The 57338-nt window shown below is 64.1% G+C and carries 49 protein-coding genes (2 of these 49 running past the window's edge); 18 read left to right on the top strand and 31 right to left on the bottom strand.

The genetic code is table 11. The annotated features are described in order from the left end of the window. On the top strand, positions 1–209 hold the final stretch of the coding sequence (locus ACEN9F_RS00890; protein ID WP_413416889.1) for a hypothetical protein. Its footprint begins 346 nt before the window's first position; only the last 209 of its 555 coding nucleotides appear in the window; the start codon falls outside the window, past its left edge; it ends in the stop codon at positions 207–209. Here the strand turns inward: ACEN9F_RS00890 and ACEN9F_RS00885 are convergent, their stop codons facing one another. From ACEN9F_RS00885 to ACEN9F_RS00875, 3 genes are all read right to left on the bottom strand, one after another. Further along, positions 210–1121 (bottom strand): intradiol ring-cleavage dioxygenase, encoded by a 912-nt coding sequence (locus ACEN9F_RS00885; RefSeq protein ID WP_413416887.1) that lies wholly within the window; start codon positions 1119–1121, stop codon positions 210–212. A gap of 72 nt (positions 1122–1193) precedes the next feature. Next, entirely contained in the window at positions 1194–1877 is a 684-nt protein-coding gene (locus tag ACEN9F_RS00880) for a hypothetical protein (RefSeq protein WP_413416885.1), read from the bottom strand. Positions 1878–1931: 54 nt separating this feature from the next. Next, positions 1932–2480, bottom strand: a complete 549-nt coding sequence (locus ACEN9F_RS00875) for a periplasmic heavy metal sensor (protein ID WP_413416883.1) — start codon at positions 2478–2480, stop codon at positions 1932–1934. A gap of 207 nt (positions 2481–2687) precedes the next feature. Between ACEN9F_RS00875 and ACEN9F_RS00870 the strand changes: the two genes are divergently transcribed. Together ACEN9F_RS00870 and ACEN9F_RS00865 are read left to right on the top strand one after the other, a co-directional pair. Next, positions 2688–3380, top strand: coding sequence for a response regulator (locus tag ACEN9F_RS00870; protein ID WP_413416881.1), 693 nt, complete (start codon positions 2688–2690; stop codon positions 3378–3380). A 4-nt stretch (positions 3381–3384) separates the two neighbouring features. Beyond that, the gene (locus ACEN9F_RS00865; protein ID WP_413416879.1) at positions 3385–5004 is read left to right on the top strand and encodes an ATP-binding protein; all 1620 of its coding nucleotides are present in this window, start codon (positions 3385–3387) and stop codon (positions 5002–5004) included. Here ACEN9F_RS00865 and ACEN9F_RS00860 read toward each other — a convergent pair. From ACEN9F_RS00860 to ACEN9F_RS00810, 11 genes are all read right to left on the bottom strand, one after another. Beyond that, positions 4994–5356: a FlxA-like family protein gene (locus ACEN9F_RS00860; RefSeq protein ID WP_413416877.1), complete on the bottom strand. Its 363-nt coding sequence runs from the start codon at positions 5354–5356 to the stop codon at positions 4994–4996. The two genes, ACEN9F_RS00865 and ACEN9F_RS00860, sit on opposite strands and share 11 nt — an antisense overlap. Positions 5357–5449: 93 nt before the next feature. Then, a complete protein-coding gene (dcd, locus tag ACEN9F_RS00855) occupies positions 5450–6016 on the bottom strand; it encodes a dCTP deaminase (RefSeq protein ID WP_413416875.1) in 567 nt (188 codons plus the stop codon). Between the two features lie 56 nt (positions 6017–6072). Beyond that, positions 6073–6909: an alpha/beta hydrolase gene (locus ACEN9F_RS00850; RefSeq protein WP_413416873.1), complete on the bottom strand. Its 837-nt coding sequence runs from the start codon at positions 6907–6909 to the stop codon at positions 6073–6075. 75 nt (positions 6910–6984) lie between these two features. Continuing rightward, positions 6985–7782: a hypothetical protein gene (locus tag ACEN9F_RS00845; RefSeq protein ID WP_413416871.1), complete on the bottom strand. Its 798-nt coding sequence runs from the start codon at positions 7780–7782 to the stop codon at positions 6985–6987. 116 nt (positions 7783–7898) lie between these two features. After that, positions 7899–10352 carry a DNA internalization-related competence protein ComEC/Rec2 gene (locus ACEN9F_RS00840; RefSeq protein WP_413416869.1) on the bottom strand — a complete coding sequence of 818 codons (2454 nt, stop codon included), beginning with the start codon at positions 10350–10352 and terminating at the stop codon, positions 7899–7901. A gap of 87 nt (positions 10353–10439) precedes the next feature. After that, complete coding sequence (locus ACEN9F_RS00835; RefSeq protein ID WP_413416867.1) at positions 10440–13085, bottom strand: TonB-dependent receptor; 2646 nt, start codon at positions 13083–13085, stop codon at positions 10440–10442. A gap of 115 nt (positions 13086–13200) precedes the next feature. After that, positions 13201–14001, bottom strand: a complete 801-nt coding sequence (locus tag ACEN9F_RS00830; protein ID WP_413416865.1) for a TatD family hydrolase — start codon at positions 13999–14001, stop codon at positions 13201–13203. A gap of 6 nt (positions 14002–14007) precedes the next feature. After that, on the bottom strand, positions 14008–14727 hold the full coding sequence (gene lolD / locus ACEN9F_RS00825; protein WP_413416863.1) for a lipoprotein-releasing ABC transporter ATP-binding protein LolD: 720 nt from the start codon (positions 14725–14727) through the stop codon (positions 14008–14010). Then, on the bottom strand, positions 14720–15985 hold the full coding sequence (locus ACEN9F_RS00820) for a lipoprotein-releasing ABC transporter permease subunit (RefSeq protein WP_413416861.1): 1266 nt from the start codon (positions 15983–15985) through the stop codon (positions 14720–14722). The genes lolD and ACEN9F_RS00820 overlap by 8 nt, the downstream gene beginning before the upstream one ends. A gap of 157 nt (positions 15986–16142) precedes the next feature. Continuing rightward, positions 16143–16862 carry a PEP-CTERM sorting domain-containing protein gene (locus ACEN9F_RS00815; RefSeq protein ID WP_413416859.1) on the bottom strand — a complete coding sequence of 240 codons (720 nt, stop codon included), beginning with the start codon at positions 16860–16862 and terminating at the stop codon, positions 16143–16145. Between the two features lie 30 nt (positions 16863–16892). After that, the gene (locus tag ACEN9F_RS00810; protein WP_413416857.1) at positions 16893–22376 is read right to left on the bottom strand and encodes an SdrD B-like domain-containing protein; all 5484 of its coding nucleotides are present in this window, start codon (positions 22374–22376) and stop codon (positions 16893–16895) included. Between the two features lie 259 nt (positions 22377–22635). Here ACEN9F_RS00810 and ACEN9F_RS00805 point away from each other — a divergent pair, with 259 nt between their 5' ends. Together ACEN9F_RS00805 and recJ are read left to right on the top strand one after the other, a co-directional pair. Next, entirely contained in the window at positions 22636–23676 is a 1041-nt protein-coding gene (locus tag ACEN9F_RS00805) for a hypothetical protein (protein WP_413416855.1), read from the top strand. Between the two features lies 1 nt (position 23677). Next, positions 23678–25372, top strand: coding sequence for a single-stranded-DNA-specific exonuclease RecJ (gene recJ, locus ACEN9F_RS00800; RefSeq protein WP_413416854.1), 1695 nt, complete (start codon positions 23678–23680; stop codon positions 25370–25372). A 108-nt stretch (positions 25373–25480) separates the two neighbouring features. Here the strand turns inward: recJ and ACEN9F_RS00795 are convergent, their stop codons facing one another. Continuing rightward, complete coding sequence (locus ACEN9F_RS00795) at positions 25481–25921, bottom strand: YybH family protein (protein ID WP_413416852.1); 441 nt, start codon at positions 25919–25921, stop codon at positions 25481–25483. 92 nt (positions 25922–26013) lie between these two features. Here ACEN9F_RS00795 and ACEN9F_RS00790 point away from each other — a divergent pair, with 92 nt between their 5' ends. Genes ACEN9F_RS00790 through ACEN9F_RS00780 form a run of 3 tightly spaced genes read left to right on the top strand, consistent with a single transcriptional unit; the run spans position 26014 to position 27469 of the window. Further along, on the top strand, positions 26014–26448 hold the full coding sequence (locus ACEN9F_RS00790) for an antitoxin Xre/MbcA/ParS toxin-binding domain-containing protein (protein ID WP_413416850.1): 435 nt from the start codon (positions 26014–26016) through the stop codon (positions 26446–26448). Beyond that, positions 26449–27138, top strand: coding sequence for an RES family NAD+ phosphorylase (locus ACEN9F_RS00785; RefSeq protein WP_413416848.1), 690 nt, complete (start codon positions 26449–26451; stop codon positions 27136–27138). Between the two features lies 1 nt (position 27139). Continuing rightward, entirely contained in the window at positions 27140–27469 is a 330-nt protein-coding gene (locus tag ACEN9F_RS00780) for a DUF2288 domain-containing protein (RefSeq protein ID WP_413416846.1), read from the top strand. Here the strand turns inward: ACEN9F_RS00780 and ACEN9F_RS00775 are convergent. After that, positions 27466–29319: a carbohydrate-binding module family 20 domain-containing protein gene (locus ACEN9F_RS00775; RefSeq protein WP_413416844.1), complete on the bottom strand. Its 1854-nt coding sequence runs from the start codon at positions 29317–29319 to the stop codon at positions 27466–27468. The genes ACEN9F_RS00780 and ACEN9F_RS00775 overlap by 4 nt on opposite strands. Before the next feature lie 190 nt (positions 29320–29509). Between ACEN9F_RS00775 and ACEN9F_RS00770 the strand changes: the two genes are divergently transcribed. From ACEN9F_RS00770 to ACEN9F_RS00760, 3 genes are all read left to right on the top strand, one after another. Then, positions 29510–30232 carry a GntR family transcriptional regulator gene (locus ACEN9F_RS00770; RefSeq protein ID WP_413426928.1) on the top strand — a complete coding sequence of 241 codons (723 nt, stop codon included), beginning with the start codon at positions 29510–29512 and terminating at the stop codon, positions 30230–30232. A 122-nt stretch (positions 30233–30354) separates the two neighbouring features. Next, positions 30355–31281, top strand: a complete 927-nt coding sequence (locus ACEN9F_RS00765; RefSeq protein WP_413416842.1) for a family 43 glycosylhydrolase — start codon at positions 30355–30357, stop codon at positions 31279–31281. Then, positions 31281–31985 (top strand): hypothetical protein, encoded by a 705-nt coding sequence (locus ACEN9F_RS00760; RefSeq protein ID WP_413416840.1) that lies wholly within the window; start codon positions 31281–31283, stop codon positions 31983–31985. The genes ACEN9F_RS00765 and ACEN9F_RS00760 overlap by 1 nt, the downstream gene beginning before the upstream one ends. On the opposite strand, the gene ACEN9F_RS00755 is transcribed toward ACEN9F_RS00760, so the two are convergent. The 7 genes from ACEN9F_RS00755 to ACEN9F_RS00725 form a co-directional block, all read right to left on the bottom strand. Continuing rightward, the gene (locus ACEN9F_RS00755; protein ID WP_413416838.1) at positions 31961–33322 is read right to left on the bottom strand and encodes an 8-oxoguanine deaminase; all 1362 of its coding nucleotides are present in this window, start codon (positions 33320–33322) and stop codon (positions 31961–31963) included. The two genes, ACEN9F_RS00760 and ACEN9F_RS00755, sit on opposite strands and share 25 nt — an antisense overlap. 80 nt (positions 33323–33402) lie before the next feature. Beyond that, a complete protein-coding gene (locus ACEN9F_RS00750) occupies positions 33403–34761 on the bottom strand; it encodes a nucleobase:cation symporter-2 family protein (protein ID WP_413416836.1) in 1359 nt (452 codons plus the stop codon). A gap of 220 nt (positions 34762–34981) precedes the next feature. Continuing rightward, positions 34982–36997: an alpha/beta hydrolase domain-containing protein gene (locus tag ACEN9F_RS00745; RefSeq protein ID WP_413416834.1), complete on the bottom strand. Its 2016-nt coding sequence runs from the start codon at positions 36995–36997 to the stop codon at positions 34982–34984. Positions 36998–37030: 33 nt separating this feature from the next. Further along, entirely contained in the window at positions 37031–37486 is a 456-nt protein-coding gene (locus tag ACEN9F_RS00740; protein WP_413416832.1) for a YbaK/EbsC family protein, read from the bottom strand. 55 nt (positions 37487–37541) lie between these two features. Next, positions 37542–37952, bottom strand: coding sequence for an RcnB family protein (locus ACEN9F_RS00735; protein ID WP_413416830.1), 411 nt, complete (start codon positions 37950–37952; stop codon positions 37542–37544). Between the two features lie 79 nt (positions 37953–38031). Further along, positions 38032–39105 carry a DUF4272 domain-containing protein gene (locus ACEN9F_RS00730; protein WP_413416828.1) on the bottom strand — a complete coding sequence of 358 codons (1074 nt, stop codon included), beginning with the start codon at positions 39103–39105 and terminating at the stop codon, positions 38032–38034. Positions 39106–39119: 14 nt separating this feature from the next. Next, entirely contained in the window at positions 39120–39959 is an 840-nt protein-coding gene (locus ACEN9F_RS00725) for an aldo/keto reductase (RefSeq protein WP_413416826.1), read from the bottom strand. A gap of 205 nt (positions 39960–40164) precedes the next feature. Between ACEN9F_RS00725 and ACEN9F_RS00720 the strand changes: the two genes are divergently transcribed. Continuing rightward, positions 40165–40563, top strand: a complete 399-nt coding sequence (locus ACEN9F_RS00720; protein ID WP_413416824.1) for a hypothetical protein — start codon at positions 40165–40167, stop codon at positions 40561–40563. Between the two features lie 11 nt (positions 40564–40574). Here the strand turns inward: ACEN9F_RS00720 and ACEN9F_RS00715 are convergent, their stop codons facing one another. The 6 genes from ACEN9F_RS00715 to ACEN9F_RS00690 form a co-directional block, all read right to left on the bottom strand. Next, the gene (locus tag ACEN9F_RS00715) at positions 40575–41297 is read right to left on the bottom strand and encodes an ABC transporter ATP-binding protein (RefSeq protein ID WP_413416822.1); all 723 of its coding nucleotides are present in this window, start codon (positions 41295–41297) and stop codon (positions 40575–40577) included. Positions 41298–41309: 12 nt separating this feature from the next. Beyond that, entirely contained in the window at positions 41310–43259 is a 1950-nt protein-coding gene (locus tag ACEN9F_RS00710; RefSeq protein WP_413416820.1) for an ABC transporter permease subunit, read from the bottom strand. A 3-nt stretch (positions 43260–43262) separates the two neighbouring features. Further along, positions 43263–44153 (bottom strand): branched-chain amino acid ABC transporter permease, encoded by an 891-nt coding sequence (locus ACEN9F_RS00705; RefSeq protein WP_413416818.1) that lies wholly within the window; start codon positions 44151–44153, stop codon positions 43263–43265. Between the two features lie 85 nt (positions 44154–44238). Continuing rightward, positions 44239–45396: an ABC transporter substrate-binding protein gene (locus ACEN9F_RS00700; protein WP_413416816.1), complete on the bottom strand. Its 1158-nt coding sequence runs from the start codon at positions 45394–45396 to the stop codon at positions 44239–44241. 174 nt (positions 45397–45570) lie between these two features. Then, positions 45571–46104 carry a tetratricopeptide repeat protein gene (locus ACEN9F_RS00695; RefSeq protein ID WP_413416814.1) on the bottom strand — a complete coding sequence of 178 codons (534 nt, stop codon included), beginning with the start codon at positions 46102–46104 and terminating at the stop codon, positions 45571–45573. Further along, on the bottom strand, positions 46101–48104 hold the full coding sequence (locus ACEN9F_RS00690) for a bifunctional 2',3'-cyclic-nucleotide 2'-phosphodiesterase/3'-nucleotidase (RefSeq protein ID WP_413416812.1): 2004 nt from the start codon (positions 48102–48104) through the stop codon (positions 46101–46103). The genes ACEN9F_RS00695 and ACEN9F_RS00690 overlap by 4 nt, the downstream gene beginning before the upstream one ends. A 224-nt stretch (positions 48105–48328) precedes the next feature. Between ACEN9F_RS00690 and prfB the strand changes: the two genes are divergently transcribed. The 4 genes from prfB to ACEN9F_RS00670 all read left to right on the top strand — a co-directional run bounded on the left by prfB (position 48329) and on the right by ACEN9F_RS00670 (position 52345). Continuing rightward, a protein-coding gene (gene prfB / locus ACEN9F_RS00685) for a peptide chain release factor 2 (RefSeq protein WP_413416810.1) occupies positions 48329–49433 on the top strand; the annotation gives its coding sequence in 2 pieces (ribosomal slippage) (positions 48329–48409 and positions 48411–49433; 1104 coding nt in all). Then, positions 49434–50111 (top strand): HAD family hydrolase, encoded by a 678-nt coding sequence (locus tag ACEN9F_RS00680; RefSeq protein ID WP_413416809.1) that lies wholly within the window; start codon positions 49434–49436, stop codon positions 50109–50111. A gap of 25 nt (positions 50112–50136) precedes the next feature. Further along, positions 50137–51675 carry a lysine--tRNA ligase gene (lysS, locus tag ACEN9F_RS00675; RefSeq protein WP_413416807.1) on the top strand — a complete coding sequence of 513 codons (1539 nt, stop codon included), beginning with the start codon at positions 50137–50139 and terminating at the stop codon, positions 51673–51675. Positions 51676–51742: 67 nt separating this feature from the next. After that, positions 51743–52345: a hypothetical protein gene (locus ACEN9F_RS00670; RefSeq protein ID WP_413416805.1), complete on the top strand. Its 603-nt coding sequence runs from the start codon at positions 51743–51745 to the stop codon at positions 52343–52345. Positions 52346–52376: 31 nt separating this feature from the next. On the opposite strand, the gene ppnN is transcribed toward ACEN9F_RS00670, so the two are convergent. Further along, the gene (gene ppnN, locus ACEN9F_RS00665; RefSeq protein ID WP_413416803.1) at positions 52377–53747 is read right to left on the bottom strand and encodes a nucleotide 5'-monophosphate nucleosidase PpnN; all 1371 of its coding nucleotides are present in this window, start codon (positions 53745–53747) and stop codon (positions 52377–52379) included. Between the two features lie 233 nt (positions 53748–53980). Between ppnN and ACEN9F_RS00660 the strand changes: the two genes are divergently transcribed. Both ACEN9F_RS00660 and ACEN9F_RS00655 read left to right on the top strand, forming a co-directional pair. Beyond that, the gene (locus ACEN9F_RS00660) at positions 53981–55480 is read left to right on the top strand and encodes a peptide MFS transporter (RefSeq protein WP_413416801.1); all 1500 of its coding nucleotides are present in this window, start codon (positions 53981–53983) and stop codon (positions 55478–55480) included. 186 nt (positions 55481–55666) lie between these two features. Continuing rightward, entirely contained in the window at positions 55667–56752 is a 1086-nt protein-coding gene (locus ACEN9F_RS00655) for an alpha/beta hydrolase (RefSeq protein WP_413416799.1), read from the top strand. Here the strand turns inward: ACEN9F_RS00655 and glpD are convergent. After that, a protein-coding gene (glpD, locus tag ACEN9F_RS00650; protein ID WP_413416797.1) for a glycerol-3-phosphate dehydrogenase crosses the window boundary here: on the bottom strand, positions 56749–57338 show its final stretch. The gene runs 952 nt beyond the window's last position; 590 of the gene's 1542 nt are visible here — the last part of the coding sequence; its start codon lies off the right edge, out of view; its stop codon occupies positions 56749–56751. The genes ACEN9F_RS00655 and glpD overlap by 4 nt on opposite strands.

Raw genomic sequence — 57338 nt, 5'->3', positions numbered from 1 at the left:
GCAGCCAGGGCCATGTCATGCAGACGGTGCTGGTAAACGACCCGCTCGTGGTGGTGAACCTTGCCCTGGACGACATCTACAGCTTCACCGCGGTCATCGACGGCATCACCGTTGGCGCCCTGACCACCTCGAACGGCAACGCCAGCATCACCGCCGTGACCGGTAAATCCGGCCCCGACGGCGAGTTTTTCGAGCTGCAGCTTAGCTGATCAGGCGGCCACGCCGACGGTCAGCGTGACGGTGTAGCCGTCGGTGGCGTTGCCGGTCATGGTGCCCATCTGCAGCGAGTAGCCGTCGCTGAAGACGTTGTCGGTCGCCAGGCTGATCTGCGCCATGTTGCGCACGCTGGCGCTGTAGCCGGTGGTCGCATAGACCTCGTTGCAGGTGGCCACCGGGAAGGTGAACTGCGAGGTCTTGATGCGGTTCGAGGCGCTAGTGCTCTTGGCCAGCGTCGGATACACCTCGAAGTGGATATGCGGCACGCGGCCCGAATAGCAGCCGGGGAAGATCGACTGGAAGGTGGCGGTGCCGGTGCTGTCGGCCGCCTGCACGCCGCGCAGGTAGTTCTCGCCGGTGACGCCACTGGAGTACAGCGAATACAGTCCGTCCAGCGTGCAGTGCCACAGGTAGACCGCATAGCCTTCCAGCGTGGCGCAACTGCCGTTGGTGTTGACGATCTGCAGCTTGATGGTCAGCGGCACGCCGGTGGCGACGCCGGTGGAGCCGTTGAAGCTGCTGCGGATGTCGCTGCGCACCACGCCCGACTGGGTCAGCACGTTGACCACGCCGCCGCTGTTGCTGTTGGTGCCGTCGCCCGGATACGGGCCGCCGGTTTCTTCCGGGATCACCGAGCAGGTGCCAGTCGTCGTGGTCGGCGTGGTGGTGGTGGTCGTTGTGGTGGTGGTCGTCGTCGTGGTCGGCGTGGTGGTGGCCGTGGTCGCGGTGGTGGCCGTGGTGCTGGTGCTGTCGCTGCCGGAACCGCCACCGCAACCGAGTACCGGCAGCGCCGAGGCGCCGGCCAGCAGCCAGCGCAGCGTCTGGCGACGATCGCTGGCCAGGTTGAGCATGGCGGTCAGATCGGCTGCCAGGCTGTGTTCGTGCTTATCGTTATGGGATTCCATACCTACTCCTACTTGGGTGAGAAAACCGCCGCTCCGCACCGTGCGAGGCGGCTGTTGATGCTGCGCGCTACGTTAAACCGTGGTGTTGACCAGGTTGCCGCTGGTGCCGTTGCCGCCGACCTTGGTCGACAACGCTTGCAGGAAGGCGGCCAGCTTGGTGGCGGCGTCGGTGCTGCTGGTGCCGCTGCTGCTATCGGTGCCGTCCGTGCTGGTGCTGCTGGTTGCGCCCAGTTTGTCCAGCAGGTTGGCGAAGGCGCTTTCCAGGTCGCTGACGGCATCGCTGCTGTCGCTGCTGTCGGTACTGGTGGTCGAAGTGTCGCTCGAACCCGAGGTCAGCTTGGCGATCAGGCTCTGCAGATCCGCGTCCATCTTGCCCGGACCGCCGGGACCGCCCTGCTGCTCGCCGTACGGCGGCGGCGCGTCGGCGCTCTCGCTGTTTTGCGCATGCAGCGCGCCCATCAGGCTTTGCAGGAAGCTGCCCAGCGCGGCGGCGATGTCGGTCGCGTCGGTCGTATCGGTACCGTCGGTGCTGGTCGATGCGGTCGAGCTATCGGTGCCGCTGGTGCTGGTGTCGGTGATGCCGATCGACTTGAGCGCCTCGGCGATCGCGTCGGCAAAGCCGCCGCCGTCCGGCGGTGGCGGCGGGCGCACACCGTCGGTGCCGCCGGTGGAGCCGGACGAATTGGTGCTGCTCAGGCGGCTCAGGAAACTGAGCTGGCTGGCGGCGCTGGTGGAACTCAGGGCGCTGATGGACATACGGTTCTCCGCTTGTAAGTTAAAAGAATGTTACGGGGGACTGCACTGAAAAACTCATGGGCGCTGTGGGCGGCCAGGCTTGTCTTCGGCCTGCTGCTTGCGCTGTTCCGGGGTCAGCACGGCCAGCAGCTTCTGCCGGGTGCGCACGTGCTGCAAGGCGATGTTGGCGTTTGCCGTGGCGGCGGACTGGGCCAGCGCGGCGGCTTTGGCGTCGTCGTACTGGTCGGCCAAGGCCAGCGCGTGCAGCGCCGCGCTGGCCTTGGCGGCGGCCTTGGACTGCTCGCGCAGGTATGGCGCTTCGGCGTGCAGGATCGCGAAAATCTTGTCTTCCTGGGCTTCGGTCAATTCGACGCCGTGGAAAAATGGCGGCCGGCCGGGACCGAAGCCAGCGCCCGGACCGAAGCCGGGACCATGCTCGGGAACGCCACGCTCCGGACCGTCGGAACCGCGCCCCGGGCCGTCGTGCCCGTCTTCGCCCTGCATCATCGGCGGGCGACCGGCGCCCATGTCATCGGCACGCGCCACGCTGGTTACAGCAAACAGCGGGAGCGCCACTGCGGCAGCCAGCAAGATATTGTGTACGCTTGGTTTTAGTGTTTTCATGCAAACAATCCTTGGTTGGAAGAGAGTGATTATTCTCTGGCCTCCCCGTGTAAAGTGGCGTTAGGGCAACGTAAATCGACGTAAAGGTGATGTTTTGACAGCTAATTCCCGCACGGAAACGGGTTGTAAAACGGGGTAAAAGGCGGCGGAAAGCCGCATGGAGGCTGTTATGATGGGCGATCCAAATGTAAAAAAGACGCGCAGCAAATGAAGAGCAAAGTACTGCTGATAGACGACGACATCGAACTGGTGGGCATGTTCAAGGAATACCTGGAACAGGAAGGTTTCGATGTCAAGGCCGTGCACGACGGCGAAGCCGGCACCGCCGAAGCCTTTACCGGCATGTATTCCATCGCCATCCTCGACGTGATGATGCCGCGCATGAACGGGCTGGAAACGCTGCGCCGCATCCGCACCAACAGCCAGTTGCCGATCCTGATGCTGACCGGGCGCGGCGACGACACCGACCGCATCGTCGGCCTCGAACTGGGCGCCGACGACTACGTGGCCAAGCCATGCACGCCGCGCGAGCTGACCGCGCGCATCCGCGCCATCCTGCGCCGCGCGCAAAGCGCGCCGGTCGACAACGGCGCGCAAGCCACGCTGACCGTCGGCCAGCTGACCATGTGGCCGGAACAGCGCCGCGCGGCCTGGGGCGGCGCCAAGCTGGAACTGACCAGCACCGAATTCAACCTGCTCGAAGTACTGGCCCGCAACGCCGGCCGTCCGGTCAGCAAGAACACCCTGTCCGAGCAAGGGCTGGGCCGTCCGCTGGCGCGCTTCGACCGCAACATCGACGTCCACCTCAGCAGCCTGCGCCACAAGCTCGGCACCATCGCCGACGGCCGCTCCTGCCTGCAGACCGTGTACCGCCTGGGCTATCAGCTGATCAAGGAGTAAGCCCGTGGGTCGTCTGTTCTGGAAGTTTTTCCTGTCCATCCTGTGCGCGCAGCTGGCCGCGACCGTCGGCATCGGCGGCGCCATCTGGCTCAAGAACCGCAACCAGCTTTCCAATTCGCCGGTCAGCCTGGACACCAGCCCGCCGGCCGAAATGGCCATCAACGCCGCCGCCGCCACGCTGGAATATGGCGGCGTGCAGGCGCTGCGCCGCATGCTGGAAAACATGGAGCGCCATCGCGTCTACGCGGTCGACGAGCAGGAGCATGAACTGCTGGGCCGCCAGGTCACCCCTTCCGCGCTGCAGGAATCGCGCATCCGCCTGAAAGAGGACGGCAAGCGCCGCGTGGTGCGCCAGGTCTTGGCGCAGGACGGCAAGCGCTACCTGCTGTTCCTGCCGTCGGGCGAACGCATGCGCGGCCTCGATGGCGAGACCCGGCCATTGCTGGCCACGTTGGGCAGCGGCGCGGCGCTGGCGATGAAGGCCGCATCGGTGCTGCCGGACGGCCGTGACGAGCGTCGCGGCCCGAACCAGGACAACCGTCCACCGGGCGGCGACAGAATGATGGCCGGCGAACCAGGCCCGCCGCCGGACGCCGCGCGCGGCCCCGGTCCTGGCCCCGGTCCTGACGGCGCGCTCGGCCCTGGCCCCGGCCCCGACGGTCCGGGCATGCAGGGCGAGCGCCGCGACGGCGACCAGCGCGGCCAATGGGGCCCGCGCATCCAGCCGCTCGGCCCCTGGGTGCCGCTCGCGGCCGCTACCGCGGCCAGCCTGCTGTTCGCGGTCTTGCTGGCATGGTATTTCTCGCGCCCGATCCGCGCGCTGCGGCAAGCCTTCGACGCCGCCGCCAACGGCGACCTGGCGCCGCGCTTTGCCACCGCCTCCGGCAAGAGCGGCACCGAGCTCAACGACCTCGGCCGCGACTTCGACCGCATGACGGCGCGCCTGCGCAACCTGATCGATGGCCAGACGCGGCTGCTGCACGATGTCTCGCACGAACTGCGCTCGCCGCTGGCGCGGCTGCAGGCCGCCATCGGCCTGGCCCACCAGCAGCCGGAGAAATGGAGCGCATCGATGGAACGCATTGAGCGCGAAAGCGTGCGCATGGATAAGCTGGTCGGCGAGCTGCTGACGCTGGCGCGCCTGGAAGCCGGCGCCATCAAGGCCAGCCAGGAAGAAATCAGCATGGCCGAACTGCTCGACCAGATCGCCGACGATGCCCGCTACGAGGCGGCCAGCCAGCAACGCACGGTGATGCAGGAAGGCGAGGCCGACGTGCTGGTCACCGGCCAGGCCGACCTGCTCGGCCGCGCCATCGAGAATGTGGTGCGCAACGCCATCAAGCACAGCCCCGAGGGCGGCGAGGTCCAGCTGCAACTGCGCACCCAGCCGGATGCGCGCCAGCTGTACATCCGCGTGCTGGATCGCGGCCCGGGCGTGTCGCAGGCCGACCTGGAAACCATCTTCCAGCCCTTCTTCCGCTCCAGCAACGCCAGCACCGAAGGCCACGGCCTCGGACTGGCGATCGCCCAGCATGTCATCCAGGCCCACGGCGGAAGTATAAAAGCCACCAACCGTGCGGGTGGTGGCTTGTGTGTGGAGATGATATTGCCGGTTAAGCGGTAGTATCGATCACGCTGCCGACGGTGGCGTAGCGCGACTTTTCGCTGTCCGTCGCGGTGGCGCTGGCGCTGGACGACGATTGCTCCTGTTTCGCCGCCGCGGCGGCCTGGGCCTGCTGCGCGGCCTTCTGCGCGGCCGCCGCCTGCAGCTGGGCGATCTGCGCCTCGATCGCCTGCACCTGCGACTGCAGCAATTCCGCCTTCTGCTTGCCGGCGTCGGAGGTGTCCTTGGTGGCCTCCGTCAATTCCTTTTGCACCGTCTGCAGCTGCTTCTGCAACGCCGCGATGGCGCTGCCGCTATCCGAACCGCCGCTGCTGCCGGCCGCCGCCGTACTCGATCCCACTGCTGTCACCATGCTTCGCTCCCATTAATTTGTTCATTAATGACTATATCGGCAAAACAAAAGCGGGCCATAGCCCGCTTGGTGTAAAGACAGGTAAAGACCCGTTTAAGCCTTCGGCAAGGTCACGCCGTGCTGGCCCTGGTATTTGCCGTTGCGGTCCTTGTACGAGACGTCGCACACTTCGTCGCTTTCGAAGAACAGCACCTGCGCGCAGCCTTCGCCGGCGTAGATCTTGGCCGGCAGCGGCGTGGTGTTGGAGAACTCCAGCGTCACGTAGCCTTCCCATTCCGGCTCGAACGGCGTCACGTTGACGATGATGCCGCAGCGCGCGTAGGTCGATTTGCCCAGGCAGACCGTCAGCACGCTGCGCGGAATGCGGAAGTATTCCATGGTGCGGGCCAGCGCGAAGGAGTTCGGCGGGATGATGCAGACATCGCTTTTGACATCGACGAAGGAGTTCGAATCGAAGTTCTTCGGATCGACGATGGTGCTGTTGATGTTGGTGAAAATCTTGAACTCGTCGGCGCAGCGAATGTCGTAGCCGTAGGACGAAGTACCGTAGGAGATGACCTTGCGGTCGCCTTCCATGCGCACCTGGTCAGGGTAGAACGGCTCGATCATTCCGTGCTGCTCCGCCATACGGCGTATCCATTTATCGCTTTTAATCGTCATCGCAAGGCATTCCTAAATTACAGAGACAGGCGCGGCTGCGCCGAATGCACGAGATTTTACGCTAAAGCCTCGCTTTTCAGAACCTTTTTGAGCGATTCCGCCCCCAGCAGGCCGGCGATCATTTGCTTGGTGGCATCGGCGGCGGCGGCCGGCGTCTCCATCGGGAACAGATGGCCGCCGGGGATGATGCGGAAATGCCCGCCCACCAGCGCCTGCGTGTGGCCCAGGCCCGATTGGCTGGTCTCCCACGAATCGACGCCGCCGATGAAACCGATCGGCACCGGGAACTGCCCGCGCACCAGCTTCGGCAGGTGATGCGGCAGGCTGGCGTAGACCTTGGTTTCCTGCTCGCGGGTGAAGCGCAGCTGCACGCCTTCCGGGTGCGGTTTCAGGCCGCTGTCCATGTAATCGGCCAGCACGCCGGGCGCCCAGGCCGCGAACAGGTCCTTGCCGGCGAAATGCTCGTAGGCCGATTGCGCCGATGGCCACACATTGCGGCGGCGGATGGAGAATTTAGCCGGAGGAACGTGGTTGGCGCGGCCGCTCAATTTGATCAGCCGCCAGGCCAGCGCGCGCCAGCCGGCGACCACCGGCGCATCCAGCATCACCACGCAGCGCACCAGGTCCGGCCGCGCGTGCGCCACCATCAGGCTCAGCATGCCGCCCAGCGAATGGCCGACCAGGATCACCGGCTCGGTGTAGCGCGTGGTCAGCTCGTTGATGTATTCCTCGACCAGGTGCGGCCAGCAATCGGTGACCGGATAGCGCGGATTGTGCGCATGCATGTCGAGCGCCTGGATATCGAAATCGTCGGCCAGCAGCGCAAAGAACTGGCGGTACACGCCCGCCGGGTAGCTGTTGGCGTGGGCAAAATGCAGCTTGGGCTTGCTCACAAGCGGTCTCCGTATGGTTATTGTCGACCAATTGTAATGTGTGTTCCCTTCATTGGCTGGTGGAAAGGCTCTAATTTAGCGGCGCTCCAGCATCGCTTGCGGGCCTCCCAGCTTATCCACATAGCAGCTTTTTTCAGGCGTGAGGCCGTGCGCGAGGCAATCGTAGTACGCGGCCAATCGCGGAATGCTGGCCGCGCCATTTGTCTCATAAAAATCAAGGAGGATCAAATCCGCCACCGCGTAATTCGCCCCGTTCGATTCCTCACTGAGAATATCCCAGTTGAAATTATCAATGTCTACCAACTCCACCGGCGTAAGGCGGCTGCCCGACGCCTGCAGTTTGCGCTTGAGTTCCGCTCTCCATTGTTTAATGCTGTCAGCCTCGCCATTGCCTCCGGCCAGGAAAGTGAACAGGCCGGCCATGCCCTCCGCCAGCCATGGCCTGGCCCGTTCGGAATTGCCGCCCGACAGATCGTATTGCAAGGAATGCGTCATTTCATGCCAGACCCGCCGCTGCAGTTCGACCTGGTCGTAGGGCGGAATCGCCTTGATCATCAAGGTATCCGCGTCCAGGTATGCCAGCCCGTTAGTCCAGCGCGCCTGTTGATCCGGGTATTGAATGACATAACCCTTGGCGTGCGACTCGTAATCGGAAACACTATTGCTGAGTTTTATCTTGATCGGGTGCTTGCGTGTAACGCCCAGCTCTTGCAGCGCAAGCGTATAACTGGTGACCGCGCTCCGCACCAAAGAAGTAAAACGCTCGGTGTTATTTTCTTGCGTGGAAGGTATTACGGACTCACCGGCGGACGCGGTATTCAACGACAAACACAATAACATTATTGCAATAGAACCCAATGCCGAACATTTCATCACATATCCTAAAATGCAAAAATAACATGAGGCAACTTTTGCATAGGGTATTGAGTATGTCAATCTAACAACTGAAGAAAAACAATTAATTACAATACAACGCAATACGTTACTTTCTATTGCGCCTGCCAGTATCGGCGGCGCTCCTGGCGATATGCGCTAATCCGCAGATCCGCGCCGAAGTCCAGCGTCACCGCGCCCGCCTGGTCGGTGCGCAGGCGCTGGATGTGCAGCTCTCCGTAGCGCTCGTAAATCTCTTTTTTGGGATGCTGATATCGATTCCGGTATCCCACCTGGAACACCGCCGCCTGGGGACGTACCGCCAGCAGGAAGGCCGGCGTCGAGCTGGTGCCGCTGCCGTGATGGGGCGCCAGCAATACCTCCGCTTGCAGGCGGCCGGCATCGCGCTCCAGCAGTTGCGCCTCCTGCGCGGCTTCGATATCGCCGGCCAGCAGCATGGACTTGCCGTTGGCGGTGATCTTCAGCGTGCAGGTGCGGGCGTTGGGCTTGAGCGTGGTGTCGGCATAGCTGGCCGGCAGCGGGTGCAGCATCTCGAAGCGCACGCCGTCCCAGGTCCAGCCCTGCCCTGCCGCGCACTGCACATGCTGGCGCGCGGCCTGCGCGATGGCGTGGCGCGGCGACAGCGACGACAGCACCCAGCCGACGTCCACCCCATCCAGCACCGCCAGCGCGCCGCCCGCGTGATCGATATCGCTGTGCGAGATCACCACGCCATCCAGCGCCGCGATACCGCGCGCCCGCAGGTACGGCAGGATGATGCGGTTGCCGGCATTGGACTCGGGGCCGTAGGACGGGCCGGCGTCGTACAGCAGCCGGTGGCCGCTGGTCTCGATCAGCAGCGCCATGCCCTGCCCCACGTCGAAGGCGGTGACGTTCATGCGGCCCGGCTCGGGATGCGACGGCTCGGCGGCCAGCAGCGGCACCCAGGTCGCCAGGCCCAGCCAGCGCACCGGCCAGCCGCGCGGCGCCAGCAGCCAGATGGTGCCGAACATGGCCCAGCAGAACAGCCAGAACGGCGGCACCGGCGCGCTCCAGATGGCGTAACGCATGCCGCTGAACCATTGCAGGCAGGCCGCCAGCCACGCGACCAGCAGATGCGCGAGGCCGAGCACCGGCGCCGCCAGCGGCGCTGGCAGCATGCTGCCGATCAGCGCGAGCGGCGTGACGACAAGGCTGATCAAGGGAATCGCGACGGCGTTGGCCAGCGGACTGACCACCGAGACCTGGCCGAACAGCAGCATCGTCAACGGCACCAGGCCCATTGTCACGGCGTACTGCGTATGCGCGCCGGCGCGCAGCGCCAGGCCGAACTGCTGCCGGCGCGAAGGCGCGGCGGCCTGCGTGCCGGCATGGGGCGCGGACTGCGGGCCGGAATCGCGATAGGGTTGCCGCGCCGCGCGCAACGTGACGCGGCCCACCGTCGCATAAAGGATGATGGCGACCGCGCCGAACGAGAGCCAGAACCCCGGCCACAGCACCGCCCACGGATCGATCACCACCACCACGCCCAGCGCCGTGCACAACACGTGCGAGACGCTGGCGATCCGGTTCAGCCACAGCGCGGCCGCGACCACCATCAGCATGTACAAGGTGCGCTGCGCCGGCACGCCGAAGCCGGCCAGCAGCACATAGAACAGCGCCGTCGCCGCACCGGCCAGCGCCGCGACCTTTTGCGCCGGCAGCAGCAAGGGCAGCTGCGCGCGCGTAAAGAACGAATGGCGCCACAGCGTAAAAGCCGCCAGCGCGAACAGCCCCGCCACCATCGTAATATGCAAGCCACTGATGCTGACCAGATGACCAATTCCCGTGCGGTTGAAGACCTTCCAGTCGGATTGATCGATGCCGCGCTGGTCGCCGACGACCAGTGCGACGATCACGCCCGCATACGGCTTATCCGGCAGCGCGGCGAAGATGCGCGCGCGCAGCACCGCGCGGCTGTGCTCAATGACGTTGCCGGCGCTGAGGACAAAGCTGTCAAGCCGGCGGTTGTCCCGCGCCGGCCGCACATAGCCGGTCGCGCGCAGGCCCTGCTCCAGCAGCCACGCTTCATAATCGAAGCCATAAGGGTTCGCGTTGCCGTGCGGCCGCTGCAAGCGAACGGTCAGCTGCCAGCGCTCGCCGGGCTGCACGTCCCCCACCTCGGTCACCTGGTCGCGAAAGCCGGAATACCACGACACCGCGATACGTGGCGGTACCGCACCCTGCGCGCCCAGCACCTGCTCCACCGCGAGATTGAACCGCACACCCTGCGCAAACCGGTAAGGGAGATTGTCGATGGTGCCGATGACGGTGAAGTCGCGCCCCTCGTCGGCGACGGCCAGTTGCGGCGCCAGCGCGCCATGCGCAAGCCAAGCCGCCCAGAAAAAGCCGACAGCACAGCCGGTCGGCAGCGCCGCCCAGGCACGCAAGCCGGCCGGCATCCGCGACAACAGAATGAGCCAGACCGGCAGGACGCCGGCGGCAACGGCGATCAGCGAGGCAGCCGGCAGCGACGCCTGCATCTGCAAGCACGCCGCGCCCGCGGCAAAGCCGATAATCGCCATCCGCATAGCATCGCCTCCCATCCGGCGATACTACGCAAACAACAACGGCGGCAGGCTTGCGCGCCGCCGCCGTTTGATACAGCTCAGATCAGACTACAGTTTCCAGCGCAGCGACAGGCCGATGACGCGGTCGTAGCGGCGGATGTCGCGCGGATTGGATGGGATGCCGTGGTAGTCGTTGTACGTGCGGTCGGTCAAGTTTTCCACATCCAGCGTGATGCCCACGTTGTCGCTGATCTTGTACGAGATCGACGCATCGGCGGTCTTGATCGGGTCGACGATCAGGTCGAAGCCCAGGCCGCGATAGTTGTACGTATCGACAAAGCTCGAACGGTAGTTGTAGGCCAGGCGGCCTGACCACGGGCCGCGCTCATACAGGGCGACGAGGTTGACGGCGTTCTTCGACATGTTGACGAACGGGGTCTCGACGCCGCCATCCTCCAGGTGGCCCTGCATGTAGGTGTAGTTCGCCTCCAGGCCGAAGCCGTTCAGCCAGCCCGGCAGCCAGTCATAGAACTGACGGTACGACAGCTCGACGCCTTTCAGTTCGCCGCCGTTGAGGTTGCGCGGACGGTCGATCAGGTAGCGGATGCCGTTCACGGTTTCAAAGGTCGAGCGGCGGATCACGTAGTTCTTGAAGTCGTGCTTGAACAGCGTCGCGGTGACGCTGCCGGTCGGCGCGAAGTACCATTCGGCCGCGACGTCGGCGTTGGTGCCTTCGATCGGCTTCAGGTCCGGATTGCCGCCGGTCGCGGTCGGATCGACGGTGCCGCCGCCGCCGGCGTTGTAGGTGGTGCCGGGGTTGAAGTCGGCGAACGCCGGACGCTGGATCGCCTTGCCGGCGTTGAAGCGCAGAATGACATCTGGCGTCAGCAGCGCTTTCAGCGTCAGGTTGGGCAAGGCGTCGGTGCTCGAGGTTTTCTGGTTGACCGCCACCGGGGTCAGCACGCCGTTGGTGTAGATGCCGTTGAAACCGTTCACGTTCAATTCGGTGCGGACCACGCGCACGCCGGCCGTGCCTTCGACCGGAACGTCGGCGAGATGGAAGCCGAACTTGGTCTTGCCGTAGATCGCCGAGGTGTCTTCCTCGTTCTTGTACAGCGAGTATGGGTCCGCCGGCTGGCGGCCCGCCGTGCGGCCATACAGCACGCGCAGCTTGTCCATGTTCGCATGCAGGTAGCTTGCGCATGGCGTCAGCCATTGCGCCAGGCCGTAGTCATTCGCCATTTCCATCGAAGGACAGGCCAGGCCGGCCATCGAGCCTACGCTCGGCAGGCCGCCGGCCGGCGGCGAGATCAGGCCGTTGCTCTCGTGCTGGTAGGAAGCCTTGCGCTTGGCCAGGCGCGCGCCGAACGAGACCTCGCGGAAGAAGCCGTCGGTGCCCGGATTGTAGGTGGCGTCGGCGCGCCAGTCGTTCGACTGGCCGTGCGAGCTGCTCCAGTTGTCGAAGAAGGTATGCATGCGGTAGTTCGCCGGATCCATCATGTTGTAACCCGGATAGGTGAAGTAGCCGCCGCCGTTGCGGTAGGTCTCGCCGCTGACGGTCGGTGGCGACGCCAGCATGTCCATGATCGGGAAATCCTGCTTCCACTTGCTGTTGGTGCGGGCGAATTCGGTGGTGACGGTCCAGTCGTCGCTGAGCTTCCAGCGCGCGCCGAGCGCGCCCTGGTGGGCCTCGGAATCGTCGTTCGGCGCCTGCGTCGACGACAGCGTGAACGGATTCGAATTCGGGCTGGTGACTGTGGCGACCTGGTTGGTGCCGGGGATCAGCGTGTACTGCGAATTCGGACCCCAGCCCTGGCTGGAGACGAAGAACTGGCGCTGCGCGTCGTGATCGATGCGGGTCGACCAGCCTTCGGCGAACATCTCGAACTGGCGGTCCGGACGCCACTGGAGCGCCCAGTTGGCGGCGGTGCGCTCGCGTTTACCCTGGTACAGCACGTGCCCGAGGTCGAACGGGCCGGTCACCGGCGAGCTGGCGCCAAGCACTTTCTCCGGCGGCGAGTTGAAGGTCACCTCGTCGTGGTAGTTGCCCTTCTGGTAGGACAGGCCGACCAGCGCGCCGACCTCGCCGATGCCGGTGGTCCAGCGGTTGCTGACGGTGCCCGAGACCTGCGGATCGTTGGTCTTGGACTTGTCGCGGTTCTCGACGCGGCCGGCGATGTTGGCGCTGAAGCCCTTGTTGTCGAACGGACGCGCGGTGCGCACGTCGATCACGCCGGCGGTGCCGCCTTCGACCATTTCCGCGCCCTGCGTCTTGTAGACGTCCACCCGCTGCAGCATGGTGGTCGGGATGTCGGCCAGGTACAGGCTGCGGTTGTTCGAGGTGTACACCTCGCGACCGTTCAGCAGCGTCACCAGGCCGGACAAGCCGCGGATCACGACCGAGCTGGCTTCGCCGAATTCACGGCGGATCTGCACGCCGGACACGCGGCCCAGGATCTCGGCCACGTTCTTGTCGGGGAACTTGCCGGCTTCCTCGGCGACGATCGAGTCGATCACCTCGTCGGAATTTTTCTTGATGGCCTGCGCGCTCTGGGCGGCGCGGCGCACGCCGCTCACCAGCACCGAGGTGACCGGCGCGGCGGCCTGCTCCTTGTCGGCGGCCGATTGCGCGTCCTGCGCCCACACGGAGGCGGTGCTGACCAGGCCAGCGCCGAGCAGCACGGCGGTCGAGAGTTTAAGGGTGAATGGGCGTGCGGAATGGGCCGCGATGCGGCCGCCGGTTTGGATGTTCATATGTCTCCCGTTGTGGTTTTTTTTGTGCAGTTTTAGTACTGCTGAAAATCATCTTATGGAGATCACAACAAACGATCCAATCGTTTTTTTTCGTTGCTTGATACTGTTTTGCGTATCACCCGGCGGGAACGAGCATGCGGGGAATCGCCGCTTTGGCGTTGGCGCTGGTGGCCGCCGCAACCGCCTCCACGGGCATGCCGCGCAGTTCGGCGAGCACCTGGCCGATACGGGGGATCTGGTCCGGACTGTTGCGGCCGGGGTGTATCCAGCTCGGTGAAATGTCCGGTGCGTCGGTTTCCAGCACGATGGATTCGAGCGGAAGTTCAGCCGCCATGCGGCGTATTTGCAACGCCCGGGTGAAAGTCATGGCGCCGCCGAAGCCCAGCTTGAAGCCAAGTTCGATATAGCCCTGCGCCTGCTGGAAGCTGCCGTTGAAGGCGTGGGCGATACCGCCGGCGGGACGGATCTGGCGCGCGTGCTTGAGCACCACGTCCTGCGAGCGGCGCACGTGCATCAGCACCGGCAGCTCGAAGTCGCGGGCGATCTTGAGCTGCTCGCGGAAGAAGAAGATCTGCTTCTCGCGCATGGCCGGCTCGGTCAGCATCGGGATGAAGAAGTCCAGGCCGATCTCGCCGAGTGCGACAAACCGCGGGTCGGCCAGCGCGACAGCGACCTGCTCGCGCAGCACGCGCAGGTCATCCTCCGCCGCATGCGGCACGTAGATCGGATGGATGCCCAGCGCGTAGCAGGCGTTGTCCACGCTGGCGGCCAGCTGCGCCACCACCGGGAAGTTGGCCGTCTCCACCGCCGGGATCACGATCATGCCGACACCCTGCGCCCTCGCCTGCAGCGCCTGCGCGGCCGACTCGCCGCCGAATTCGTGGGCGTCGAGGTGGCAGTGGGTGTCGATCCACATGATGGCTTACTCCTGGTACGGCTTCAGGCCTTCGTCGGTCAGGCGCAGCACGCGGTCGCAGCGGCGCGCCAGTTCGATATCGTGGGTGACGATGACGAAGGCCGTGCCCAGGGTGCGCGACAGCTCCAGCATCAGGTCGAAGATCTGCTGCGCGGTGGCGTGGTCGAGGTTACCGGTCGGCTCGTCGGCCAGCACGCAGGCCGGCTGCGTGACCAGCGCGCGCGCCAGGGCCACGCGCTGACGCTCGCCGCCGGACAGCTCGCCCGGCACGTGCGTGACGCGCTTGGCCAGGTTCACGCGCGTCAGGATCTGCTGTGCGACCGAGGTGGCCTCGCTGCGCTTGACGCGGCGTATCATCAGCGGCATGGCCACGTTGTCCAGCGCCGAGAATTCCGGCAGCAGGTGGTGGAACTGGTAGACGAAGCCCAGCGACGCGTTGCGCAGGTCGCCGCGCGCGGTTTCGTTCAGGCTGGCGAAGTCCTTGCCCAGCAAGGTGACGCTGCCCTTGGTCGGCGTATCGAGGCCGCCCAGCAGGTGCAGCAAGGTCGATTTTCCCGAGCCGGAAGCGCCAACGATGGCCACGCGCTCGCCGCGCCGCACGTCGATATCGATCCCGGCCAGCACCTGCACCGAGTACGTTCCTTGCGTGAAGGTCTTGCCCAGGCCACGGCAGGACAGGACCACCGGTTCCGGATTGGCCGCGGGATGAGTGGCAGGATTATTCATAGCGCAGCGCCTCCGCAGGTTTCACGCGGGCGGCCCACCAGCTCGGGTAGATCGTCGCCACAAAGGCCAGCACCACGGCCACGCAGCCGATCTTGGCCACGTCCGGCCAGCGCAGGTCCGACGGCACTGTGCTGATGTAGTAAATATCCTTCGACAAGAACTGCACTCCCAATAAATGTTCGATAAACGGCACGATGACGTCGATGTTGAGCGCCACCAGCACGCCGCCGGCCACGCCGAGGGCGGTGCCGAGGATGCCGACCAGCGCGCCCTGGATCATGAAGATCTTCATGATCGAGCGCGGCGAAGCGCCCAGCGTGCGCAGGATGGCGATGTCGGCCTGCTTGTCGGTCACGGTCATCACCAGCGTCGACACCAGGTTGAACGCGGCCACCGCGATGATCAAGGTCAGGATGATGAACATCATGCGCTTCTCGGTCTGCACGGCGGCGAACCAGTTGGCGTTGAGCTTGGACCAGTCGCGCATGATCAGATCACCGGACATGGAATTCTTCAAGTCCTGCGCCACTTGCGGCGCGCGGTGCATGTCCGACAGCCGCAGGCGCAGGCCGGCCGGCGCGTCCATGCGCAGCAGTTTCTCGGCGTCGGTCAGGTGCACGAAGGCCAGCGCCGAATCGAACTCGTTGTGGCCCGCTTCAAAAATGCCGACCACGGTGAAGGAGCGTACGCGCGGCAGCACGCCGGCCGGTGTCGGCTGGCCCTGGGCCAGCGCCAGCGTGACCTTCTCGCCGAGGTTGACGCGCAGCGTGCGCGCCAGCTCGATGCCCAGCACGATGTTGTAGCTGCCCGCTTGCAGCGCGTTAAAGTTACCGCGCCTGGTCTGCTTGGCGACGTCGGAGACGGCGGGTTCCTGTTCCGGCAGCACGCCGCGGATGATGGCCGGGCGCAGCACGTCGTCGCGCACCAGCATGCCCTGGGTCTCGGCGAACGGTGCGGTGCCGATCACTTCCGGATTCTTGCGGGCCTCGGCGGCCTCGGCCTCCCAGTTCGGCATCGAGCCGCGGGCGTCGAAGATCTCGACGTGGGCCAGCACCGACAGCATGCGGTCGGTGACTTCCTTCTGGAAGCCGTTCATGACCGACAGCACGACGATCAGCGCGGCCACGCCCAGGCCGATGCCGGCCATCGAAATCAGGGAAATAAAGGAGATAAAACTATTGCGTCCGCTGCGCTTGCCGGCCCGCGTATAGCGCAGGCCGACCAGCCACTCAAACGGCAAATTCTTGAGAATGCTCATGGGCTCCGGAGGGAATCAAGGTAATGAGCCCGCAGTTTGCCATACAAATAGGATTTCATGGGTGAAACACCCCACAAAAACGGGGTCAGGTCCGGCAATTGGACATGAGCTCGTGTCCAGTTGCCGGACCTGACCCCGGATTTTGCTTAAGAACTGATTAAGCGCTGAACTTCGGGCTTGGGCGCGACTTGCGGCGGCCCATCAGACCCATCAGGCCGAGGCCGGCGGCCAGCATGGCCCAGGTGTCGGCTTCCGGTACCGGGGCGGCACCGATCAGCGTCTGCGATGCGCTGTTGTCCGGGTTGACGCCGGTGAAGATGGTGTACAGGTAGGTGCCGTTCAGCGTCGTGACGTGGGAGGCCGTCTCCAGCATGCTCGCCGCATCGGCGACGCGGGCGTCGCCGCCCTCGGTGAAGTACTGCGCGCCGGTGGTGGCGTACAGCTTGCCGTCGTCGGCTTGCAACTCCCATAGCGCCAGCTGGAAGGAGAACTGCTTGTCGGCGTTGCCCAGGGTGCTGGCGTACGAGGATTCGTACAGCGCGCGGATGCTGTTGCTGACCACGCCCGTGCCGACGTTGTAGGTCGCGCTATAGGTCGAGAACTGGCCCAGTTGCACGTCCGGCTGGAAGCAGTAGGCCAGGAAGGTCTGACGGTAATCGGTGGCGTTGGTCATTTCGTAGACCGACACCGATACCGCCGGGAACGGGAAGCCCGGCTCGGGATTGATCAGTTTCGCGCCGAGGTCGACCAGCAGGCCGCCCGATGGATCCTGCACCTGGTGGTTGTAGGCGTCGCCGTCGGTCGATGCATGGCTGGCGCCGGAGAATGCCAGGGCGATGGCGAAGGCGGCGGTGTTCAGTGCGTGCGTGATTTTCATGGTGTCTTCTCTCTGTGAAATTATTAAAAGTTATGCGTGGACCGCCGGCGCCTGGCCAACCAGCTCGGCCATGTTCGGCGTGACGATGCCGGCGGCGGCGGCATCGGCCGCGTCGACGTTGAAGTAGACGTCGGTCATGTCGGCCGTCTTGCCGTTGCTCAGCGTGACGCTGCTGCGCTCCAGGTGCAGGTTGTTGTTCGCGTCCACGAACGGCAGTTCGGTGTAGGCCACCTTCAGGCTGACCACGCCGGCCGCTTCCAGGCTGACCAGCTCGCCCGCATCGGTCTTGCCGTTGCTGTTGGCGTCCTGCCAGATCCGCAGGCTGCCGAACAGCGCGTCGGCGGCGTCGACCAGGCCGTCGCCGTTGCTGTCGTAGCTGGCCAGCTTGGCGAAGCCGGAACCCTTGCTGGCGCCGCCGAACAGTTCGCCGATGTCGTCGATCTGGCCGTTGCCGTTGCTGTCGATGGCCAGGAAGCCGTCATTGCCGGACAGCCAGCCCGACTGGATCGCCTTGCCGGTGCCGAGCAGGTCGAAGCTGCCGGTCATGTCGGCGCGGGCGATGGTGTGGATGCCGTCGCCGTTCAGGTCGATCGCGATCGGCGTGATGGTGGCGTCCCAGCTCATGTCGTTCTTGCCCGACGTCAGCGTGATGGTGTCGGTCTTGGTGACGTTGGTCAGCGCCTTGCCGTCGCCGGCGACGTCGGAGTCGATGGCGTCGTTGCTGCCGGTGTTCTTCACGCCCCACTTCCAGTCGCTCATGTTGTAGGTGCCGTGGTCGGAGGCGAACGTGACCTTCACATTGGTCTTGTCGAATACCAGGTAATAAGTGCCCGGCGTCAGATCGGTGAACTTGTAGTTGCCGTTGGCGTCGGTCTTGATCGTCGAGCCCAGCTTGGTGTTGGTGGCGGCGTCGTACAGCGAGACGCTGATGCCGCCGATGCCTTCCTCGCCGCTGTCCTGGATGCCGTTGTGGTTGGCGTCGCGCCAGACCTTGTCGCCGATGCTGGCCTTGCGGTAGATGCCGGCGTCCTCGGTCACGATGTCCTGGCCCACGCCCAGCGCGATGGCGCCGGTTTTGCCGGTGCTGCCGGAAATGCTGGTGATGTCGGAGTCGGTGGCGTCGGTGCCGGCGCCGGTCTTGGTGAAGAACCAGCCGCTGCCGTTGGTGACTTCCACCTTGTAGTTGCCGGCCGCCAGGTCGTCGAACAGGTACTGGCCGCCGTCATGGGTGACGGTGGTGCCCTTGAGCGCGCCGCTGGTGGCGTCGTACAGCTTGACGGTCACGCCGTCCACGCCCTTCTCGCCGCTGTCCTGCACGCCGTTGTAGTTCAAGTCTTCCCACACGCGGTTGCCGATACTGCCGGTCTTGACCAGGCCGGCGTCGATGGTCTTGTCGGTCACGCCGGAATTGAGCGTGAATTGCGCGGTCACGCCGTTGCCGTCGGCGTCGGAATCGGCGCTGTCGCTGCCGCCCTGATTCTGCCTGGTGAACAGGTAGCCGTCCACGGCGCTGAACTTGACCGAATACTTGCCCGGCGTCAGGCCGGTGAACGAGTACAGGCCGTTGGCGTCGGTGGTGTCGGTGGCGATCGCCACGCCCTTTTCGTTCAGCAACGTGACCTTGACGTTTTGCGCGCCCGCCTCGCCGCTTTGCTGGACGCCGTCGCCGTTGGTGTCGTACCAGACCTTGTCGCCGATTTCAGCTTTCTGGTACAGGCCGGCGTCCATGTTGGTGACGTTCTGGCCGGCGCTCACGGTGACCGAGCCCAGCTTGCCGCTGCTGTCGGCGTCGCTGTCGACGGCGTTGTTGCTGCCGGCCTTTTGCGTGGTCGTGAAGTAGCCGGCCGGGGTCTTGATGTCCACCGAATACGTGCCCGCCTCGACCGAGAACTTGTAGTTGCCGTTGCTATCGGTGGTGGTGGTCTTGACCACGTTGCCGGACGTATCGCGCAACTGCACGGTGACGCCGGACTTGCCACTTTCGCCGTCGTCCTGCACGCCGTTGCCGTTCTTGTCGATCCAGACGCGGTCGCCGATGGTGGCGGCGGCCAGTACGCCGGCGTCCACGGTTTTGTCGACCTGGCCCGAGGTCAGCGTGAAGCTGTGCGACAGGCCGTTGGCGGCGGCGTCGGAATCGACGCTGTCGTTGCCGCCCTGGTTGGCGCTGGTGAAGGTCATGCCTTCCGGCAGCGAGGCCTTGTCGAACTGCACGCTGTAGGTGCCCGGCTTGAGGCCGCTGAACAGGTAGTTGCCGTTGGCGTCGGTGGTCACGGTGGCGCCCACTGGCTTGCCGTCGGCGTCCAGCAGCGTGACCTTGACGCCGCACACGCCCGCTTCACCGCTGTCCTGCACGCCGTTCTTGTTGGCGTCCAGCCAGACCTTGTCGCCGACCGAGGCGGTCTTGTACAGGCCGGCATCGACGGTGTTGTTGACGTCGCCCGCGTTCAGCGTCACGGCGTTGCTCTGGCCATTGCTGCCGAAGTCGCTGTCCTTGGCGTCGTCGCCGCCCGCGTCCCTGGCGCTGAAGACGTAGTCCTTGGGCGCCGTCACCGATACGGTGTAGCTGCCCGGATCGGCGGTGAAGCTGTATTTACCGTCGGCGCCGGTGGTGGTGGTCTGCACCAGCTTGCCGGTGCTGTCCTTCAGCAGCACGGTCACGCCGCCGATGCCGGCTTCGCCCGCATCCTGCACGCCGTTGGCGTTCTTGTCTTCCCAGACGGTGTCGCCCAGCTTGGCCTGGACCGCCACCACGCCCGCGTCGAGGTCGTTGTTGACGGCGCCCGAGGCCAGCGTGACTTGCGCGGTCTTGCCGGTGGTCGCGTTGGCGTCGGAATCCTTGGCGTCGTTGCCGCCCAGGTCGGCGCCGGTGAAGACGTGGTTGGCCGGCAGGCTGGCCTTGTCGAACTGCACGCTGTAGGTGCCGGGCTGCAGGTTGGTGAAGCTGTAGACGCCGTTGGCGTCGGTGGTCACGGTGGCGCCGGTGGCGTTGCCGGCGGCGTCCAGCAGGATCACCTTGACGCCGGCCAGGCCGGTCTCGCCGCTGTCCTGCACGCCGTTGCGGTTGGCGTCCAGCCAGACGCGGTCGCCCAGGGTCGCGCCCTTGTAGAAGCCGGCGTCGACGTTGTTGTTGGTCTGGCCCGCGGCCAGCGTCACCAGATCGCTCTGGCCGGCGGCGTTGATGTCGCTGTCGACGCCGTCGGCGCCGGCGTGCGTGCCGGTGGCCGTCATGCCGGCCGGTGCGGTGACGGAAATCGCATACTTGCCCGGATCGACGGTGAAGCTGTACTTGCCGTCGGCGCCGGTGGTGGTGGTCTTGACGATGTTGCCGTTCTCGTCCTTCAGATCGACCTTGACGCCGACGATGCCGGCTTCGCCCGCATCCTGCACGCCGTTGCCGTTGCTGTCTTCCCATACGCGGTCGCCCAGCGTGGCTTGCTGGATCACCAGGCCGGCGCGCAGCGTCATGTCTTCGCCGGAAGCCAGCGTGACTTGCGTGGTCTTGCCGGTGCCGGTGTCGGCATCGGAGCCGACGCCGCCGGGGCCGCCCTGGGCGGCGGTGGTGAAGTCATAGCCGGCCGGCAGGCTGCTCTTGTCGAACTGTACGCTGTAGGTGCCCGGCGGCAGGTCGGTGAACTGGTAGTGGCCGTTGGCGTCGGTGGTCGCCACCGCACCCGGCACCGGGTTGCCGCTGGCATCCAGCAAGGTGACCTTGACGCCGGCGGCGCCGGTTTCGCCATCGTCCAGGCGGCCGTCGCGGTCGGCGTCGAACCAGACCACCTGGCTCAGCGAGGCCGGGCGATAGATGCCGGCGTCGATGTCGTGGTTGTTCTCGCCCGCGCCCAGCGTGACGCTGGCGTTGCCGGTGCTGCCGACGTCGCTGTCCAGCGCGCCGTTGCCGCCCTGGCCCGCGCCGGTGAAGCTGAAGCCCGCAGGCGGCGCCACCGAGACGGCATAGGTGCCCGGATCGACGGTAAAGCTGTACTGGCCGCCGTCATGGGTGGTGACGGTGCCAACGGTGTTGCCGGCCGCATCCTTGAGCGAGACGGTCACGCCGTCCACGCCCTGCTCGCCGGCATCCTGCACGCCGTTGCCGTTGCTGTCCTCCCACACGCGGTCGCCCACCGTGGCTTGCTGGACGACGATGCCGGCGTCGATGTGCTGGTGGCTGTCGCCCGAGGCGAGCGTCACCTGCGCGGTCTTGCCGGTGGCGGCGTCGGCGTCGGAATCCCTGGTGGCGTCGCCGCCCTGGCCCTGGCCGGTGAACAGGTAATGATCCGGCAGGCTGGCCTTGTCGAACTGCACGCTGTAGGTGCCGGGCTGCAGGCCGCTGAACTGGTAGTGGCCGCTGGCGTCGGTGGTGACGGTGGCGCCGGCAGGATTGCCGCTGGCGTCCAGCAGCGTGACCTTGACGCCGGCCACGCCGGCTTCGCCCGCGTCCTGCACGCCGTTGCGGTTGCTGTCGTACCAGACGGTGTCGCCCAGGGTGGCTGGACGGTACAGGCCGGCATCGACCGTGTTGTTGGTCTGTCCCGGGGGCAGCACGATCGCGCCGCTGTTGCCGCCGGCGTCGATGTCGCTGTCGGTGGCGCTGTTGCCGCCCTGGCCCTGCGGCGCGGCGGCGTAGCCGGCCGGCGCCTGCACGGTGACCGAATAGGTGCCCGCGTCCACGTCGAAATGGTAGTGGCCGCTGGCGTCGGTGCTGGTGGTGGCGACCACGTGGCCGTCCACATCCTTCAACTGCACGAGCGCGCCGGCGATGCCGGCTTCGCCGGCTTCCTGCACGCCGTTGCCGTTGGCGTCTTCCCAGACGAAATCGCCCAGGTGCGCCTGCGGCACTTTGAAGGTCAGGTAGTTCGGCGTGGCGCTGGTGTCGGCCGCACCGCAGCCGACCAGGCCGCCCGCGTCGCGCACCTTGAAGCCGATGTCGAAGCTGCCGGACGTGCTTTGGCTCGGCTCGAACGACAGCTTGCCGGCCAGGATGTCGGCGGCGGAGATTTCAGCGTTGACGGCCACGGCCACGCCGTTCAGCATCAGCTTGCCGGCGGTCGGCAGCGACGTGATGATGACGGACTGGAAAGCGTCGTGCTCGACCGCGTCGACGAAACCGAAGTCGGACTGCGACAGCGCCACCGGGGTGCCGTCGCTCAGGTTGAAGGTCTTGTTGGCGGCGGTCGGCGCATCGTTGACCGGATCGACCACCACCCGCAGGCTCAGGGTGATGGAGTTGCTGACGCCCGTGCCCTGGTCCAGCACCAGCTCAAACGTGGCGAACTGGCCGTTGTAGTCGACATGCCACTGGCCCGGGCGCACATAAATCGTATCCGCATCGACCTTGCCGAACAGCGGCGTGTCCTTGGTCGAGATGGTGCCGTCGGGCAAAACCACCGACATGGCGTTGATTTTCAGCGTATTGGCGCTGTTGTAGCCGGCGGCCGAGAGGATGTCGCGAAGATCAAAGTTACCTTCAGTATCTTCGCAAATGTGAATAGTAGTAGCAAGACTGATCGCGCTCATGCTTAGCCTTCGAAAAAATGGTTTTTTGGAGTTATCAAGCAGGCCGACACTGCTACTACGCGGATTGGGTAGGCAGGGGCTGGTGCAGCACAGGCATCACGGGATTCTTAGTGATGCCTTTAAAACATTTAAGTTGTCGCAATTATAGCGAACATTTTCCTGGAATAATTAAAATTTTTTTATTGAAATGATTTTTTTATCAATTTAGATTCCCCAAAGAATTAATTCGCCCATGCGCGCTATGCCCTACAATCTCGGGATGACTGAAATCACGCTTGCCTTACCCTACGCCCTGCCCCCGCCTGAGATGGCTGCCGACCTGTTGCGCGCGCTGAAGATGCCGGCGCTGGCTGCGTTGCTGTCGCGCCACAGTTATCTGAAAAATAATATTTATGACAACGACAGCCGCGTGCTGCCGCATGAAGCCTGGCTCGCCCACACGCTCGGCCTGGCCGGCGCGCCGGACCAGCCGGACACCGGCGCGCCGCTGGCCACCGCCTGCATGCGCGGCTGCGGCCTGCAGGCCGAGGCGGCGGACGGCCACTGGTTCATCGTGCAGCCGGCCCATATCCAGCTGTCGCGCACACACACGCTGCTGTCCGACACGCGCGCGTTGCAGCTGACGGAAGAAGAATCGCGTGGCCTGTACGATGTGGCCCGTCCCTACTTTGAAGAGCTGGGCAAGCCGCTGCTGTACGGCGCGCCCGGCCTGTGGTTCGTGCGCGCCGACGACTGGTCTGGCCTGAACACGGCCTCGCCGGACGCCGCCACCACGCAAAACCTGAGCGACTGGATGCCGGAAGGCGAACACGCGCGCGACTACCGCAAGCTGCAGAACGAGATCCAGATGCTGTGGCACGAGCATCCGGTCAATGAAACGCTCCAGGCGCGCGGCGCGCAGCCGGTGAATGCGTTCTGGCTGTGGGGCGGCTCGCGTGCGGCCGCGCCATCGACAGCATCATTGGCGATCGCCGGCGGTCCGGCGTGGATGCAGGTGCTGGCCGCAGCCGACCAGCGCCAGCCCACGGCCGCGCAACTGATCGCCAGGCCGGGCACGGTCATCCTGGCGGAGCTGATCCCGTCGGCCCAGGCCGGAGATTGGTCGGACTGGATCGCGCACATGCAGCGCATCGAGGAAGAATGGTGCGCGCCGCTGCTGGCGGCGCTGAACGACGGCCGCATCGGCCGCGTGACGCTGATGCTCAGCCACCGCAACAACTGGACCACCGTCGCCAGCAGCAAACTGGCGCAGCGCAAATTCTGGCGCAAGTCCACCCTGAACTCATTGAAACAAGCCTGACATGACCCGTATCGCCATCCGCCCCTGCCCGTTCCGCGAATCTGAAATGCTGCGCCAGGGCGGCATCCACCCGGTGCTGGCGCGCCTCTACGCATCGCGCGGCCTGACCGATCCCAAGGATTTATCCAGCGAATTGGCGGCCATGATCCCGCCATCTGGCCTGCTGCACATCGACCTGGCCGCCGTGTTCCTGGCCGACGCCATCGCCGCCAACAAGCGCATGGTGATCGTCGCCGACTACGACTGCGACGGCGCCACCGCCTGCGCCGTGGCGCTGCGCGGCATGCGCGCGATGGGCGCGAACATCGACTTCATTGTGCCGAACCGCTTCGAGTACGGCTACGGCCTGACGCCGGAGATCGTCGAACTGACGGCGCGCGAAAAGCAGCCCGACATCATCATCACCGTCGACAACGGCATCGCCAGCATCGACGGCGTGGCCGAAGCCAACCGGCGCGGCATCGAAGTGGTGGTGACCGACCACCACCTGCCGGCGGACACCCTGCCCGCCGCGCGCGTGATCGTCAATCCGAACCAGCCGGAATGCGGCTTCCCGAGCAAGCATATCGCCGGCGTGGGCGTGGTGTTCTACGTGCTGCTGGCCCTGCGCGCGGAACTGCGCAAGCGCGGCGTGTTCGACGCCCAGACCCAGCCCAAGCTGGACAACCTGCTCGACCTGGTCGCGCTGGGCACCGTGGCCGACGTGGTGCGGCTCGATCCGAACAACCGCATCCTGGTGGCGCAAGGCCTGAAGCGCATGCGCGCGGGCCGCATGCATGCCGGCGTCGCGGCCCTGTTCCGCGTGGCCGGGCGCGAGCCGCGCAACGCCAACCCCTTCGATCTCGGTTTCGCTTTGGGCCCGCGCCTGAACGCGGCGGGACGGCTGCAGGATATGTCGCTCGGGATCGAATGCCTGATCACCGACGACGAAGGCCGCGCGTGGCAACTGGCGCAGCAGCTCAACGAAATCAACCTGAAGCGCCGCGAGATCGAAGCCGAGATGCAGGACACGGCCTTGCTGCACCTTGACGCCTTCGAGCCGGCGGCCAGCAGCACGATCTGCGTATTCGACGACAGCTGGCACCAGGGAGTGATCGGCATCGTCGCCTCGCGCCTGAAAGAAAAATTCTTCCGTCCGACGATCACCTTCGCCCCCGGCGCGGACGGCTGGATCAAGGGCTCCGGCCGCTCCATCCCCGGCTTCCACCTGCGCGACGCGCTGGACCTGGTCTACAAGAAGGCACCGACGCTGATCGACAAATTCGGCGGCCACGCCATGGCGGCCGGCCTGACGATACGCGCCGACGCCTTCGACGCCTTCGCCGCCGCGTTCGAGGAAGTGGGCCGTTCGTGGCTCAGCCAGCAGCAGCTGGAGCGCGTGATCGAAACCGACGGCCCGCTGGAAGACGCCTACTACACCACCTCGTTCATCGACCTGATGGCCGGCCAGGTGTGGGGCCAGGGCTTTGCGCCGCCGGTATTCTGCGACGAGTTCCGCGTGGTGAGCCAGCGGATCCTGAAAGAGCGCCACCTCAAGCTCCTGCTGGAAAAGAACGGCGCCCGCTACGACGCCATCTGGTTCGGCCACGTCGACTCGCTGGGCGAACGCGCCAAAGTCGCCTTCCGCCTCGACGCCAACGAATACAACGGCGTCACCAAGGTCCAGCTGATGGTGGAGCACGCCGAACCCCTGTAACCCATGAGGGTCAGTGCCGACATTCGGACATCACGGAACTTTTTTTTGGCGCCAAAGTTCCCCAATGTCCGAATGTCGGCACTGACACCGGCCCTTGACACCGGCCCTTTATTTTTTGCAGTTGCAGACTTCCGAACCGCCGTCGAACACCACACGCCAGGTGTTGGGCGCTTCCAGCCGCCAGATCGAGTTGAAGCGCGCGATCAGCTTGCCGTCCGGCGCGTAGACGGGGCCCGATGTCCTGGCCAGCGTGCCCGAGGCCAGCACATCGACCTGGTCCGGCTCCCAGGAAAACGGCGCTTCCGGCTTGGCGTAAAATTTCTTCCAGTCCTCCGCCACGGCCTGCTTGCCGTGCAGGGTCTTGCCGTCGGCGCTGAAAACCGTCTCCTCCGACAGGAAACTGGCAAACGCGGCATGATCGCGCGCCTTCATGGTCGCCGCGAACGCACGCTCCACATTGGCCACCTCCAACTGCCTGCCCGTGAACACCGGCGCGGCCCAGGCCGGCAGCGCCAACGCGGCAACCATTGTTATAGATATCATTTTCATTCCCCACCTCCTTGGAACGATCTTAATCCAGTTGCATGCGGATTGCTATTTATCCGAAATAGGAGTATAAATAATCCATTACCGGAGGATTTATGCTTACCTACGCCTACCCTCGCAGCCGCTTCGAGCCGACCGTACTGGTGGATTTGAACGCCAAGGCCGAGCGCGAGCGCCTGTCCAAGTCCGCCCTCAAGGGCTTTTTCAAGCTGGTCGCCACCTGGAAGGTGCGCGATGAAGATGCGCGCCAACTGCTCGGCGGCCTCTCCAACAGCAGCTACTACGACTGGAAAAAGAATCCCGAACGCACGCTGGAGGTCGACTGCATCACCCGCATCTCCTACCTGCTCGGCATCTACAAGGCGCTGCACATCATCTACGGCGACAAGCTGGCCGATGAATGGATCAGTCTGCCCAACACCAACCAGATTTTCGAAGGCCGCACGCCGCTGGCCTACATGCTGGGCGGCGGCCTGCTGGCGATGCAGACCGTGCGCCAGTTGCTGGACGCCCGCCGCGGGGGACTGTAAGTGCCGGTCAGCCTGATTCCGCCCCTCACCACGCTGCGCCAGTTCGACACTTGCCGTTTGCTGCCCTCCCGCTTTGCCGATGTGGAGGATTCCGTCCTCGCGCCGCTGGCCGACAGCGACGACCACCTGCGCGATTTGTTCGACCTCGATAACGCCACCAACGCGCGCCTGCGCACGCAGAACGGCGGCTCGGCCGGCATCAATGTCGACGAACTGGTGTTCGGCGTGCCGAATTTCCGCATCGTCAACGCCGCCTTTACCTACGCCCGCCCCGAGGGCAGCCGCTTCAACGACGGCCGCCGGGGCGCCTGGTACTGCGCCTTCGACGCCGAAACCGCGCTGGCCGAAGTGAGCTTTCACAAAGCCGTCGAATACGCCGAGATCAACCGCTTCGACGACAGCGTGCAGTACCAGTGCATGCTGGCCGACTTCACCGCCACCTTCCACGACCTGCGCGGCCTGGCCCGGCACAACGGCTGCCTGTCGCCGGACAGCTATATCGAATCGCAGACCCTGGCCGAACGCCTGCTGGACGGCGGCTCGCTGGGCATCATCTACCCGAGCGTACGGCGCCCGGAAGGCACCAACCTGGCCTGCTTCCGCCCCGCGGTGGTGGGCAATGTTCGCAAAGGCCCGGCCTATCGGTTAACATGGCGGGGTAGCCCGGTACCGAACATCGAACTTATTTAATATGCAAACCAAACCTGAAAACGACACTGAACTCCGCCTCAAAGTAAACCGCGAAACCGCGCGCCTGCCATGGACCGAACTGCTCAAGCACTTCGCCACCGGTAACGTGGTGTGGGTCGCCAATTCGCTGGACCTGGTGGACGTCGCCGTGCGCGTCTCGCACGACGACAAGGCCAACATCGCCCAGTGGATGAACGCCGGCCTGCTCGGCAAGGTGAGCGACGAGCAGGCGCAAGCCTGGCTGGAAGCCAGCGCCGAACTGTGGGCAGTCGTCGTCAGTCCCTTCATCCTGGTGCAGCAGGAAAAAACCGCACCAGGCAAAGTGCATTAAAACTTAAAGCTGCCCGCATCCAGGGTCAGCGTGCCGCCGCAGGCCGGCGTCGTGGCTTCACGATTGCCGCTGCCGGTGGACTGATTGCTCTCCCATACGGTGGCGACGCCGTACTTCATGAACTTGTACTGGATCGCCGTCGACGGCGGCAGCTGGAAGGTGCGCGACCATGGCACGTTGGCGCCGCTGCCTTCGATGGTCAGCTGGTTGCTGCTGCCCTGCACCCAGTTGCCCAGCTCCGCGCGATTCCCCACCACATAGACGTTCTGGCCGAAGACCGTATTGGCGTTCGCCACGCGGAAGGTCACTGGCACCGTGGTGCAAGTGCCGCCGCCTCCACCGCTGCCGCCCACCTTCTGGTTGATGTGCAGCGCCACCGCGGGGACCACCGATCCGCCATTGGCCGGGATGCTGACGCTGATGACGCCATTGCTGCCGACGGTCACGCTGTCGCTGGTGCAGGCGGTGCCGGCCGCGTTCAGCACGCCGTGCGCCACGTTGCAATAGGTCCCGGCGGGCAGCAGCGTTTGCAGCGATGCATTCCATGCCGCGCCCTCGTTATTGATCGCGACGTAGCCTTTCGCGCCACGGCCAAAGGCGATCTGGTTGCCGGTACCGTTGACGAAGTTGTCCACGCCCTGCCCCGACGTCACGCTGCGGAACGCCACCATGTTGGAGATATCGCTCCAGCGATGGATGAAGTCCCAGCTCTGGTTGATCAACGGTGCGCCGCTGGCGTCGAACGGGCTGGCGCTTGGCGCGGCCTGATCGTAGTTGGTGAAGCGGAAGCCGGAATGCAATTGCGCCGAACCGTAAGGCCAGGCCAGCATGAAGATGTTGGCCAGGTCGTAGCGCTTGGTGCCCTGCGTGTCGTTGGTGGTGCCCGAGACGTAATTGCTGGCGACCAGCGAACTGCCGTTGCGCTCCGTATCCCAGTTGTTGACGAACACTGTCGCCTTATCGCTCGGCACGAAGCCCCAGGTGCCGCCCCAGTTGCCCGGCGTGCCCATGATGGTGCGGATCTGCGACAGGTTGGCGCCGTTCTCGTTGCGGAACACCGCCTTCATCGCAAAGGTGTACTGGAATTCGTTCAGCGTGCCGTTGCCGTAGTAATCCGAGCGCACCACGTTACTGTCCGGGATGACCTCCTGCGTGATCCACAGCGATTCGCCGGAAGTGGTGGTGTGCGTGACGCCAGCCAGTATCGTGGCCAGGTCGGACGCCGGCATGTGCTTGGCGGCGTCGAAGCGCACACCGTCCACGCCCATGGTGATCAACTTGGTCAGGTAGTTCTTGATCTGCCCCTGCACGTAGCTGCTTTCCGTTTTCAGGTCCGGCAGGCCGCTCAGGCGGCAGTTCATCACGTTGGAGCGATTGCCTGGCGAGCCATAGTCGCCGCCGGCGATATCGCAGGCCGGATGGAAGTCGCTGCTGCTGAAGAAGGGATAGGCCAGCGTACTCGAATTCCAGGTCGTGCCGTCGGTTGCGGTGCCCGCACCTGCCGCCAGGTGGTTGACCACCACGTCCACGTACACGCGCACCTTGGCCGTGTGGCAGGTGTTGATCATGGCCTGGAATTCGGCCTCTGTACCCATATTACTTTTAAGCGAAGTGAAATTGACGGGCTGGTAGACATCCCACCACGCGCCCAGGCTGGCCGACGCCTGCGGCGGCGAGACCTGCACCGCGCCAAAGCCCTGCGGCCCGAGCCAGTTGGTGCATTCCTGCGCGATGTCGTTCCACTTCCAGCGGAACATCTGTACCGAGGTGTCGGCGGCATTGAAAGCGGCGTGGGCAGGCGCCATCGCGGCCCCGGCAAGGATGCCGGCGGCCAGTAAGGTTTTCTTCATATAGTCTCCATGTCGTTATATTTTATGTTTTAGGAAATACTGCTTCCTGAATAAAATGTAGCAGAACTACAGTAAACAGCAAGCGGAATTCCTTACAAACTTGAGACTTTCATGCAGGAACCGGTTCCACCTGTAACTCGATTACGAGTGAAACTTCGGTGTATGGTCAATCGTTCCAGCGCCATGTATGATGGAAAAAAACCACAGCTGCCACCTTCGCCACTTCATGCTCACCACCGCCTCCGCAGACAGCGCCAACGACATTGCCAACAACATCGCCGAAGCCATCGCGGCGCGCAAGTTGCCGCCCGGCACCAAGCTGAGGGAAGAAGCGCTGTGCCGCCTGTATTCGGTCAGCCGCACCAAGATCCGCGCCGCGCTGCTGATACTGTCGAAGGACAAATTGATCGACATGGTGCCGGACAAGGGCGCGGTGGTCAGCCAGCCAAGCGAACAGGAATCGCGCGATATTTTCGCGGCCCGCCGCATCATCGAGGTGGCGCTGGCGCGCGAGTTCACCGCCAAGGCCAAGGCCGCCGATTACCGCATGCTGGAAAAGCATGTGAAGGAAGAGCGCAGCATGCTGTCGCAGGCGCCGTCGAAAATGCGCCAGCAATTGCTGGGCGACTTTCACGTGCTGCTGGCCGATGTCGTCGGCAACCAGGTATTGAAGGAGATCGTGCGCGAGCTGGTCGGCCGCAGCACGCTGATCACCATGCTGTACCAGTCCGAGCGCGATGCGATCTGCTCGTCCGAAGAACACAGCGCCTTCCTGGCTGCGGCCCGCTCGGGCGACGCGGACAAGGCGGCGGAGCTGATGCTGCACCACCTGAGCCATGTCGAAGCGGCGCTGAATTTCGACGTCAGCGCCCATCCCGCAAAAAAAGACCTGGTCTCCGCGCTGCTGATGTAGCGGCCTGCGATACAAGAGCCGGTATCGGTACGCCACAAAAATTCATTAGACGATCGTTCGCGCCTGCCGCAGCATGAAATCCTGCATCCGGCAGACACAAAACCTATAAAGCGAGACGACAAATGAACAAACAGCTACTCAAGCAATGGGCGGCGGCGACCGCTATCGCCTTCAGCGCCATCACCGCGCAAGCGGCCACCTGGACACTGAGCGGATCGCTCATCACGCACGACCCCAGCGTCTACAAGGAAAACAGCACCTGGTGGATCACCGAAACCAGCGACACCGGCATCGGCGTAAAGTATTCGCCGGACGGCCACGCATGGACCCAGGGCGTCAGCATCTTCGGCAACGGCCTGTCGTGGTGGGGCCAATACAACGGTAACAGCAAGACCGTGTGGGCGCCGGACATCCACGTATGGAACGGCAAGGCGATCCTGTACTACGCCGTATCGACCTTCGGTTCGCAGAAATCGGCGATCGGCCTGGCGACGGCCAGCAGTATCGCGCAGGGGAACTGGACCGACCAGGGCGCCATATTGACCTCGGCGCCGGGCAACAACTACAACGCCATCGATCCCAATTTCTTCGTCGACAAGGCAGGCCAACCCTGGCTGTCGTTCGGCTCGTTCTGGACGGGGATCTACACCACGCGGGTCGATCCGAACACACTCAAGCCGACCGGCAGCTGGTACCACCTGGCCACCGACAACACCGGCATCGAGAACGCCTTCATCATGAGCAACGGCTCGTACTACTACCTGTTCGTCTCCAAGGGCAGCTGCTGCTCCGGCGCCAACAGCACCTACCACATCTCCTATGGCCGCTCGACCAGCGTGACCGGACCGTATCTCGATAAAAACGGCGTCAGCATGTTGAATGGCGGCGGCACCACGCTGGACGCCGGCGGCGGACGATTCATCGCGCCCGGCGGCGAATCGGTGGCGAACGGCGTGATGGTGCGGCACGAGCTGGATAGCCAGAACAACTACAACGGCGTGTTGTTCATCAACGACCTGACCTTCAGCAACGGCTGGCCGACCTATTGATGAAAACCTTGGCCGCATTGGTGACGCTGGCGGCGGCGCTGTTTGCGGCGCTGGCGTGGCAGGACACGCCGGTGCCGGATCACAGCGCCGGCGTTGACGCAAGCGCCGGCACCGGCCGCCCGCTGGTCGCGGACGGCGTGGCGCAGCGCCTGTTCCGCGAACTGGGCAGCCATATCCCGCCCTCGCCCGCGACCGGGCTCTCGCTCACGGACAACCAGGAACTGATCGCCGACTTCGCGCTGCACAAGTTGATGGACAGTTTTCTGCTGAACCGCAGCGATGCAGGCCGGATGCAAGCACTGTGCGACCATCTGCGCCGCACGCTGCCCCCCGGCGCGGCCGCCGAAGCGATCGAGATCGCCACCAGCTATGAAGCGTACCTGGCCGCGCACGACGCACTGCTGGCGGCGCAGCACTTCAGCTCCGGCGATGCGGCGTCGCAGGACTTGAACCGGCTAACCAGCTGGCAGCAGCAACGCCGGCAGCTGCGCGTACGCATGCTCGGCGAGCGCATCGAGCTGGAATGGTTCGGCAATGACGAGACCTACTTCACGCAGGCGTTGGACGAATGGCGGCAACGCGGCAACGGCGAAACACCATCCGCCGCCGGCAATCCCGAAGATCAGGCGCGCCACGACCAGCATATGCGGCAAGCCCTGAATCAGGCCATTGCCAGCTATCAGCTGGCAGCCAAGGCCAATTGATGCGCCAACCCGTTGTGACGCTCGATCACCACCGGCAGATCGATGGTGCACAACACCCCCTCCCGCACCACGACACGGCCATTGATTACGCTGTATGACACATTCGGCGGCGTGCAGAACACCAGCGCCGCCACCGGATCATGCAGCGCGCCCGCAAAGCCGATGCCATCAAGCTTGAACATCGCGATATCCGCCGCCATGCCAGGCTTGAGCGCACCGATATCGTCGCGGTTCAGCACCTTGGCGCCGCCCAGCGTCGCCACCTCCAGCGCCTGCCGCGCCGTCATCGCATCCGGGCCGAAGCCCACGCGCTGCAGCAGCAGCGCCTGCCGCACTTCGCCCATCATGTGGCCGGAATCGTTGGATGCGCAACCGTCCACACCCAAGCCGACGGAGACGCCGCGATCGAGCATCTTGCGTATCGGCGCGATGCCGGAAGCGAGCCGCATGTTCGAGCACGGACAATGCGCGATGCCGGTGCCGGTGCGCGCGAACATGTAGATGCCGTCGTCATCCAGCTGCACGCAGTGCGCATGCCAGACGTCATGCCCCACCCAGCCGCAGTCCTCGGCATATTCAGCTGGCGTCATGTTGAATTTTTCGCGGCTGTAGGCGATGTCGTTGGCGTTCTCCGCCAGGTGCGTGTGCAGCGACACGCCGAAGCTGCGCGCCATCGCCGCCGATTCCTTCATCAGGTCGCGCGAGACGGAGAACGGCGAGCATGGCGCCACCACGATGCGCTGCATCGCATAGCGGCCGGCATCGTGATACGTCTCGATCAGGCGTTGCGTGTCCTTGAGGATCGCGCCCTCTTCCTCCACCACGCGATCCGGCGGCAAGCCGCCCTTGGACTGGCCCACGCTCATGGAGCCGCGCGCGGCGTGGAAGCGCATGCCGATCTTGCGCGCGGCCTCGATACTGTCATCAAGCTTGCAACCGTTCGGGTAAATGTAGAGGTGGTCGCTGCTGGTGGTGCAGCCGGACAGGATCAGCTCCGACATCGCCGCCAGCGTCGAGACCTTGACCATCTCCGGCGTCAGGTTGGCCCAGATCGGATACAGGTTGGTCAGCCAGTTGAACAACTCACCGTTCTGCGCGGCGGGGATCACCCGCGTCAGGCTCTGGTACATATGGTGGTGCGTGTTGACCAGGCCGGGCATGACGACGTGGTTGCTGACGTCGATCACTTCATCGGCCTGCTGCGGCAGGTCGGCGCTGAGGCCCACCTGCTCAATCACGTTATCACGGATGAAAACGGCGCCATCGGCGATTTCGCGGCGCTCGTCGTCCATGGTGACCAGCACGCGCGCATTCTTGATCAGTAGAGTTTTAGTCATAAGTTCTATGATGATTAAACACTGCGGAAACAATGCACGGGCACTGCGGAAACAGCGGGGGTTAAATTGTCGAACGTATTTTAAGCTGCTTCACGCTCGGCGGTTAAAAAAGCCTGGGGCACATCTTCGTCTTCATCGTCATCGGTTTTCTCGAACGGACGCTCAGGCAGGACCAGGTTCAGCGCCACGGCCACCAGTGCGCCGACGGTGATGCCGGAACCGAAGACTTCCTTGACGAACGCGGGCAGCTTGGACAGCAGCTCCGGCCGCACCGTCACCGCCAATCCGCAGCCGATCGCCACCGCCATGATGATGCCGTTGCGTTTGGTGTGCTCGACATGGCTCAGCAACTGTACGCCGGCGGAGATGATCATCGCGAACATCATCAGGCCCGCGCCGCCCAGCACCGGTTGCGGTATCGTCACGACCACGGCGCCCAAGATCGGGAACAGGCCGGCCAGGAACAGCATCACGCCGGTCAGCGCCACCACATGGCGGCTGGCCACGCCGGTCAGCGAGACCACGCCGACATTCTGCGCAAACGTCGACACCGGTGGGCTGGACATCAGCGCGGCGAAAGCCGAACCGACGCCGTCGCACAGGATGCCGCGCGCCAGCGTCTTGCCGCGCATCTTGGTGTTGGTCGCCGCGCCGAGCGCCATGAAGGTGCCGGTGGTTTCCACCATCGTGACCAGGTAGGCGATCGCCATCGCGACGATACCGGCCACCGGGAAGCTCATGCCGTAGTGGAGCGGTTGCGGCAACGCGAACACCGGCGCGTTGCTCACTTGCGAGAAATCGATCATGCCCAGCGAAGCGCACGCCACGTAGCCGATGAACATGCCGATCACCACCGCTGCCGCCGACACGATGCCCTTGCCGAATTGGACCAGCATGATGACCGTGACCAGCACAAACGCGGCGATGCCCAGGTTGAGCGGCGAGCCGTAGACGGCGCCCGGCGCATGGCCGCCCGCCGCCCAGTCCACCGCCACCGGCACCAGCGACAGGCCGATCATCGTCACCACCACGCCGGTGACGGCATGCGGGAACAGCTTGCGGATCTTCGGCATGAAGCAGCTGCCGACGATCATGACCAGCGACGCGGCCAGCGAGCAACCGAGGATGGCGGGCAGGCCGTGTTCCAGCCCGATGCTGATGGCGGCGCCGACAAACGCAAAGCTGGTGCCCATCACACAAGGAAGCCGGATGCCGACCGGCCCCACGCCTTTGCACTGGACCAGCGTCACGAGGCCTGAGCCGAGCAAGGCGGCATTAATCAAGGTAATGACCTGGTCCGCCGGCAGCTTCAATGCGGCGCCGACCACCAGCGGCACCGCGATGATGCCGCCCAGGGCGGCCAGCATATGCTGGGCCGCCAGCAGCACGGTCGTGAATAGGGGTGGCCGATCCTCGACCTGAAAAATCAAGTGATTCATAAACGCGTCTCCATCTGTCTTTTATATGGGCGTTACTTTGCAACGACTACGCGCACGGCCTGCCCTTAACCGTGCGTAGAAATGATGCTTAGCAACGCTGCAGCTTGTGGCCACGCGTTTTATTGAGGACGATAGTGCGCCTCGCACGACACATTGTCAACGAATTTTGTATACAATTTTTAGCGGCGACATGCGGACCGCATGCCGCTCGCCGGCTTGTCTACTGGGCGTAGAGGTAGGTGCAGCTTTGATCGGCGGGATCGCGGGCGAGGATGCGATCGTACAGGCCAGTGTTTTCCGTCACGCTGCGTTCGACGTCTTCCTGCAACAGCAGCCCGGCTTCGACCTGACGCGCGGCGGCGGCGCGCACGGCGGCCACGTAGTCGTCGCGCGATGCGTAGCGCAGCTCCAGGCTTGGACGCGGATCGCCGGCGGCAAGGCGCTCGGCCTCGGTGCGTGCGAACGGCACGAAGCTGCCGTCGAAGCGCGACGTCGCCCAAGCGAAACCGGTGTCCGGCGCGCGCAGGTTCCAGCCGGTGTGCGTGCCCAGCGGCGCCTGCAACTCGACCAGCCGCACGCCGCCCCTGTCGTTGCCGTCGGCATCCGGAGCCGGCACGCGGGTTTCGAAGTCGTCGCCGTGCCTGGGTGGGACACTGTCCCCGACCAGGCGCGGCTCGCGCAGGTTCTGTTCCGGCGGCGTCAGGCCCAGTCCTTTCGGGAAGATCGCGCGGTAGTTCGCGACCGTGGTCAGCGTGCCGTCGGCCAGCTGTGGATAGGCGTTGGCCGGCGGCTGCTTGCCCTTGCTGGTCCAATCGTCCAGCGCCAGGATCAGCGCACGCATCGGCAGGTAGTGATCGCTGGTCGACACGCAGGCGGTGAACGGCGCGCGCGTGCGCGAACGGCCGACGTAGTGTTGCGCGCCCATGAAGCCATAGATGCGTGCGTTCTCGGCCGGCGCCACGTCGCCCGACGCGTCAGGCGTGGTCGCGATCAGCGAAGCGCCGCGGTTCCAGAACTCGGTCGATGTATTGGCGAAGAACAGCTTGGGCACATTGCCCTGCCTGTCGCGCGCCCGGTCCAGGTAGGATGCGGTCTTGCCGGTGGCAGGATCGCGCGACGGCGCGGTGGTGAACGGGAAGGCATCCGACGGATAGTCGTGCTCCTCCATCATCGACGGATGGCGGGTCGGTTGCGCGAAGCGGCTGTTGAAGCCGGCCGAACCACCGGCGCCCGGCACTTGCAGATACGCGCCGCTGAACACCATGCGGCCGGATTCGTCCAGGTTCAAACCGTCATGCAGCATGCGGCCGATCACGCGGCCGGACTGGCTGATACCGAACATCAGCACATTCTTCGGCACCGGCGCGCCCTCGAACGGCTGGTCGCGGAAGTAAGCCAGCAGATCGCGGATGCCGGCCAGGCCGGCGCCGGTGACGTAAGGATCTTTCGCCACATACGTCAACTCGTAGATGGTATCGGGCTTGAAGCCGCCGTCCAGTTGAATGCGGCCAGGACCGCCCTTCTGTTCCGGCGCGACGAAGTGCCAGCTGCTGCGCGGGATGGCGCGGCGCTTGTCGTCGGGACGCGCGCGCTCGGTCAGCTGCGCATGCGGATCGTTGTCCTTGGCCGGCTCGTAGGTCAGGCCGCGCATGCCGGCATAGGTGGCGATATCGGCCGCCGCATTGACGGTGAACTCGTTCTGCACCCTGCCCTTGACGCCCTTGGCGATTGGCGGCGCGAACACCAGCGGCCGCGCGCCGGCGGGTGGCGGCGCCACGTCCCAGGTCCAGGCGGAGAACAGCAGCGAGAAGCCATGGCGCATCAGGAAGCCGTCGCCCGCATCGGCTGCGGTGGCCGGATCGTTGTTGACCGGGCTGCGGCCGTTGACCTGGCCCATGATGGCGATGCCGCCACGGTTATTGACGTCGTAGAGCAGGCTGGATGGCTGGCCGCCGGTGGGGCGCAGCAGTATGAACTCGCTGGAGAAGACCACGCGGCCGCGCGCGTCGCGCCTGGCGTGCTTCAGGTCCGCGATGGCCTGGTTGGCTTTCAGCTTCGGATCCAGCGCATAGTAGGCGACGCCGCGTATCTTTTCATACGCGCCGGCCTCGCCGAAGGTCACGCCCGAGGCAAACGGCGTACGCTCGATCACTTCGATACGCTCAACCGCAGCCTGCGCGGACATGGAAGCCGCTGCGACGGCAGTCAACAGTGCCAGCTTATGCTTCTTCATCATTCTCTGCCTCGATCCGTTTGCAAACCGCCTATCCTAGCAGACGTCGACCCACTCCCCAAGCGTGACGGAGGCCAGCATCGCCGGTGTGATGCGGATACAGCTGTTGACGGAACCTGCAGCAGGCAGCACCTCGTCGAAGCCGTTCAGCGATTTGTCGAGATAGACCGGCAGCGGCTGCGCCAGGCCGAACGGACACACGCCGCCGACCGGATGCCCTGTGGTCTCGGCCACTTCATCCGGAGGCAGCATCTTGCCCTTGCCGAAGGTGTCTTTGAATTTGCGGTTATCGATGCGCGCCACGCCGCTGGCAACCAGCAGGATCACGCGGCCTTCGGCCACGCGGAACGCCAGCGTCTTGGCGATGCGGCCAGGTTCGACGCCATGCGCTTCGGCCGCCAGCGCCACGGTAGCGGTGTTGGCTTCTGTTTCGATGATGGGGAGTTGGATGTCGCGGGAGAGGAAAAACTCACGTACGGATTGCAGGCTCATGGAATTTGCTGGACAGTTTTAACTGTCCAGCAGTGTAGCAGAGCCGCTGACTTGCTTAGTTACTGAGCAACAGGCTGGCGATGATGCCGGTGGCGACAGCGACCAGCACATAATCGCCGCCGGTCTGCACCCAATGGTAGCCGCGCGGCGGCGCGCTCAGACGGTGGCCGCGCCAGTCGTCGACCACATACTGGCGGCTGCGGTATTCGGCCGGCAGGCGGCCGCCCTTGCGCAGGTCGTGGCGCGGACCTGCGCCGCGGTCGCCACGGCCACGGTCGTCGCTGGCATGGTAATCGTTGCGGTCGTTGCGGCGCTCACCGCGATCGTGGTCGTCGCGGCGGTCGTCACGCTGATCGCCACGGCTCTTGTCATTGCCGCGATGGTTGCCACGGTCCTCGGCAGATGCTGCGCCCATCGCGCCCAGATAGGCTGCCAGTACGGCACCGATGATGATTTTCTTGTTCATGTCAGCTCCTTGAGTTGCGCTTCGATGGTCAAATATACTCCCTGCCGAAGCGCTGCTCTGTTCGCTACCGTACATTCGCTCATGTAGGCGTATCGACATCATCCCAGTCGCGTTCCTCGAAGCGCACCAGCCAGTTCAACGCATGGTGGCGCTCCTGCAGGACGCCATCGTTCAAGCCTGCCGGCGCCGGGGTCTTCTTCAGCAGCGCCTGGCGGGTGGCCCAATGCTGGCGGTAGTGCAGGTCCAGCGCGTCCAGGATTTCGGCCGCCGGCCGCATCGCCGGCTGCTTGCGCAAGCCTTCCGTTCCGCGCTCGATGGCGGTGCGCGAGATCGCCGACACGTCGCAGATCGCGTCGGCGAACGGCAGCGCGTCCTGCAGGCCCAGTGCCCACTGCAGCACCAGGATGGCCTCATAGCGCCACAGGAACTGGGTGATCTCCTGCTGCGTGGGCGCCTCTTGCGCCAGGAAGGCGCGCTCCGCGTCGGTCAAGCCGGCAAATGCCGGCGGAAAGCGTTTTTGCAGATCGGCGGCGGCGATAGCTTGCTCGCCCGTCAGCGACTCCGCGCGTATCGCCACCACGAACAAGGCCAGCATCCGTCGAAGGACATCCTCCGGCGCGCGCAAGCGCAGCTCCGGCTCGGAGACCAGCGGCGGCAGGTCCGCAGGCACAGCGATCTTGCGCCCGGCGAGTAGCGCATCGGTGCGCGCCTTGCGCTGCCAGGCCTGCTGCGGATACGGGACCACAGCCTGCGGATCGCCGTCGTCGGCGGATGCGGGCAAAAGAATGCGTCCCTGTGGATCGCGTACGCTGCCGTCCTCCATGAACACGATGGCGTTGGCCGTCTCCGCCCATGTGTGGAAGCTGGCCATTGCACCCTGCTCGACAGCCAGGCTCACATGCTGCCGCACGCGCTGGAGATGACGAATCACGTGGTAGCGCGTGCGCGTCATCTTGCCCGCGCCGGCTTCGGACAGATAGTTCATGAAACCATTCAGATGCGGCGGCAGTTCAGGATCGGACAGATCGCGCCGTCCATTCAGCACATGCGGAAAGTCGGGCTTGGGAGCGTCGGCGACCGTGCAGTAGGCGTTGATCAGGATATGGTTACTGGTGTCTTTCGGGGAGAACAGCTGTTTCAGTCGGTTTAGCATAAATTATTTACTATTTAACGCATGTCCAGCGCCCGGCGACGGCGCGGCGGTGGAAACGCTCGGTCCAGCGCCGCCAGGTCTTCCGCGGAGAGGCGGAAATCGGCGGCGGCGCGATTAGCGCGCAAGTGTACAGGATCGACGGCCTTGGGGATGGCGATCACGCCATCCTGATGCAGCACCCACGCCAGTGCGATCTGCGCCGGCGTGACGCCATGTGCGGCGGCGACTGCGTGCAGGCCGGGATTATCGATCAGCGCGGCCTGTTCGCGGCCGGTCGATTCCAGCGGTGAATAAGCCATCACCGGCATGCGCTGTTCACGGCACCACGGCAGCAAGTCGAACTCGATCCCGCGCTTCATCAGGTTATACAGCACCTGGTCGGTCGTCGGGGCACCGCAATCGACGGCGTCCTGCATGCCCTCCAGGTCGAAGTTACTGACGCCGTAGTCCTTGATCTTGCCGGCCTTCTTCAGCGCCTCGAAGGCATCGAAGGTCTCGTCGAGCGCGAAGGGGCCGGGCCAGTGCAGCAGATAGAGATCGATGCAATCGACCTTCAAGCGGCGCAGGCTGCGTTCGCAAGCCGCCTGCGCGCCATCGAAGCTGGCGTTGTGCGGATAGACCTTGGTGACCAGATAAACCTCGTCGCGCCGGCTGGCGATCGCCTCGCCGACAACCAGCTCCGCCCCGCCCTCGCCGTACATTTCGGCGGTATCGATCAAGGTCATGCCCAGATCGAGGCCCAGCTGCAGGGCGCGGACCTCATCCCGCTTGCGCCCCGCCTCCTCGCCCATGTTCCAGGTCCCCTGCCCCAGCGCCGGCACCACAGTCCCGGAAGGAAAATTCACGGTCTTCATTATTACGCCCTTTCAATGGTGTCAGTGCCGACATTCGGACAAAATTGAACTTAATTGAGGCAGCACAGCCATGCATGCGCATCCAAAGATAGTATATCTGGATGAACCGCCCTCTCAGAATCGAATTCGCAGGCGCCGTCTACCATGTAACGTCGCGAGGCGATCGCCAAACCGCTATCTTTCGGGACGATATCGATCGGACCGCATGGATGGCGACGCTCACGCTGGTACGCGCGCGCTACAATTTTGTACTCCATGGTTTCTGCCTGATGACAAATCACTACCATCTCGTTCTGGAGACGATCAGAACCTCCAGCATCAGTTGATACTTGGCGACGAAGCGTTTATCGCCAGTGCCCAAGCCATGGTGCCCGAGAGCGATCTCGCGGCAGTTTCCAAAGCGCAGCGTCGCGCGGTCAACCTAACCTTGGCAGAATATGACGCCCTCTACCCAAAACGCGATGAAACAATGGCATGCGCCTACCGCTCCACCGCCTATACGATGGAGCAGATAGCCGTTTATTTTCACGTCTCAGCCAAAACAGTAAGCAGAGCGGTCAAGCGCCTCGAGACAGATCAGCCCGTGTCCGAATGTCGGCACTGACACCGGGGGTGTTAGTGGCCGCCGCCGAGGTAGGCGGCGATGACTTTGGGGTCGGTCTTCAGGCTGTCGGCCGGGCCGTGGACGGAGATGCTGCCGTTTTCCAGGACGTAGCCGTAGTCGGCGACGTTGAGCGCGGCGGCGGCGAATTGCTCGACCAGCAGCATCGTGACGCCCTCCGATTTCAGCCGCGTAATGATGCGGAACACTTCTTCCACCAGGATGGGCGCCAGGCCCATCGACGGTTCGTCCAGCAGGATCACCTCCGGATTCAGCATGACGGCGCGCGCCATCGCCAGCATCTGCTGCTCGCCACCCGACAGCGTGCCGGCCAACTGCCCTTGCCGCTCCTTCAAACGCGGGAACAGTTCCAGCGCCTTTTCCAAGTCGTGCTTGATGTCGCCCTTGGGCCGCGCGCGCGTGAAGCGCGGGAAGGCGCCCAGCAGCAGGTTGTCCGTCACCGTCATCGAGGCGAAGACGCGCCGCCCTTCGGGCGAATGCGCCAGCCCCGCCCGCGCGATCTTGTGCGAGTCGACGCCGGTGATGTCCTTGCCGTCCAGCGTGACCTTGCCGCCTTTCGGCTTGATCATGCCGGAGATGGCGCGCATGGTGGTGGTCTTGCCGGCGCCGTTGGAGCCGATCAGCGTGACCAGCTTGCCCTTCGGGACTTCCAGCGAGATGCCGTGCAGGACTTCGACTTTGCCGTAGGCCGCGTGCAGATTGGAGATCGATAGCATGTGCTGTCCTCTTTAATGCGCCGCTGGCGCCGTGGTACCACCGTGTGCTTCGCTGCTGCCGCCCAGGTAGGCTTCGATCACCTTCGGATCGCACTGCACCGCCGATGGCACGCCTTCGCATATCTTCTGGCCGAAGTCCAGCACCGTGACGGTGTCGGACAAGGCCATCACTACATCCATGTGGTGCTCGATCAGGATGATGGTGATGCCGTGGTCGCGGATCTTGCGGATGATGGCCATCAGCTCCTTGATGTCCGGCGCGGTCAGACCGGCCGCAGGTTCGTCGAGCAGCAGCAGGCGCGGACTGAGACCCAGCGCGCGGCCGATCTCCAGCAAGCGCTGCTTGCCGTACGGGAGATTGCGCGCTTCCTCGTTGGCCATCGCCGACAGGCCGACAAACTCCAGGATGCTGGCGGCGCGTTCGCGCGCGGCGCGCTCTTCACGCTTGTAGCGCGGCGTTTGCAGCATCACGTCCAGCACGTTCGATTTGAAGGTGTTGTGCAGGCCGACCAGCACATTCTCCGTGGCCGTCATCTCGCCGAACAGCTGCACGTTCTGGAAGGTGCGCGCGACGCCGCCCAGCGCGATCTGCGACGGCGTGCGGCCGGAAATCACGGCGCCCGCAAACGATACCTTGCCGTCGGTCGGCTTGTAGATCCCGGTCAGCACGTTCATCATCGTGCTCTTGCCCGAGCCGTTGGGGCCGATCAGTCCATGCACCGAGCCTTGCAGCACATTCAGGTTGACCTGGTTGAGCGCCTTCAGTCCGCCGAACTGCATCAGGATCTGGTCGACATCGAGCAGCGTCTCGCCGGCCTTGCCGCCTTCCGCATGCGCGAACGGTTCGACACCGGTGGCCTCCACCGACTTGGTATGCGCCGCGGCTTTGCCCATCAGGCTAAACAGGAAGCCGACAATCCCGTCCTGCAGGTAGTAGACCACGAACAGCGTCATCAAACCGAACACGGTCAGGCGCCAGTCGACGATGTTTTCGAGCTTGTAGGAGAAGGCCGCCATGCCGATGGTGGCGATCAGCGGCACCAGCACATCGCGCGGCGTCGAGCGTTTTTTCGCCAGCATGAAGGCCGAGCCGATCACACCCAGCACCGCCGCGGCGACGGCGATCTTGCGGAACAGTTCAATATCCGCCAGCAGGCTTGGCAGCATCACCACGATCATCGCGCCGATCAACGAACCGGAACGGGTCTTGCGGCCACCCATGATCACCGCCAGCAGGAACAAAATGGTCAACTCGAAGTTGTAGGTGTTCGGCGAGATGTATTCTTCCGAATATGCATACAGGCTGCCCGCCAGGCCGGCAAAGCCGGCGCTGATGATGAAGGCGTACACCTTGTAGCGATACACCGAGACGCCCATGCAATCCGAGGCGATCGGGCTGTCGCGCAGCGCTTCGAAGGCGCGGCCCAGGTTCGATTTCAAGATCCGGTGCACCACGATCAGCGAGATCACCATCAACGCGGCGACCATGTAGTAGTAGTGCACTTCGCTGAGCTTCTGCCCGAAGATCACCGGCTTGGAGATCTTCAGTCCCATCGGCCCTTCGGTGAGGAAGGTCATCTCGTTGATCAGGATCTGGATGATGGTGCCGAAGGCCAGCGTCACCATCGCCAGGTACGGGCCTGTCACGCGCAAAGCCGGCAGCGCCAGGATGGCGCCGAACACCGCGGCGCCGAAGACGCTGGCCGGGATCGCGATCCAGAACGGCGCGCCCAGCTTGAACACCATCACGCCGGTGGCGTACGAGCCGATGCCGAACAGGCCCGCGTGGCCCAGCGACACCTGCCCCGTGTAGCCGACCACGATGTCCAGGCCGAACAGCAGGATCGCGTAGATCAGGATCGTTTCAAACAAATGGATGTAGTACGGGTTCGGGATCAGCACCGGATACAACACCAGCACCGCCAGTCCCAGGATGCTCGCAGCCAGGATTTTCTTATTCATGGATCAGACCTTTTTGATGGCGGCTTTGCCGAACAGGCCGGACGGCTTGATCGCCAGTACCAGCAGGAGCAGCAGCAATCCCGGCACTTCCTTGTAGCCGGTCGAGATGTAGTAGCCGGTGGTGGTCTCGGCGATACCCAGTATCAGTCCGCCGACGATGGCGCCGACGCCCGAGGTCAGGCCGCCGATGATCGCCACCGCGAACGCCTTCAGGCCGAGCGAGGCGCCCATGGTGGCGCCGGTCAGCGTCAGCGGCGCCACCAGCACGCCGGCAAACGCCGCCGTGGCCGACGACAGCGCATACGAGAACGTGATCACCACGCCGGTGTTGATCCCCATCAGGCCCGCCGCGTCGCGGTCGTTGGAGGTGGCCACCACCGCCTTGCCGTAGATCGATTTGCGGTTGAAGATCTCGACCGCCGCCATCATGGCCAGCGCGCCGACCACCACCGCCACCTGCATCGGCTGCACGTTGGCGCCCAGGATCTGGAACGGCGTGGAGTCCAACGGCGAAGGGAATGTCAGGTCGTCCTTGCCCCAGATATTCTCGGCGACGTTCTTGAATATGATCGCCAGCGCGATGGTCGACATGATCCAGCCGAATTCGGACTTGATCTTGATCGCCGGCCGCACGCCTATCCATTCGACGAACATGCCCTGCAGCGCCCCGAACACGAGCACCAGCGGAATCATCAACAGGTAGCTCATGTAAGGCCCGCCGTGGATGGTGCCGACCAGGCTGAGGCCGACCAGCGCGCCGAGCATCAGCGATTCGCCCTGCCCGAAGTTCAGTGTGCCGGAGGTGGCGAACGTGAGCTGGTAGCCGAAAGCGATGACGGCGTAGATCATGCCGAGCGCGATGCCGCTGAAGACCAGTTGCAAGAGGATTTCCATGATTTCACCTTTTACTGCGGACGACAAGAAAATGGCCAGGCTTGAATCATCAAGTCTGGCCAGTACTAGGACAGGACGCGCGGCCTTACTTGGCCAGGGTGACTTTGCCGTCCTTGACTTCACCGAAGACGGTGATATCGGCGGTGATCGCCTCGTGGTCGTCCTTGGAGTAAGGCTTGCTATAGGTCGTGACGACGCCCTCGACCTTCTCGGTCAGGTTTTCCAGCGCGGCTTTGACTTTCGGGCCGTCCGTCGAACCAGCCTGCTTGAAGGCGGCGGCCAGCAGATAGATCGAATCGTAGCCCTGCGCGGCGGACACCGGCGACGGCATGCGGCCGCCCGGCGGGTTGTAGGCCTTCACGTAAGCGTCGATGAAGGTCTTGCGCTTGGGCGTGTTCGGATCCTGGATGAAGGTTTGCGGCATGCGGGTGCCGTTGCCGTTCTTGCCGGCGTTGTCGATGAAGTTCGCCATCGACAGCGTCCAGCTGCCGATCAGCGGCACTTTCCAGCCCAGTTTTTCCATGCCGTTGGCGATCTGCGCCAGCTCGGGACCGATGCCGTAGGTGAGCACCACTTCGGCGCCGGCCTGCTTGGCCTTCAACAGCTGGGCCGTCATGTCGACGTCCTTCAGGTTGTACTTCTCGGTGGCGACGGCCTTCAGGCTCTTTTCAGCCAGCGCTTTTTCCAGGTCTTCACGGCCCAACTGGCCGTAGTTGGTGGAGTCGGCCAGGATCGCGACCTTCTTGAACTTGCGATTGTCGACCGCTTCCTTGACGATCATGTGCGACTGGATCTGGTCATTGGCGGAGTTGCGGAAGATGTAGTTCTCCGGCTGGTCGGCGAACTGTTTGGTGATGATGGAGCCGGTGGCGACGTTGTTCATGACCGGGATCTTGGCTTCCTGGTAGAAGCGCTGCGAAGCCAGCGCGACGCCGGTATTGATGTAGCCGACGGTGGCGGCGACCTTTTCCTTGTTGATCAGCTCCTGGGCGATCTGCACGCCGCGTTCGTTCTTTGCCTCGTCGTCGCGTTCGATCAGCTGGATCTGGCGACCGAGCACACCGCCCTTGGCGTTGATCTCCGCCACCGCCAGCTTGACGCCGTCGCGCATCGACACGCCCATCGGCGCGGAACCGCCGGTGAACGGACCGGCGACGCCGATCTTGATGGGGTCAGCCGCCTGGGAGGAAGCCGCGAAACCGAGTGCCAGACCTGCAACGAGCAATTTCAACTTGAAATTCATGTGTCATCTCCTGTGTTACAACGTTTTTTTAGTAGTCGTACGCTGGATAGTCGCCCCATCGATGAAACATTGTAGGGTAGTGCAACGGCAGCAGCAACAGATAGATGTGCGGCATCGCAGCAAGCGCAAAGGCCCGCCGGCATGTAAGCATGCAGTAAGGATTGCTTGGACGGATTACATCGACGGCGCGCGTTTCGCCAGCGCCCGGTTGGCGAAGCGCATCTGCGTTTCGGCCAGCGCCTCGTTGCGGTCGAAGCCCATCGAGCCGTCGCGCAGGCCGATCGCCATGGCCATCACCGCCTCAGGATACTCCAGGTCGGCGGCTTTTTCTATCAGGCGGCGCGCGGCCTGCTCATCGCGCTTGACGCCGTCGCCGCTGAGATACAGATTGGCCAACGCAAACATTGCCGCCGGCATTTGGCGGTTGGCCGCGAACTGCAGCCAGTGGGCGGCGGCCTTGGCGTCGCGCGCCACGGCCATGCCGTTCTTGTACATCATGCCCAGGTAGTAGGCCGCCATCGGATCGCCGGCCTTGGCGGCGCCGCTGAACAGCTGGAAGGCCTTGGGCAGGTTGGCGGGCGTGCGCTCGGAGCCGCGCAGGCACTTGCGCGCCTCCTCGACCGGACTGAGCGCAGGGGCGGCCGCGGCCGTCGCCCCCGCCGCCAGCAGCAAAGCCGCCATCATCGTCCGCACGCGCGCGCCCATCATAGCGACAAATCGATGGCGTACAGGGCAAAGCCCTTGCCGCCGCCATCGTCCTGTTTAAGCTGGGTGACGGACGTGAGCCCCGCCTCCCGCGCCAGTTCGAGCATGCCGGGCGCCGAGTGGAACACCACCACGCCCTTGGTCGCCACCGGCGCGAAACGCCAGCTGCGGGTCGCGCCGTTCCGCGCGCGGGTCAGATTCCTGGTCTCGCGGATGTAGGCGATCAGCACATCGCGGCTGGAGTCAGGCGCGGCCAGCACGGTCTTGCCGCCGTCCAGGCCGGGAAAACCGCCGCCGCCGCCGGCCCGGTAGTTGTTGGTCGCGACCAGGAATTCCTGCGTCGGCGCCATCGCTGCACCTTTGTAGTGCAAGGCGGCGATGCGCTGGCCGGCCGGCTTGGTCACGTCGATCTGGTAGCTGACGTCGGCGCTGGTCAGCATGTCGAAGTTATAGCCGGCGAAGGCGGTGTTGACCAGCTCCTGCTGCGCGCCGCTGGCCGGGTCGATGCGGTTGAAGCGCTCGGCGGCTTTTTCCAGCCAGGCTTTCAGGCCGGCGCCGTCGATCTTCACCGCGTGCAGCGCATTCGGATACAGGTACAGGTCGGCGGCGTTGTTCAGCGCCAGTCCGCCGGCCTTGACGTCCGTGTAGTCGCCCACGCCGGCCGATCCGGTCTTGAACGGCGACGCCATCGACAGCACCGGCAGGCCGGCATACTGTGGCAAGCTGGCCTTGACGTAGTCGCGCACGTAAGCGGCCTGCGCCTGGTTGACCAGCTCGATCGCGCTGACGTCGCCGACATCGGCGAAATACGACGTCATGCGGAACCCGCTGCTGCCGAGCGGCGTTTTTACATAGCGGATGGTGGCCGCATGCTCGTCCGCGACCAGCGCGGCGATGGCGGGATCGGCGGCGACGTAGCTGCGGTCGGCGTTCTGCGTGCCGCGCGCCTCGACCGTGGTGCGGCTCTTGTCGATGACCCAGGCCTTGCCGTCATATTTCAGATGCAGGCCGATCACACCCAGGTGCTTGCCCCACAGGTTGGCCATCACGGCGGGCACGCCCTGCACCGTGCCTTTGACCTTGTCCACGCCCGGCAGGTTGAAGCCCGGGGCGGTGCTGGCGGCGTTCGGGAACGGCAGGTGCGCGTGGCCGATCAGCATCGCGTCCACGCCCGGCACCTGCGCCAGGTAGTAATTGGCGTTTTCCATCTGCGGCGTGTACGGCGCGCCGTCGATGCCGCCATGCGAAATGGCAACCACGATGTCCGCCCCCTGCGCGCGCATCTGCGGGATGTATTTCTCGGCCGCTTCGCGCACGCCCTCGGCGTAGACCTTGCCGTCCAGCCAGCGCTTGTCCCACGACAGCACGCCGGGCGGCGCGAAGCCGATGATGCCGACCTTGATGCTCGCCTTGAGCGGCTTGCCATCCGGCCCGGTGGCGCCGATCTCGCGCGTCAGGATGCGGAACGGCTCGAACAGCGGCCGCTTCGTCTTCAGGCTGTAGATATTCGCCAGCACGATGGGGAAAGCCGGTCCGGCGCAGCGCGGCGCGTCGGCCGGCACGCCGTCGACGTCGAAGCGGCTGCCGGTGACCTGGCTCAGATAGGCCAGGCCGTAATTGAATTCATGATTGCCGATGCCGGCGCCGTCCACGCCCAGCTGGTTCATGGCCTTGTAGATGGCCAGCGTCTCGCCGCAAGCGACCGGCTTGACCAGCGCCTGGTAGTCGGCCAGCGCCGTGCCCTGCAGGGCGTCGCCGTTGTCGAGCAGCAAATTATTGGGAAATTCGGCGCGCGCCTGCCTGATCAGCGTCGCGGTGCGCTCCAGGCCGATCGAGGGATCGGCTTGCAGCTTGTAATAGTCATAACTCAGCACATTGGCGTGCAGGTCGGTCGTCTCCAGCAGCGCCAGCGTGGCCTCGGCGCCGAGCGGCGGCACCTTGCCCTGCGGCAGGCTGGAGCAGCCGATCAGCAAAGTGGGCAACGCAATGAACGCTAAACGCATGGGTAGGCTATGTATATAGTTGCAATTTTTAGGGCAACGGACCGGTGCGCAACATCATACGCAGCGGATTTCTTCGCATCAAGCTACTTAAGGCATAAGGGCGATATTTTACACATTTTATGGCAAAAATGACAGTATTTTGACGCTGCCGCGCGGCACTGGGAGACGGTAGCCGCTTACGGTATAATCCGAGGTTTGATTTCAGCCTAAGAAAAGAAGAAAACATGGAAGCCGAACGCATCAACGCCCTCTCCGCCCTGCTCGCCGACCTGACCGCGCGCGAAGCCGAACTTCGGAGGTATCTTTGACTTCGATAAAAAGTCAGAGAAACTCGAGCAAGTAAACGAAGAACTGGAAGACCCGACCGTCTGGAACGACCCTAAAAAGGCGCAGGACCTCGGCAAGGAGAAGAAATCCCTGGAAGCGATCGTGTTCGCGCTGACCAAGGCCGACACCGACCTCAAGGACATGGGCGACCTGTTCGCCATGGCCAAGGAAGAAGGCGACGACGACACGCTGGAAGCGCTGATCGTCGACGCCGAAGACGTGCGCGTGGTCATCGAAGGCATGGAATTCCGCCGGATGTTCAACAATCCGATGGACCCGAACAACTGCTTCATCGATATCCAGGCCGGCGCCGGCGGCACCGAGGCCCAGGACTGGGCGTCCATGCTGCTGCGCCAGTACCTGCGCTACGCCGACCGCAAAGGCTTCAAGGTCGAGATCATGGAGCAGTCCGACGGCGAGGTGGCCGGCATCAAGACCGCGACCATCAAGGTCGAGGGCGAGTACGCCTACGGCTTCCTGCGCACCGAGACCGGCGTCCACCGCCTGGTGCGCAAGTCGCCGTTCGACTCGGCCAACGGCCGCCACACCTCGTTCACGTCGCTGTTCGTGTACCCGGAAGTGGATGACTCGATCGACATCGAGATCAACCCCGCCGACCTGCGCATCGATACCTACCGCGCATCCGGCGCCGGTGGTCAGCACATCAACAAAACCGACTCCGCGGTGCGCCTGACCCACGGCCCGTCCGGCATCGTCGTGCAGTGCCAGAACGACCGCTCGCAACACCGCAACAAGGCCGAGGCGATGGAAATGCTGAAGGCGAAGCTGTACGAGATGGAACTGCGCAAGCGCATGAGCGAGCAGCAGAAGCTGGAAGACTCCAAGACCGACGTCGGCTGGGGCCACCAGATCCGCTCCTATGTGCTGGACCAGTCGCGCATCAAGGACCTGCGCACCAACTTCGAGACCGGCAACACCAAGGGCGTGCTGGACGGCGACCTGGACGATTTCATCTCCGCATCGCTCAAACAAGGCGTATAAATGACTTCAGCATCGCAGCGCGCGTTCATCTTCGACATGGACGGCACCATCGTCGACAACATGGCCTTCCACACCAAATCGTGGCTGGCCTTCTTCGAGCGCCGTGGCCACACCATCGACGCCGATGAATTCTTCCGCACCACGGCAGGACGCCAGGGCCATGAGATCATGAGCACCTACATGGGCAAGCCGATGACCAAGGAAGAAAGCGCCGCGCTCGATTTTGAGAAGGAATCGCTGTACCGCGAACTGTACGCGCCGCACCTGGCGGCGGTGGACGGCTTCGTCGAATTCATCGCCCGCGCCAAAAGCGCCGGCGTCAAGCTGGCCGTGGCCACCGCCGCGCCGAACGAGAACATCGACTTCACGCTGGACGGCCTGGACCTGCGCAAGGAGTTCGACGCCATCGCCGGCGCCGCCGACGTCGCGCGCGGCAAGCCGAACCCGGACGTGTTCCTGCTGGCGGCCGAGCGCGCAGGCGCCTTGCCGCAAAACAGCATCGTGTTCGAAGACGCGCCGCTGGGCGTGGAAGCGGCGCGCCGCGCCGGCATGCGCGCGGTGGTGCTGACCACCACCCTGCCGGCCGAAGCGTTTGCCGAATTCGACAACGTCATCGCCGTCGTGCGCGACTTCAGCGAGCTGGATGTGGAAGAACTCTTCGCGTCCGCCACCAACTAATCATCACCTCAACTAGAAACAGACCATGACTACGGATCTTCAAGAACAAGCAGGCAACGCCGCACCGGCGGACGAAAACAAGATCATCGCCGAGCGCCGCGCCAAGCTGGCCGCCATCCGCGAACAAGGCGTCGCCTTCCCGAACGACTTCAAGCCACAGCACAAGGCCGCCGACCTGCACGCGCAATACGGCGAGAAGTCGCGCGAGGAGCTGGAAGCCGCGCCGGTCACCGTGGTGCTGGCGGGCCGCATGATGCTGAAGCGCGAAGCCGGCAAGAAGGCCGCTTTCGCCACGCTGCAGGATGCATCCGGCCCGAAAGCCGACGGCCGCATCCAGATCTACGCCACGCTGGACCTGACCGGCGAAGCCGCCATGGCCGCGCTGCACCACTACGACCTGGGCGACATCCTGGGCGTGGCCGGCACGCTGTTCAAGACCAAGACCGATGAGCTGACCATCAAGGTCACCGAACTACGCCTGATCACCAAGTCGCTGCGCCCGCTGCCGGACAAGTTCCACGGCCTGGCCGACCAGGAAACCAAGTACCGCCAGCGCTACGTCGACCTGATCATGAACGAAGAGACGCGCCGCACCTTCAAGGCGCGTACCGCCGCGATCTCGTCGATGCGCCGCTTCATGGAAAAGAACGAGTTCATGGAAGTGGAAACGCCGATGCTGCACGCCATCCCTGGCGGCGCCGCGGCCAAGCCGTTCATCACCCACCACAACGCGCTGGACATGCAGATGTTCCTGCGTATCGCGCCCGAGCTGTACCTGAAGCGCCTGGTGGTCGGCGGCTTCGACCGCGTGTTCGAGATCAACCGCAACTTCCGCAACGAAGGCGTGTCGGTCCGTCACAACCCAGAATTCACGATGATGGAATTCTACGCGGCGTACACCGACTACCACTGGCTGATGGACTTCACCGAAGCCATCATCCGCCAGGCCGCCATCGACGCCCACGGCACCGCGACGCTGACCTACGGCGGCCGCGAGCTGGATCTGGCCAAGCCGTTCCATCGCCTGACCATCGTCGAAGCGATCAACAAGTACGCGCCGGGCTACACGCCGGAGCAGCTGGGCGACGTTGAATTCATCAAGAAGGAACTGCTGAAGTTCGGCGTCAAGCCGTTCGCCACCGCGGGCCTGGGCGCGCTGCAACTGGCGCTGTTCGAAGAAACCGCCGAAGCGCAGCTGTGGGAACCGACCTACATCATCGACTATCCGGTCGAAGTGTCGCCGCTGGCACGCGCTTCCGATACCCGCGAAGGCATCACCGAGCGCTTCGAACTGTTCATGGTCGGCCGCGAGATCGCCAACGGCTTCTCCGAGCTGAACGACGCGGAAGACCAGTCGGCCCGCTTCCTGTCGCAGGTGGCGGCCAAGGACGCCGGCGATGAAGAGGCGATGTTCTACGACGCCGACTACATCCGCGCGCTGGAATACGGCATGCCGCCGGCCGGCGGTTGCGGCATCGGCATCGACCGCCTGATGATGATCATCACCGATTCGCCGAACATCCGCGACGTGCTGCTATTCCCGCACCTGCGCCGCGAAGAGTAATCACAACGCACAAGCCGCTCAACCGAGCGGCTTTTTTTTGGATGCACCACACACCCCGGGAGGCGCCATGCTTTTTCTGCTGGGTTTATGCATACTGTGCCTGGTGTTTTTTGCAGCCCAGCCCAGCCGGGCATCAAACAAGAGGCGTTTCTGGCTAGTCGTCGGTGGCGGATATATCGTTTGGGGCCTTTTAAGCATATTCATGGGCATGCCGGAAGCGTTGATACTAGGGCTTCTGCTTGCTTTCACACGCGTGAAACAGCTCCCTTTCCTCTATGTGCCATTGGTGGCAGGCTTTACGGCGCTGATCGCGTTGACATTTTTTTTGCGCCGATACGCTCTCCAAATCGCGCGCAAGAAAAACGCACCTTTTTTTCTCGCCATCCTCTTGAACGCCGCATTTATCCTGGTGACGGTACTGATGGCCAACATCAAGGCAAACCAGGAAATCAGCGCCGCGGCGCAAGCCTTCAAACCGGTCTGCCTGCAGCAGATGACGTTTATTCAGTCGCTGAGCCACTCCCAGGAGAGCTCACACTCCTTTTATCCGCACGCCATCCTGCGCACGGCGGACGGCAGCCAATATTATTGGAGCTACCGGGACAGGGAATTCTTCAAGGGGAACGACAAGCTTGATCCGAACCTCCCCTGTGAAAAACCCAGCACCTGAGCTTCCAGCTCCAGGCACTGGCGCACTGCAACTATTGAATGACGCGGTAGCACGGCGTGTAGGCCTTGCCCGCCAGCTTCATGCGATGCTGGACCACGAATGACGCCAGCAGCGCGTCCATCGGCCCCATGATCTTCTTGTCGCCGTGGATCTCGAAATGGCCGTATTTCTCGATCGCGCGGATGCCTTCGTCCTTGACGTTGCCGGCAACGACGCCGGAAAACGCCCGCCGCAGATTGGCCGCCAGCAGGTGCACTTCCTGGTTCTTGTGCAGGCTCAGGTTGCGCATGTTCTCGTGCGTCGGCGCGAACGGCTTCTGGAATTCCTGGTCGATCTTCAGGCCCCAATTGTAGTAGTAGGCGTCGCTGCGCGACTTGCGGAACTCGCGCACCTGCTTGATCCCGGCCTGCATCTCGCGCGCCACCAGTTCAGGATCGTCGATGATGATCTTGTAGCGCTGCTGCGCCTCCGGCCCCAGCGTATCGTGGATGAACTGGTTGATCTGCACGAAGTACTCGCGCGAGGTCTCGGGGCCCGTGAACACCAGCGGGAACGGGATCTCCGCGTTATCCGGATGCAGCAGGATGCCCAGGATGTAGAGGATCTCCTCGGCCGTGCCGGCGCCGCCGGGGAACACGACGATGCCGTGCCCCGTGCGCACGAACGCTTCCAGGCGCTTCTCGATGTCCGGCATGATGACCAGCTCATTGACGATCGGGTTCGGCGACTCGGCCGCGATGATGCCCGGTTCGGAAATGCCCAGGTAGCGCCCCTTGTGCAAGCGCTGCTTGGCGTGGCCGATGGTGGCGCCCTTCATCGGGCCCTTCATCGCGCCGGGGCCGCAGCCGGTGCAGATATCCAGGTCGCGCAGGCCCATTTGGTAGCCGACTTCCTTCGAGTAGTTATACTCGGCGCGGTTGATCGAATGTCCCCCCCAGCACACCACCAGGTTCGGGTTCAGCATCGGCTTCAGCACGCCGGCGTTGCGCAGGATGTGGAACACGGAGTCGGTGATGCCTTCGGTCTTGGCCAGGTCGAACTTCGGATTGTCGGTGACCTCGTTGCTGACGAAAACGATATCCCGCAGCACCGCGAACAGGTGCTCGTGGATCCCCTTGATCATTTTGCCGTCGACGAAAGCGATCGCCGGCGCCCCCTTGATATCGAGCTTGATGCCGCGCTCGCGCTGGACAATGCTGATTTCAAACGATTGATAGCGTTCCAGCAGCTCCTTTCCATCGTCGATCGTGCTGCCGCAATTGAGCACGGCCAATGCGCAATTGCGGAAAATGTTATAGAGACCGCCCTGGCTAGTGTCGAGCAGCTTGTTCACTTCCGCCTTCGAAAGGATCTCCAACTGTCCTTCGGGCGAAATCAGGGTATCGACAACGTCATGTTCCATGATGCGTAAATCCTTATTCATGTTTCTGAGAGCCTGCAGTGCCAATATACGACAACTCGGCCGTTTTTGGGCCGGAGAATGCGTGTGCTATTTATTAGCACAAATGACACATCTTTGCAGGGGAGGCATCAAAAAGTGCGTCGAGATCGATTTGTAGATTAAAATGGCGCGCAATTTGGCTCCTCACGAGGGAAGCCAATCCCTTTTGAACATAAAAATTTAGGAGAAACCGCATGAGCGGTGCTACCACCACCAACACGGAAGTCGCTATTCCCGAATTCAAGCAGATCATGGGCCACCCTGCTCCGCTGTGGATGTTGTTCATGACCGAATTCTGGGAGCGCTTCGCGTTCTACGGCATACGCTGGGCCCTGGTGCTCTACGTCGTCGCACAATTCTATGACGGTAACCCCACCGGCGAATCCCACGCCAACCTGATTTACGGCTCCTACCTCGCGCTGGTGTACGCCGCCGCGCTGTTCGGCGGCTATGTCGCCGACCGCGTGCTGGGCTACCAGCGTTCGATCCTGGTCGGCGCCTCCTTCATGGCGGCCGGCTTGTTCCTGATCGCCTTCCCCAACCAGACCGTGTTCCAGATTGGCCTGGCCACCATCATCGTCGGTAACGGCATGTTCAAGCCGAACATCTCGACCATGGTCGGCAAGCTGTATAGCACCGCCGATACGCGCCGCGATTCCGGCTTTACGATTTTTTACATGGGCATCAACTCCGGCGCGCTGGTCGCACCGGTGCTGACCGAGTGGCTCGCTTCGGCCATCTTCGGCACCGACGGCATGCCGGCTTACAAAGTCGTGTTCATGTCGGCCGGCGTCGGCATGCTGATTAGCCTGGCGTGGTTCTACATCGGCCGCCGCAACCTGAAAGGCATCGGCGCACCGGATGCGCAGAACGCCGATCCCAAGCGCCTGCTGTACGTGGTACTGGGCTCGCTGTGCGTGATTCCGGTGGTGTACTTCCTGCTGGCCGCCGGCGCGCAAAGCCTGCAGGTCGTGCTGTCGGTGCTGTTCATCCTGCTGTCGGTGATGCTGATGGTCGAAGGCATCAAGAATGGCAAGGTCGCCCGCGACAAGGTGATCGCCATGCTGCTGATCTTCTTCTTCAACATCATGTTCTGGTGCTTCTTCGAGCAGGCGGGCAGCTCGTTCACCTTCCTGGCCGATAAGATCATCGACCGCGAAATGTTCAACTGGACCTTCCCTGTGGCGTGGTTCCAGACCGTGAACTCGCTGGCGATCATCGCCTTCGCGCCGCTGATCGCCTTCATCTGGGTCGCGCTGCGCAGCAAGAATCCATCGATTCCGCGCAAGTTCGGCCTGGGCCTGCTGTTCAACGGCGCCGCCTTCGGCCTGTTGATGTACGCGCTGTCGATGCTGGTCAATATCGACAACAAGATCCCGTTCTGGACCCTGTTCATGGTCTACGTGCTGCAATCGATTGGTGAGCTGTGCCTGTCGCCGATCGGCCTGTCGATGGTGACCAAGCTGGCGCCTACGCGCCTGGTCGGCCTGGGCATGGGCGGCTGGTTCCTGTCGACCGGTATCGGCAACAACCTGTCGGGCATCTTCGCCTCGCACCTCAGCGGCGAAACCGGCATGTCGGTGACCTCCGCGCTGTCGGGCTACACCACCGGCTTCTATTCGCTGATGGCCGGCGGCGTGATCCTGTTCCTGATCGCTCCACTGATCCAGAAGTTGATGCACGGCGTGAAGTAAGCCTGAAAAGAGCGGTAATATGAACGGCAGCCTGGGGCTGCCGTTTTTATTGGATGCGACAAACCGGCGCAGCAAACATGATTTTCTACCGCAGTGCCGATCCCCCGCGAGCCAGATCGCCTTGTGCGCCATGTGGCGCGCATGGGTGCGACAATGGCTCTCGATTTCTCTCTCGGGACCTCCTTTATGAAACCAGGCGCACTGCTTGTCGCCACCATCCTGTCGATGGCGACGGGCGTCACGCTATCGCAGGGACTGCCGCCGCGGCCCGATCCGGCCATGCGGCAGGTGCTCGATGCGCTGGCGTCGCTGGGCGGCCGGCCGCTGGAGACATTGACGCCGGATGAGGCGCGCCGGCAGCCCACCACCGCCGACGCGGTCCACAAGCTACTGCGCGCCGCCGGCAAGGGTGACGCCCCCGCGCCCAATGTCACGCTGGCGCCGCTGCAGATCGACGGGCCGCTGGGCAAGATTCCCTTATATGCCTACACGCCCGCCGACGCCGGCAAAGACCAGCTGTTGCCGGTGCTGCTGTACTTCCATGGCGGCGGTTTCGTCCTCGGCGGAACGCTGGCCTACGAAGCATCGATACGCGCACTGGCCGTCCGCTCGGGCGCCATCGTGGTCTCGGTCGAATATCATCAGGCGCCGGAACACAAGTATCCGGCCGCGCCCAACGACGCCTATGCCGCCTACCGGTGGGTGCTGGAGCATGCCGCCGAATTCAACGGCGACGCCAGCCGGGTCGCGGTGGGCGGCGAAGGCGCGGGCGGCACGCTGGCCGCCGTCGTGGCCCAGATGGCGCGCGACAAGCGCGAAACGGCGCCTGTGCACCAACTGCTGATCTACCCCATCCTCAACGACAATATGGAGACGCCGTCCTACCGCGCGCACGCGCTGGCGAGACCGCTGGGCAAGGCGGCGATGGCCTGGTATCTCACCCACTACACCGCCGCCCCCAACGACGCCGACCAGGCCTATGCGATGCCCGCCAAGGCCGCGACCTTGCGGCGCCTGCCCCCGGCCACCATCATCACGGCCGCCATCGATCCGCTGGCGAGCGAAGGACGCGCCTACGCCTACCGGCTGCAAAAAGATGGCATCGCAGTGAGCTTCAAGGAGTACGCGGGTGTGACCCACGATTTCTTCGGCATGGGAGCGGTGCTGCCTGCGGCGCGGGAGGCGCAGGAATTCGCCGGCGACCGCCTGAAGCGCGCGCTGCGTCCACGCACCCCGCCGTCCAGGCCTGCCCCACTGACGGGATTGCGCTAACGGCTACCCGATTGCATGGGATGGCCGTCCAGCCAGGCCTGCAAACTGTCCGCGGCGCCCGCCCCCAGATGCAGGCCAAGCTTGGAGCGGCGCCACAAGATGTCCTGCGCGGTGCGCGCCCATTCGTAGCGGCGCAGATAATCCACTTCCACCGCGTACAGGCCGGGCAGCACTTCCTCGCCCATGTCCGCCAGTTCGCGCCGTTCGGCCAGCAGCGTATGGATGCGCGTGCCGTAGGCGCGCACATAGCGGCACAGCACCGGCGCCGGAATCCAGCCATAGCGGTTGCGCATGTCGCCGACCCAGCCGTCGAACTGCAGCACCGACTTGTTTTGCGGCTCGGCGCCGAACAGATCGCCGCCCGGCAGGCAGGCGTCGTGGGTCCAGCCGCCGTGGCGGTTGTCGAGGGATTTGGCGATCAAGTCGACCGCTTCCTCGGCCAGCTTGCGGAAGGTGGTGATCTTGCCGCCGAAGACGCTGAGCATGGGCGCGCCGTCGCTGTCGACCTCCAGCCGGTAGTCGCGCGTGACGGCCTTGGCGTCCGCGCCATCCTCCACCAGCGGGCGCACGCCGGAATAGGTCCACA

Source organism: Duganella sp. CT11-25 (genome assembly GCF_047302815.1).
Classification (GTDB): Bacteria; Pseudomonadota; Gammaproteobacteria; order Burkholderiales; family Burkholderiaceae_D; genus Rugamonas.
Note: the sequence above shows the minus strand (reverse complement) of the source record. Positions and strands in the feature narration are given on the sequence as shown.

What these genes read in the sequence shown, in the direction of transcription:
- ACEN9F_RS00885 (WP_413416887.1), bottom strand. Translation starts at nt 1,121, where the DNA reads ATGGAATCCCATAACGATAAGCACGAACACAGCCTGGCAGCCGATCTG.
- ACEN9F_RS00880 (WP_413416885.1), bottom strand. Translation starts at nt 1,877, where the DNA reads ATGTCCATCAGCGCCCTGAGTTCCACCAGCGCCGCCAGCCAGCTCAGT.
- ACEN9F_RS00875 (WP_413416883.1), bottom strand. Translation starts at nt 2,480, where the DNA reads ATGAAAACACTAAAACCAAGCGTACACAATATCTTGCTGGCTGCCGCA.
- ACEN9F_RS00870 (WP_413416881.1), top strand. Translation starts at nt 2,688, where the DNA reads ATGAAGAGCAAAGTACTGCTGATAGACGACGACATCGAACTGGTGGGC.
- ACEN9F_RS00860 (WP_413416877.1), bottom strand. Translation starts at nt 5,356, where the DNA reads ATGGTGACAGCAGTGGGATCGAGTACGGCGGCGGCCGGCAGCAGCGGC.
- dcd (WP_413416875.1), bottom strand. Translation starts at nt 6,016, where the DNA reads ATGACGATTAAAAGCGATAAATGGATACGCCGTATGGCGGAGCAGCAC.
- ACEN9F_RS00845 (WP_413416871.1), bottom strand. Translation starts at nt 7,782, where the DNA reads ATGAAATGTTCGGCATTGGGTTCTATTGCAATAATGTTATTGTGTTTG.
- ACEN9F_RS00840 (WP_413416869.1), bottom strand. Translation starts at nt 10,352, where the DNA reads ATGCGGATGGCGATTATCGGCTTTGCCGCGGGCGCGGCGTGCTTGCAG.
- ACEN9F_RS00835 (WP_413416867.1), bottom strand. Translation starts at nt 13,085, where the DNA reads ATGAACATCCAAACCGGCGGCCGCATCGCGGCCCATTCCGCACGCCCA.
- ACEN9F_RS00830 (WP_413416865.1), bottom strand. Translation starts at nt 14,001, where the DNA reads ATGTGGATCGACACCCACTGCCACCTCGACGCCCACGAATTCGGCGGC.
- lolD (WP_413416863.1), bottom strand. Translation starts at nt 14,727, where the DNA reads ATGAATAATCCTGCCACTCATCCCGCGGCCAATCCGGAACCGGTGGTC.
- ACEN9F_RS00820 (WP_413416861.1), bottom strand. Translation starts at nt 15,985, where the DNA reads ATGAGCATTCTCAAGAATTTGCCGTTTGAGTGGCTGGTCGGCCTGCGC.
- ACEN9F_RS00815 (WP_413416859.1), bottom strand. Translation starts at nt 16,862, where the DNA reads ATGAAAATCACGCACGCACTGAACACCGCCGCCTTCGCCATCGCCCTG.
- ACEN9F_RS00810 (WP_413416857.1), bottom strand. Translation starts at nt 22,376, where the DNA reads ATGAGCGCGATCAGTCTTGCTACTACTATTCACATTTGCGAAGATACT.
- ACEN9F_RS00805 (WP_413416855.1), top strand. Translation starts at nt 22,636, where the DNA reads ATGACTGAAATCACGCTTGCCTTACCCTACGCCCTGCCCCCGCCTGAG.
- recJ (WP_413416854.1), top strand. Translation starts at nt 23,678, where the DNA reads ATGACCCGTATCGCCATCCGCCCCTGCCCGTTCCGCGAATCTGAAATG.
- ACEN9F_RS00795 (WP_413416852.1), bottom strand. Translation starts at nt 25,921, where the DNA reads ATGAAAATGATATCTATAACAATGGTTGCCGCGTTGGCGCTGCCGGCC.
- ACEN9F_RS00790 (WP_413416850.1), top strand. Translation starts at nt 26,014, where the DNA reads ATGCTTACCTACGCCTACCCTCGCAGCCGCTTCGAGCCGACCGTACTG.
- ACEN9F_RS00780 (WP_413416846.1), top strand. Translation starts at nt 27,140, where the DNA reads ATGCAAACCAAACCTGAAAACGACACTGAACTCCGCCTCAAAGTAAAC.
- ACEN9F_RS00775 (WP_413416844.1), bottom strand. Translation starts at nt 29,319, where the DNA reads ATGAAGAAAACCTTACTGGCCGCCGGCATCCTTGCCGGGGCCGCGATG.
- ACEN9F_RS00770 (WP_413426928.1), top strand. Translation starts at nt 29,510, where the DNA reads ATGGAAAAAAACCACAGCTGCCACCTTCGCCACTTCATGCTCACCACC.
- ACEN9F_RS00765 (WP_413416842.1), top strand. Translation starts at nt 30,355, where the DNA reads ATGAACAAACAGCTACTCAAGCAATGGGCGGCGGCGACCGCTATCGCC.
- ACEN9F_RS00760 (WP_413416840.1), top strand. Translation starts at nt 31,281, where the DNA reads ATGAAAACCTTGGCCGCATTGGTGACGCTGGCGGCGGCGCTGTTTGCG.
- ACEN9F_RS00755 (WP_413416838.1), bottom strand. Translation starts at nt 33,322, where the DNA reads ATGACTAAAACTCTACTGATCAAGAATGCGCGCGTGCTGGTCACCATG.
- ACEN9F_RS00750 (WP_413416836.1), bottom strand. Translation starts at nt 34,761, where the DNA reads ATGAATCACTTGATTTTTCAGGTCGAGGATCGGCCACCCCTATTCACG.
- ACEN9F_RS00745 (WP_413416834.1), bottom strand. Translation starts at nt 36,997, where the DNA reads ATGATGAAGAAGCATAAGCTGGCACTGTTGACTGCCGTCGCAGCGGCT.
- ACEN9F_RS00740 (WP_413416832.1), bottom strand. Translation starts at nt 37,486, where the DNA reads ATGAGCCTGCAATCCGTACGTGAGTTTTTCCTCTCCCGCGACATCCAA.
- ACEN9F_RS00735 (WP_413416830.1), bottom strand. Translation starts at nt 37,952, where the DNA reads ATGAACAAGAAAATCATCATCGGTGCCGTACTGGCAGCCTATCTGGGC.
- ACEN9F_RS00730 (WP_413416828.1), bottom strand. Translation starts at nt 39,105, where the DNA reads ATGCTAAACCGACTGAAACAGCTGTTCTCCCCGAAAGACACCAGTAAC.
- ACEN9F_RS00725 (WP_413416826.1), bottom strand. Translation starts at nt 39,959, where the DNA reads ATGAAGACCGTGAATTTTCCTTCCGGGACTGTGGTGCCGGCGCTGGGG.
- ACEN9F_RS00720 (WP_413416824.1), top strand. Translation starts at nt 40,165, where the DNA reads ATGGATGGCGACGCTCACGCTGGTACGCGCGCGCTACAATTTTGTACT.
- ACEN9F_RS00715 (WP_413416822.1), bottom strand. Translation starts at nt 41,297, where the DNA reads ATGCTATCGATCTCCAATCTGCACGCGGCCTACGGCAAAGTCGAAGTC.
- ACEN9F_RS00710 (WP_413416820.1), bottom strand. Translation starts at nt 43,259, where the DNA reads ATGAATAAGAAAATCCTGGCTGCGAGCATCCTGGGACTGGCGGTGCTG.
- ACEN9F_RS00705 (WP_413416818.1), bottom strand. Translation starts at nt 44,153, where the DNA reads ATGGAAATCCTCTTGCAACTGGTCTTCAGCGGCATCGCGCTCGGCATG.
- ACEN9F_RS00700 (WP_413416816.1), bottom strand. Translation starts at nt 45,396, where the DNA reads ATGAATTTCAAGTTGAAATTGCTCGTTGCAGGTCTGGCACTCGGTTTC.
- ACEN9F_RS00695 (WP_413416814.1), bottom strand. Translation starts at nt 46,104, where the DNA reads ATGATGGGCGCGCGCGTGCGGACGATGATGGCGGCTTTGCTGCTGGCG.
- ACEN9F_RS00690 (WP_413416812.1), bottom strand. Translation starts at nt 48,104, where the DNA reads ATGCGTTTAGCGTTCATTGCGTTGCCCACTTTGCTGATCGGCTGCTCC.
- ACEN9F_RS00680 (WP_413416809.1), top strand. Translation starts at nt 49,434, where the DNA reads ATGACTTCAGCATCGCAGCGCGCGTTCATCTTCGACATGGACGGCACC.
- lysS (WP_413416807.1), top strand. Translation starts at nt 50,137, where the DNA reads ATGACTACGGATCTTCAAGAACAAGCAGGCAACGCCGCACCGGCGGAC.
- ACEN9F_RS00670 (WP_413416805.1), top strand. Translation starts at nt 51,743, where the DNA reads ATGCTTTTTCTGCTGGGTTTATGCATACTGTGCCTGGTGTTTTTTGCA.
- ppnN (WP_413416803.1), bottom strand. Translation starts at nt 53,747, where the DNA reads ATGGAACATGACGTTGTCGATACCCTGATTTCGCCCGAAGGACAGTTG.
- ACEN9F_RS00660 (WP_413416801.1), top strand. Translation starts at nt 53,981, where the DNA reads ATGAGCGGTGCTACCACCACCAACACGGAAGTCGCTATTCCCGAATTC.
- ACEN9F_RS00655 (WP_413416799.1), top strand. Translation starts at nt 55,667, where the DNA reads ATGAAACCAGGCGCACTGCTTGTCGCCACCATCCTGTCGATGGCGACG.